The sequence below is a fragment of the Micromonospora cathayae genome (assembly GCF_028993575.1).
GTDB classification, from domain to species: Bacteria; Actinomycetota; Actinomycetes; order Mycobacteriales; family Micromonosporaceae; genus Micromonospora; species Micromonospora cathayae.
The window spans coordinates 399,170-456,840 of record NZ_CP118615.1; the positions used below are offsets into that span (position 1 = coordinate 399,170).

Genomic DNA, 57,671 nt, shown 5'->3' on the forward strand with positions numbered 1-57,671 from the left:
TCGCCGACCGGACCGCCGCGCTGAGCGCGCTGCCCGGCGTCGAGCAGGTGTTCTGTTTCGAGAACCGGGGCGTCGAGATCGGCGTCACCCTGCACCACCCGCACGGTCAGGTCTACGCGTACCCGTTCGTCACGCCCCGGACCCGCAAGATGCTCGCCGCCGCCCGACGGCACCACGACCGCACCGGCGGCAACCTCTACGCCGACGTGCTCGCCGCCGAACGGGCCGCCGGGGACCGGGTGGTCGCGGCCAACGAACACTGGACGGCGTACGTGCCGGCGGCGGCCCGCTGGCCGTTCGAGGTGCACGTCGCCCCGCACCGGCCGGCGCCGGACCTGCCGGCGCTCGGCGACGCCGAACGGGACGCCTTCGGCCCGCTCTACCTGGACCTGCTGCGGCGCTTCGACGCGCTGTTCGACCTGCCGATGCCGTACATCGCGGCCTGGCACCAGGCGCCGGTGCGGATCGACCGGGAGCTGGGTCACCTGCATCTGCAACTGTTCAGCATCCGGCGGGCGGCCGACAAGCTGAAGTACCTGGCCGGCTCGGAGTCGGGGATGGACGTCTTCATCAACGACATCGCCCCGGAACGCGCCGCCGACCTGCTCCGCGCCGGCTAGCGGGACGCAGGGCGCGGGGGGCCCGGGACAGGGCCCCCCGCTGGGAAGGGACGGCTGGCTGCACGCGACAGCCGGGAAGGCTGGCTGACCGGCGTCCACACATGGCGGGCGACGTCAGGTCAACCTCCCTGGACGGGACTGGCATCACCGTCCGCACGGTTCAACGAGGCGCGCCGGGCGGAGGTGACGCGGCCCGCGCCGACACAGCAGGGGCCCCGGGTCGCCCCGGGGCCCCTGCTCGCGGAGTACGTCAGGCGCCGAGCTTGCGGGCCAGGTTCTCGTCCAGCACGTTCATGAACTCGTCGGTGGTCAGCCACGGGGCGTCCCGGCCGATGAGCAGCGCCAGGTCCTTGGTCATCTGGCCGCCCTCGACGGTGTCGACGATGACCTGCTCCAGGGTGTTGGCGAACTCGGTGACCGCCGGGGTGCCGTCCAGCTTGCCCCGGTGGGCCAGGCCCCGGGTCCACGCGTAGATCGAGGCGATCGGGTTGGTGGAGGTCTTCTCGCCCTTCTGCCACTGCCGGTAGTGCCGGGTGACGGTGCCGTGCGCGGCCTCCGCCTCGACGGTGCGGCCGTCCGGGGAGAGCAGCACCGAGGTCATCAGGCCGAGCGAGCCGAAGCCCTGCGCGACGGTGTCGGACTGCACGTCACCGTCGTAGTTCTTGCACGCCCAGACGTACCCGCCCTCCCACTTGAGCGCGGCGGCGACCATGTCGTCGATCAGCCGGTGCTCGTAGGTGAGGCCGGCGGCGTCGAACTCGGCCTTGAACTCGTTCTCGAACACCTCGGCGAAGATGTCCTTGAACCGGCCGTCGTACGCCTTGAGGATGGTGTTCTTGGTCGACATGTAGACCGGGTAGTTGCGGTCCAGGCCGTACCGGAACGAGGCGCGGGCGAAGTCCCGGATCGACTCGTCGAAGTTGTACATGCCCATGGCGATGCCGCCGCCGGGGAAGTTGGCGACCTCCATCTCCATCGGCTCGCCGCCGTCGGCCGGGGTGTAGGTGATGGTGACCGTGCCGGGGCCGGGTACCACGAAGTCGGTGGCCTTGTACTGGTCGCCGTGCGCGTGCCGGCCGATGATGATCGGCTTGGTCCAGCCGGGTACCAGCCGCGGCACGTTGGACATGATGATCGGCTCACGGAAGACGACGCCACCGAGGATGTTCCGGATGGTGCCGTTGGGCGAGCGCCACATCTTCTTCAGGCCGAACTCCTCGACCCGGGCCTCGTCGGGGGTGATGGTGGCGCACTTGACACCGACGCCGTGCTCCTTGATGGCGTTGGCGGCGTCGATGGTCACCTGGTCGTCGGTCTCGTCGCGGTACTGGATCGACAGGTCGTAGTAGTGCAGGTCGACGTCGAGGTAGGGCAGGATCAGCTGCTCTCGGATCTGCTTCCAGATGATCCGGGTCATCTCGTCGCCGTCGAGTTCCACGACCGGGTTGTTAACCTTGATCTTCGCCATCGGCCGGCGCTCCTCTCGGGGGACATGCTCAAGCAGTACGAGCGTACTGCCATGGCGCGGCGCGCCCCACCCGGGCCTCGCGATCGGCGAAGCGGAGCAGGGCCCGCCGCCACGGAGATCCGTGGCGGCGGGCCCTGAATACCCGGTGGACCGGGATGTCACATGTTGGCGACGTCACTCTGCTTGGCGCGGACCGCCTCGGCGGCCTCCTTCAGGCTGGCCAGCTCGTCGGCGTCCAGGTCGGTCGCCACGACCCGCTTGACACCCTCCGCGCCCAGCTCGGCCTCGACCCCCAGGTAGACGCCGGAGATGCCGTACTCGCCGTCGACCCAGGCGCAGACCGGCATGACCTCGCCGGAGTCCTCGGCGACGGCCTTCGCCATCCGGGCCGCGGCGGCCGACGGGGCGTAGTACGCCGAACCCGTCTTGAGCAGGGCGACCACCTCGGCCCCGCCGTTGCGGGTCTTGACCACCAGGTCCTCGATCTGCTCGGCCGGCATGACGTCGCGCAGCGGCTTGCCGTCCACCGTGCTGCGGGACGGCACCGGGACCATGGTGTCGCCGTGCGAGCCGAGGGTGAGGGTCCGCACCGACTTCACCGGTACGCCGAGCGCCTCGGCGACGAAGTTGCTGAACCGGGCGCTGTCCAGCATGCCGGCCTGGCCGAGCACCCGGTTCTTCGGGAACTGGGTGGCGAGCTGGGCCAGCGCGGTCATCTCGTCCAGCGGGTTGGACACCACGATCACCACGGCGTTCGGGGCGAACTTGGCGACGTTCTCGGAGACCTGCCGGACGATCTTGGCGTTGGTCTCCAGCAGGTCCATCCGGCTCATGCCCGGCTTACGGGGCAGGCCGGCGGTGATCACGACCACGTCGGAGCCCTCGATGGCCTCGTAGCCCTCGCCGTTCGGGCCGGTGGTGACGCCGACGACCTTGGTCTCGAAGCCCTCGATCGCCCGCGACTGGTTGAGGTCCAGGGCCAGACCCGCGGGCTTGCCCTCCACGATGTCGGTGATCACGACGGTGTCGAAGACGTCGTACTCGGCCAGGCGCTGTGCGGTGGTGGAGCCGTAGAAGCCGGCCCCGACGACAGTGACCTTCTTACCCATGGTCGTCCCACTCCCTGCTACCAGTCGGTTTTCCGGACCGTATCAGTCATGGTGACACCGAGCAGGGCGAGGGCGGACGCATATGACGTAGTCGGCACCGACCGCGCGACCGGGCCGGGACGGGCCGTTCCCGGGCCGGAGCCACCGCCCGGCCCGCGCGGCCCGTCCTCCTCTGTGGCCCCGTCGGCCGGGACCGCTACCGCTCGGCGCGCTCCACCACGTTGGTCAGCAGCATCGCCCGGGTCATCGGGCCCACCCCGCCGGGCATCGGCACCACCTTGCCGGCCACCTCGGCCACCTCCGGGTCGACGTCGCCCGTGTAGCGGCCCTTGCCGTCCGCGCCGATCACCCGGGTGATGCCCACGTCGACCACGGTCGCGCCGGGGCCGACCATGTCGGCGGTGAGCAGCCCCGGCACCCCGGCGGCCACGATCACGATGTCGGCGGCGCGGGTGTGCGAGGCCAGGTCGAGGGTGCCGGTGTGGCAGAGCGTGACGGTGGCGTTCTCGCTGCGCCGGGTGAGCAGCAGACCGAGCGGCCGGCCGACCGTGTTGCCCCGGCCCACCACGGCCACGTTCGCGCCGCGCAGCGGCACGTCGTGCCGGCGCAGCAGCTCCACGATGCCGCGCGGGGTGCAGGGCAGCGGGCCGTCGTAGCCGAGCACCAGGCGGCCCAGGTTGACCGGGTGCAGGCCGTCGGCGTCCTTGTCCGGGTCGATCAGCTCCAGCGCCCGCTGGGTGTCCAGGTGGCCCGGCAGCGGAAGCTGCACGATGTAGCCGTGGCAGCCCGGGTCGGCGTTCAGCTCGGCGAGCACCGCGTCCACCTGCTCCTGGGTGGCGTCGGCGGGCAGCTCACGCCGGATCGAGGCGATGCCCACCTCGGCGCAGTCCCGGTGCTTGCCGTTGACGTACGCCTGGGAGCCCGGGTCCGCCCCGACCAGGACCGTGCCCAGCCCGGGGGTGATGCCCCGCTCCGCCAGTGCCTTGACCCGTACCCGCAGCTCGTCCTTGATCTCCGCCGCGGTCGCCTTGCCGTCCAGGATCGTCGCCGTCACGTCCCGATCGTCTCACGCCCGGCAGCCGCCGTTCCGCCGACCCGCGCCACCCGGCGCTGACCTGCGGTGACGCCCCGGCACCGGACCGGGCACGGGACGTGGCATTGCTCACCCTCCGTCACGTTCGCAGGTCGGATGGCCTAGGTTCCCCCACGCGCCCGGGTCCACCAGACCCGGGCGCGAACGACGTCCACGGGACGCGGGCGACACCGACGGCCACCGAACGCGGGCGCGAACGACGAGGAGACGCAATGCAGGTACGCGGGCTGACCGCCTGGACCGTCCCGCTGGTGCTGGCTCTGGCGCTGACCGCCTGCGGCGACGCGGACACCGCCGGCCGGGCCGACCCCGACGGAACGGTACGTATCGAGATCGCCGAGCCGCAGCACCTGGTCCCGACGCACACCGTCGAGACCAGCGGGTCCCAGGTGCTCAGCGCGCTGTTCAGCCCGCTGGTCGACTACGACGCGCAGAACCGGCCGTACGAGGTGGCCGCCGAGTCGGTCACCTCGGCCGACAACCGGGTCTGGACGGTACGGCTCAAGGACGGCTACACCTTCCACAACGGTGAGCCGGTCACCGCCGACAACTACCTCGACGCGTGGAACTACGGCGCGTACGGGCCGAACGAGCAGAACAGCAGCTACTTCTTCGAGAAGATCCTCGGGTACGCCCAGTTGCAGGGCGAGCGGCCGAAGGCCCGGACGCTGCGCGGGCTGGCCCGGGTCGACGACCTGACCTTCACCGTGACGCTCGGTGAGCCGTACGCCGACTTCCGCAGCATGCTCGGCTACACCGCGTTCTACCCGCTGCCGAAGGCGGCGTTCACCGCGCCGGGCGTGCTCGACCCCGGATACGAGCAGGCCCCGATCGGGCAGGGGCCGTTCCGGATGAAGGGCAGCTGGCAGCACGACGCCAGCATCACCGTCGAACGGTACGACGCCTTCCCCGGCCGGCAGCCCCGGGTGGCCGGCGTCGACTTCCGGATCTACCAGCAGCCCAGCGCCGCGTACGCGGACGTCCTCTCCGACAACCTGGACGTGATCAAGAACATCCCGACCGAACGGCTCGGCAGCGCCGGGGACGACCTCGGCGACCGGTTCAAGCGGAGTCCCGCCTCGTCGCTGGAGGTGCTGGCGTTCCCCACCTTCGAGGCGGAGTTCGCCGACCCCCGGGTGCGGCGGGCCATCTCGATGGCCATCGACCGGAACGGGATCAGCGAGTCGGTCTTCAAGGGCTCGGAGCCGCCGGCCCGCTCGTTCGTGTCGCCGGTGGTCGCCGGCTACCGGGCGGACACCATCGGGGAAGCCGGCCGGTACGACCCGGCGGCGGCCCGGAAGCTGTACGAGGAGGCCGGCGGCCCGGCCCGGATCGAGCTGTCGTACAACACCGACGGCGGGCACGCGGCCTGGATCGGGGCGACCTGCGCGCAGCTCACCGCGAACCTGGGCGTCGAGTGCGTGGCCAGCGCGGTGCCCCGCTTCGCGGACCTGCTGACCGCCGTCGACCGGCGGGAACACGTCGGGCTGTTCCGGATGGGCTGGGTGATGGACCACCCGTCGATGGAGAACTACCTGGGCCCGCTGTACGGCAGCACCGGCTCGGCCAACTACTACGGGTACGCCAACCCGGAGTTCGACCGGCTGCTCGCCGAGGGGACCCGCGCGACCACCGGGGAGGCGGCGATCCGCCGGTACCAGCAGGCCGAGGACCTGCTGGCCCGGGACCTGCCGGTGATCCCGCTGCGGCACGGGCAGAACGTCTTCGGGCACTCCACGAAGGTCCGGAACGTGGAGATGGACCTGTTCGACCGGGTCGACCTGCTCACCATCGAGGCCCTGCGAGCCGGGTGAGGTGAGACCGGGCCGTGGGGACAGGGCCGCCGGGTCGCGGCGGCCCCGTCCCGGACGGTCAGTGGAAGAAGTGCCGGGTGCCGGTGAGGTACATGGTCACGCCGGCTTCGGCGGCGGCGGCGATCACCTCGTCGTCGCGGATCGAGCCGCCCGGCTGGACCACCGCGCGCACCCCGGCGTCGAGCAGCACCTTCAGGCCGTCGGCGAACGGGAAGAACGCGTCGGAGGCGGCCACCGCGCCCTTGGCCCGGTCCGCGCCGGCCCGGTTCACCGCCAGGTGCGCCGAGTCGACCCGGTTGACCTGGCCCATGCCCACCCCGACGGTCGCCCCGTCGGCGGCGAGCAGGATCGCGTTGCTCTTCACCGAGCGGACCGCCCGCCAGGCGAAGACCAGGTCGCGCAGCAGGTCGTCGTCGGCCGGGTCACCGGCCACCAGCCGCCAGGCGGCCGGGTCGTCGCCGGGGGCGTCCACCCGGTCGGCGAGCTGCACCAGTACGCCACCGCCGACCTGCCGCCACTCGGCCGGCGGCGGGGTCCAGGCCGGGGCCCGCAGCAGCCGCAGGTTCTTCTTGGTCTGGAGGACCTCGACCGCGCCGGGCTCGTACCCGGGGGCCACCAGGACCTCGGTGAAGATGTCCTTGACCTGCTCGGCCAGCGCCACGGTGACCGGCCGGTTGACCGCGATCACCCCGCCGTACGCGGACACCGGGTCGCAGGCGTGCGCCTTGCGGTGCGCCTCGGCCACGTCGACGCCGACCGCGATGCCGCACGGGTTGGCGTGCTTGATGACCGCCACGGCCGGCTGGTCGGCGAAGTCGTTCGCGGCCCGCCAGGCGGCGTCCGCGTCGACGTAGTTGTTGTAGGACATCTCCTTGCCGTGCAGCTGCTCGGCCTGGGCCAGCCCGGCCGGGGCATCCGGGGCGGTGTAGAGGGCGGCCCGCTGGTGCGGGTTCTCGCCGTACCGCAGCGCCCGCTGGGCGCGCAGCCCCAGCCCGGTGAAGGCCGGCCAGTCCGCGTCCTCCTCCTGGGTGAGCCGGGTGGCGCACCAGTTCGCCACGGCCACGTCGTACTCGGCGATGTCGGCGAAGGCGCGGGCCGCCAGCGCGCGGCGCTGCGCCAGCGTGAAGCCGCCCGTCTCCAGGGCGGCCAGCACCCTCGGGTACGCGGACACGTCGGTCACCACGGCGACCGAGGCGTGGTTCTTGGCGGCGGCCCGGACCATCGCCGGCCCACCGATGTCGATCTGCTCGACGCACTCGTCGACGCCCGCCCCGGAGGCGACCGTGGCCTGGAACGGGTACAGGTTGGACACCAGCAGGTCGATGCCGACGATGCCGTGCTCGTCGAGCTGGCCGGCGTGCGTGTCCTTGCGCAGGTCGGCCAGGAGGCCGCCGTGGATCGCCGGGTGCAGGGTCTTCACCCGACCGTCGAGGATCTCCGGGAAACCGGTCACCGACTCGACGGCGGTCACCGGCACACCGGCCCCGGCGATCGTCGCCGCGGTGCTGCCGGTCGACACGATCTCGACCCCGGCCGCGTGCAGGGCCCGGGCCAGGTCGACCAGGCCGGTCTTGTCGTAGACGCTGACCAGCGCCCGCCGGATCGGCCGGCGCCCGTCGTCGGGGGTACTCACGGAACAGTGACCTTTCTTCCGGTGATCGTCCAGCCGTCGCGGACCAGCCGGCCGACCTGCTCGACCAACTGCCGCCGCTCGGCGGACTTGATGCGCTCGGTGAGCGACTCCTCGTCGTCGTCGTCGAGGACCGGCACCGCGACCTGGGCGACGATCGGCCCGGTGTCCATGCCCGCGTCGACGAAGAACAGCGTCGCCCCGGTGATCTTCACGCCGTAGGCGAGGGCGTCCCGGGGGCCGTGGATGCCGGGGAAGGCCGGCAGCAGGGTGTTGTGGGTGTTCAGGTAACGGTCGCCGAAGGCGGCCAGGAAACGCGGGCCGACGAGCTTCAGGAAACCCGCCGAGACCACCAGGTCCGGGCGGTGCTCCGCGACCCGGGCGGTGAGCGCGGCGTCCCAGTCCTCGCGGGCCGGGTGGTCCTTCACCCGCTCGACGAAGGTCGGCACCCCGGCGGCGGCGGCCCGGTCCAGCCCGGCGATGCCGTCGCGGTCGGCGCCCACCGCGACCACCCGGGCACCGTAGGCCGGATCGGCGGTGGCGTCGAGCAACGCCTGGAGGTTGCTCCCGGAACCGGAGACGAGGACGACGATGCGGGCGGCGGACGCGGGCTCGGTCACCAGGTCACCCTATCGGGCAACCGGCGAGGGCCCTCCGCAGGCCGGCACCTCCCCCGGCCGGCCTTTCCGGTGGCCCCGACCCGCCTTTCCGGTGGGACGGCAGCCCGCCGAGCACCCGGAAGTCGCACCGAACGGGTACTCTGCCGACGCTCGATACTCGATCCGCCGCCGGTGGCATCCCTGCACGTCACACCGCCGTCGTCCGGGTCACCTGATCAAGGAGTGCAAACCGATGCAGCCCGGATACCCTTCGCAGCCGCCCCAGATCGACAACAACATGACGATGTCGATCGTCGCCATCTTCCTGTTCTGGCCGCTGGCCATCCCCGCCCTGATCAACGCCTCGAAGGTCAACCCGCTGGTCCAGCAGGGTGACTACGCTGGCGCGCAGGCCGCCGCGGCCGAGAGCAAGAAGTGGTCGAAGTGGGCCCTCATCGTCGGTCTCGGTTGGTACGCCATCGCCCTCGTCTGCTGCCTGCTGGGTGGCCTTGGGTCGATCATGGGTGCCAACTCGACCGTCTGAGTCGTCCCCAGCCCAACCAAGGAGCCCGCATGCAGCCCGGTAACCCCGGTCAGGACCCGTACGGCCAGCAGCCGCCACCGGACCCGACCGCGCCGCAGTACTCCGACCCGTACGCCCAGCCGCCGCAGGCACCGTACGGTCAGCAGCCGCACGACCCGTACGGGCAGCCGCCCACCTCGGGTCAGCCGTACGGACAGCCGTACGGCCAGCAGCCGCACGACCCGTACGGCCAGCAGCCCACCTCGGGACAGCCGTACGGACAGCAGTACCCCGATCCGTACGCGCAGCAGCAGCCGCAGCAGCCGTACGGTGCGGCACCGGGCTACCCGGTCGGCCAGTACGGCGGGTTCGGCCCGACGCCGCAGAACAACAACCTCGGTCTGATCGGGATGATCGCCGGCATCGCCTCGATCGTCTTCGCCATCTGCTGCGCCTTCCTCGGCATCATCCTCGGTGTCGCCGGGGTGGTGCTGGGCGTGATGGGCCAGAAGAAGGCGGACCAGGGGCTGGCCAACAACCCGGGCCAGGCCAAGGCCGCACTGATCACCGGTGCGGTCGGCATCGTCCTGGGGATCGCCAACGCGATCCTCGGCGTCGCGCTCAACCTGAACACGCTGAACCTGTCCTGAGCGACCGGCAGCGGCGATCCGCGGACGGGGTGTCCGGCATGCTGCCGGACACCCCGTCGCCGTACCGGCCGCTTCCGAGCGGTGCTCCCGCCGGGTTCCGCCGGCCGGGGCACAGCCGGCGACTCCGGGCCTCACGGCCGGGCCGGCGGCTCCGGGCGGCTGAGGGCACGTGGGTCCGGGCGGCTGAAGGTGCGGGCGGCGGCGGCGCCGATCAGCGCGCCGACCGTCAGGACCGCGGTGGTCACCGCGGTCACCTGCCAGGCGACCGGGCCGAGTTCGGCGAGCCGGCCGCCACCGAGCGGCCCGCCGGAGAACGCCGCCACCGCGCCGAGGAGCAGCCCGGCCACCGGGCCGGCCAGCGCCGCCGAGCCGAGCAGCGCCGCCCAGGGCAGCGGGGTCCGCTCGTCGCCGGCCAGCCGCAGCAGGCGGCGGGCGAGCAGCCAGCCGGCCGCCATCCCGATCAGCACCGGCACGGCGAGCAGCAGTGTGCCGGCCCCGTCGACCGGGCCACGGGGCAGGCCGGCGAGCAACGGGACCGCCGGCAGCGCGCCCACGGACACCTCGCTGGTGCGTACCGCCGTGTCGGTGCCGACGGCGAAGCCGGGACCGAGCAGGTAGCTGGTCGCCCAGATCGCCGCGTTCGGCGCGTACGCCAGGCTGACCAGGGTGATGCCGGCCTGGCCGGCGACCCCGGTCCGGTACGCGCCGATCATGTCGGCGGCGTCCCCGCCCCCGGTGGCGATGGCGAGCCCGGCGGCGCCCGCCCCGGCACCGGCCAGCAGCAGGCCGGCGACCAGCCCGGTGCGTACCCCGTCCCGCAGCACGGCGGGCGCCCGGCGGGCCAGCGCCGCCGGTGCTCCGGTGGTACGCAGCGCGCCGGCCAGCGCGGCCAGCGCCGCCACGACGCCCAGGGTCAGCGCGGCCCGTAGCGGAGCGGCCCCGGGGCCGGCGAGCAGCGCGGCGGGTACGCCGAGCAGCGCGTAGCCGAGGCTGACCGCGCCGGCTGCGACGAACGCGGGCCGGACGTCCCGGCTGCCGCGCGCGCCGAGTGCCCGGGTGGTGTGCACCCCGGCCCGGGTCAACCGCCAGACCACCAGGGCGGTCAACGCCAGCGGGGCGACACCGAGCGGGCCGGCGCCGGTGTCGAGCGGCACCCCGTGGCCGAGCAGCCAGCCGGCCAGGCCGGCGCGCAGCGCCCCGCCCGGGGAGCCGGCGTCCTCGCTCCACTGGACCAGGCCGAGCACCACGACGACCGGCAGGTACGAGGTGACGGCCGCCCAGCCGGCCGCGACCGTGGCGGCGACGACGAGCGGTGCCCGGCCGGACCGGGGCTCGGGCCGCCGGGCCGGCGGCCGGGGGCCGGCGCGACGACGCGGCCGGGTGTCGGCGTCGACACCGGCGGGACGGCGGGGCTGATCAGGGGTGATGGCGGACATCGCGTTCTACTCTGGCACGCCGGGCGGGCGGTGGCAGTCCGATAAGCCGTCGGATCGTGGCGAGTTCGGTGATCCGTCCGCCCCGGACGGTTCCGGCGGTTTAGCCTCGGCGCAGGCGCGGCCTTCCGCGGTCGCGTCCCCCGACCGTACGGAGGATGCCGTGTCCGCTCCCTACGCTCCGCCCCCGCCCGCCGCCGCTGGCAGGGACCGCACCACGCTCTGGGGTGTGCTCGGCATCATCTTCGGCCTGCTCTGCTGCGGCATCCTGGGGATCATCTTCGGCTATCTGTCGATCCGGGACGCCCGTCGCTTCGGTCAGTCCCAGGTGCTCGGCTGGCTGGCCATCGCCTTCGGCGTGATCAACATCATCGGCAGCGCCATCCTGCGCGCCACCGGCAACTACCCGGGCTGGCGCTGACCGGCACGCAGCGGAGGGGGCCGACCAGACGGTCGACCCCCTCCGGTACGCGTGTCCGGACTCAGCCGGCGGACATGATCTCCCGCATCAGCTTGGCGGTCTCGGTCGGCGTCTTGCCGACCTTGACGCCGACCGCCTCCAGCGCCTCCTGCTTGGCCTCGGCGGTGCCCGCCGAGCCGGAGATGATCGCGCCGGCGTGGCCCATGGTCTTGCCGGGCGGGGCGGTGAAGCCGGCGATGTAGCCGACCACCGGCTTGGTGACGTTCGACTTGATGAACTCGGCGGCCCGCTCCTCGGCGTCGCCACCGATCTCGCCGATCATCACGATCGCGTCGGTGTCCGGGTCGGCCTCGAAGGCGGCGAGGGCGTCGATGTGGGTGGTGCCGATGATCGGGTCACCGCCGATGCCCACGCAGGTCGAGAAGCCGATGTCGCGCAGCTCGTACATCATCTGGTAGGTCAGCGTGCCGCTCTTGCTGACCAGGCCGATCCGGCCGGAGCCGGTGATGTCGGCCGGGATGATGCCGGCGTTGGACGCGCCCGGCGAGGCGATACCCGGGCAGTTCGGCCCGATGATCCGGGTCCGCTCGCCCTGGGCCAGGTTGTACGCCCAGAAGGCGGCGGTGTCGTGCACCGGGACGCCCTCGGTGATCACCACGGCCAGGGAGATGCCGGCGTCGATCGCCTCGATCACCGCGCCCTTGGTGAACTGCGGCGGTACGAAGATCACCGTGACGTCCGCCCCGGTCTGCGCCATGGCGTCGGAAACGCTGGCGAAGACCGGCAGCTCGGTGCCGTCGAAGTCGACGGTGGTACCGGCCTTGCGCGGGTTGACCCCGCCGACGACGGTGGTGCCGGCGGCGAGCATCCGCCGGGTGTGCTTGGAACCCTCGGAGCCGGTCATCCCCTGCACGATGACCTTGGAGTCCTTGGTCAGCCAGATAGCCATTGTCAGACCCCCGCAGCCGCCAGCTCGGCGGCCCGCTCGGCCGCGCCGTCCATGGTGTCCACCCGCTCGACCAGCGGGTTCTTCGCGCCGTCCAGGATCGCCCGACCCTCCTCGGCGTTGTTGCCGTCGAGCCGGACCACGAGCGGCTTGGTGACCTGCTCGCCGCGCTGCTCCAGCAGGGCCAGCGCCTGGATGATGCCGTTGGCGACCTCGTCGCAGGCGGTGATGCCGCCGAAGACGTTCACGAAGACGCTCTTCACCGACGGGTCGGAGAGCACGATCTCCAGGCCGTTCGCCATCACCGCGGCGCTCGCGCCACCGCCGATGTCGAGGAAGTTGGCCGGCTTGACGTTGCCGTGCCGCTCACCGGCGTACGCGACCACGTCCAGGGTCGACATGACCAGACCCGCGCCGTTGCCGATGATGCCGACCTCGCCGTCGAGCTTGACGTAGTTGAGGTCCTTCTCCTTGGCCCGCTGCTCCAGCGGGTCCACGGTGGCCTGGTCGACCAGGGCCTCGTGGTCCGGGTGGCGGAACGCGGCGTTGGCGTCCAGCGTGATCTTGGCGTCGAGCAGCAGGACGGTGCCGTCGGCGGTCCGGGCCAGCGGGTTCACCTCGACCAGGGTGGCGTCCTCGGCGACGAACGTCTGCCAGAGCTGGACGGCGATCGCGGCGACCTGGTCGGCCACCTCGGCCGGGAACCCGGCGGCGGCGACGATCTCCCGCGCCTTCGCCTCGTCGACCCCGGTGTTGGCGTCGATCGGGGCCTTGACGACCTTGTCCGGGGTCTCGGCGGCGACCTGCTCGATGTCCATGCCGCCGGCCACGCTGGCGATGCACAGGAAGGTGCGGTTCGCGCGGTCGAGCAGGTACGAGAAGTAGTACTCCTCGGCGATGTCCGCGGTCACGGTGATCATGACCTTGTGGACCGTGTGCCCCTTGATGTCCATGCCGAGGATGTCGGTGGCGCGGGCCACCGTCTCGTCGGTGCCCTCGGCCAGCTTGACGCCACCGGCCTTGCCCCGGCCACCGACCTTCACCTGGGCCTTGACGACCACCCGACCGCCAAGGCGTTCGGCGATCGCGCGTGCCTCCTCCGGGGTCGTGGCGACGCCGCCGGCGAGCACGGGCAGCCCGTGCCGCTCGAACAGGTCCCGCCCCTGGTACTCGTACAGGTCCACGATTGCGCGTCCCGTCCCGTCTCCGCGGCGCGCCGTCGCGCCGCCAGCGTTGGAAAAAGCTTGACGCCTGTCGTCGCAGAAGACAGGCCGTTTGCGGCAGCCTAACGAGAAGGGTACGACCGGCAACCGAGCGGGTGTGTGGTGTGCGGAAACGCACAGCGGGGTCGGCCGGATCCGGCCCGGCGCCGGTCGTGGACCCGGCCGGATCGGTACGCCGGCCCGAAGATCATCGGAAAGTCGTGCCAACCGGGCGTAACCCCCCGCCGGGGGCGTCGTTGAGAGAAGTGTCGGAGCGCTGGTCAAGCGCGATGACGGGAGACGGCCGATGCCCTGTCGGTCGAGGGGTGGCGGCGGGGCATCGTGCATAGAGGGGCCGGACGTGTGAGGGGTGCGTCCGGTCCCTCCCCCCGTTTACCCGGGGGGCTTCTTTCCTCCCGCCGACCGACCCGACCGGCCTGTTCCCCGTCGGCCCGACCCGGCCTGCTTCCGTCGAACTCAGCCGACCGGCTGGGCGACGTTCTGCCGCACCCACTCGACGATCGACTGGGTGGTCGCCCCCGGGGTGAAGATCTTCGCCACCCCGAGCTGTTCCAGCTCCGGGATGTCGGCGTCCGGGATGATGCCGCCACCGAAGACGACGATGTCCCGCGCGTCCCGCTCGGTGAGCAGTTCCAGCACCCGGCGGAAGAGCGTCATGTGCGCGCCGGAGAGCACGGAGAGACCCACCGCGTCGGCGTCCTCCTGGATGGCGGTCTCCACGATCTGCTCCGGTGTCTGGTGCAGACCGGTGTAGATGACTTCCATGCCGGCGTCACGCAGGGCGCGCGCCACCACCTTGGCGCCCCGGTCGTGCCCGTCCAGGCCCGGCTTGGCGACGACGACCCGAATTCGAGAGCTCATCAGCGCACACCTTCCCCAGGCTCCGCGACACGTACCTGAACGAACGGTAACCCGAGCCACCCCCGGCGGGAAATCCGGTCGGCGACGCATCGACGGGTGGCGTGCCTCACGCGAGCCCACCACGAGTGACGCCCGAGTGGATATCCGCTGCGTAGCGGTCACGGAGAGCGACGAAAAGCCGGTAACGAGGGCGAATGGCAAAGGTTACGAAATCGGGCATCTGCCTCCTGAAGCGGACAAAATAAAACGCCAATGTGGCGCTCCGGCTTGTGGGGCGTCCGGGGGTTGGCTACCGTGTCCACGGTTGTCATCAGGTCCACGGACGGGTGACGACGCGGCCAGCCGGAGTTCATCTCAGCGTCACGGACCCGGCAGACCGCCTCGAAACCCGACAACGGAGGGTGTGCGTGCGCCAGCGCCTGTTGGATGAGCCGGATCGATATCGCGGCCGTCGTCGCGTACCGACCCCGCCCCGTAGCCGTTACGCCGCCGTCGTCACCAGCGCCTTCGTCGGCGCCGGGATCGTCGCCCTCGGCGCGGGCGCGATGCCCGACGCCAAGAGCGTCAGCCCGTCGGTCCTCGACGAGCTCCGCCAGGCGAGCGTCACCAGCCAGGATCTCGCCGACCGGGCCGGCGACGCCGACCGTGCCACCCGGGACACCACCCGCGCCGCCACCGACGAGGCCGCCGAGCCCGAGGTCTGGCTGCTCCCCCTCCAGGGCTACGAGTTCAACTCCCCGTACGGCATGCGCTGGGGGAAGCTGCACACCGGCATCGACCTGGTCGCCCCCGAGGGCACCCCGTACGTCTCGATCCACGACGGCACGGTCACCAAGGCCGGCTGGTTCGGCGGGTACGGCTACACGGTCATCGTCCAGCACGCCGACGGCAGCGAGGCGATCTACGGCCACTCCTCCCAGCTCAGCGTCAAGGAGGGGCAGCAGGTCAAGGCGGGCGACCAGCTCGGCCTGGTCGGCAACACCGGCCACTCCTACGGCTCCCACCTGCACCTCGAGGTCCATGTCAAGGGCGAGCCGCTCGACCCGGTGCCCTGGCTCGAGAAGCGCGGAGTGGACATCAAGCTGCAAGTCGAGGCAATCTACAGCGACGTAGCGGCATCCTGACTTAGCGCATCGTCCGTTGACCGCCCGGATCACCTGATCCGGGCGGTTTTCTGTGTCCGCCGCAGCGCCAAAGTGTCCTGCGTCACAGCCGCCGATGTGACCAGCTCCACGCAGGAGCATGATCACTTATCGGGACGGAAGCCTGCGCAGCGGGACATAACCGGGCAGCCGGGGCCGTCGTCCCGTCCGGCCGGGCACACCCCCGCCCGTTCCTGCCCGGGACCTGATCCCAGTATTTCCAGGTCCCGTAGCCGACGACTGTGAAGGTCAATCGTGCAGGAAGACAGCTTCAGCCAGAACGAGCCCGGCCCCGGCAGCACCGTGGCGACCTCCCGGGTGGTCCGCCACCGGCGTTCCCGGCGGCCCCGGACCCGGTACCTCGTGACGGGCGCGGCCGCCCTGGTCGGTCTCGGCCTCGCCGGGGTGACCGCGGTCGTGACCAACCACGACGACTCCCCCGCCCCGGCCACCGTCACCGTCGACGCCGAGGCGCGGGCCGAAGCCGCCGCCCGCGCCGACCGGGCCGACCGTCCGCCGGCCAGCGCCCCGGCCACCGCGACCACCCCGGCCCCGAGCCCCACCTCGACCACCCCCGCCCCGGCCAGCCCCACCGCGAAGCCGAAGGCCACCCGGAAGCCCGTCACCACCCCGAAGCCGACCCGGACCGCCACCAGCAAGCCCAAGGCCGCCTGGGTCGACCCGATGCCCGGCGCGGCCGTCACGTCCTGCTACGGGCCGCGCTGGGGGGTCCTGCACGCCGGCATCGACCTGGCCCTGCCCGCCGGCACCCCGGTCCGGGCCGCCGCAGCCGGCACGGTCGTCAAGGCCGGCGACGCCGGCGACGGGTACGGCATCTCCGTCTTCGTCGACCACGGCAGTCACCTGACCCACTACGCCCACCTGAGCGCGGCGACCGTGTCGGTCGGCGCGAAGGTCGCCGCCGGCACCACCATCGGCCGGGAGGGCTCCACCGGCGACTCCACCGGCCCGCACCTGCACTTCGAGGTGCACCAGGGCGGCATGTGGAACCAGATCGACCCGGCCCCGTTCATGCGGGCACGCGGGGTCGACCTCGGCTGCTGACCGGCTGCCGACCCGACCGGGCCACCGGCGGATCCGGGGGTGCCCCGCCCGGGGCACCCCCGCCGTCTCAGAGTTTCTCGATCGGGGCGTGCCGGAGCACCAGCCACATCTTCTGGTCACCGAAGTCGATCTGCGCCCGGGCGCCCGGCCCGTGCCCCTCGACCTGGACCACCCGGCCCAGCCCGTACCGCTGGTGGTTGACCCGGTCGCCGACCGCCACCTTCGGACCCTGGGGCAGCTCGCTGGCCGTGGTGAGCCGGCTGCCGTCCACGCCGAGCCGCTTGGCGAGCTGTGCCGCCCGGGGCGTACCCCCGGTGAAGCCGCCGCCCCGACCGGGGCCGAACCGGTCCGGCGCGCCCGCGCGCCCACCGACCCCGCCGCCCCCGCCCGACCAGGAGGTGTACGAGCCCTCGGTCCGCTCCCAGCGGACCAGCTCGGTCGGCAGCTCCGCCACGAACCGCGACGGCGGGTTGTAGGCCGGCTGCCCCCACGCCGTCCGGGTGACCGCCCGGGACAGGTACAGGCGCTGCCGGGCCCGGGTGATGCCGACGTACGCGAGCCGCCGTTCCTCCTCCAGCTCCCGGGTGTCGCCGAGGGTGCGCAGGTGCGGGAAGACGCCGTCCTCCAGGCCGGTGAGAAAGACCACCGGGAACTCCAGGCCCTTGGCGGTGTGCAGGGTCATCAGGGTGACCACGCCCTGATGGTCAGGGTCGTCGGTGGGCACCTGGTCGGCGTCGGCGACCAGGGCGACCTGCTCCAGGAAACCGGCCAGGGTGGCGTGTTCGCCGTCGGCGCCCAGCGCCTCGATCCGCTCGGTGTACTCGCGGGCCACGCTGACCAGTTCCTGGAGGTTGTCCACCCGGCCGGCGTCCTGCGGGTCCAGGCTCTCCTCCAGCTCGGTCAGGTAGCCCGAGCGGGTCAGCAGCGCCTCCAGCACCTCCTCCGGGGTGCCGGTGGCGGCCAGTTCCCGGGCGTCGTCCAGCAGGGCGACGAACTCGGCGATGGCGTTGGCGGCCCGGGTGGAGATGCCCGGGGCGTCCTTCGCCCGACGCAGCGCGGCCCCGAAGGAGATCCGGTCCCGGCCGGCCAGCGCCTCCAGGCACGCCTCGGCCCGGTCGCCGATACCCCGGCGGGGGGTGTTCAGGATGCGACGCAGGCTCACCGTGTCGTCGTCGTTGACCACCGCACGCAGGTAGGCCAGCGCGTCCCGGACCTCCTTGCGCTCGTAGAAGCGCACCCCGCCGACCACCTTGTAGGGCAGACCGACCCGGATGAACACCTCCTCGAAGACCCGGGACTGGGCGTTGGTGCGGTAGAAGACCGCCACGTCGCCGGGGCGGGTCTCGCCCGCGTCGGTCAGCCGGTCGATCTCCCGGGCCACCCAGTCCGCCTCGGCGTGCTCGGTGTCCGCGACGTACCCGACGATCTGCTCGCCGGCCCCGGCGTCGCTCCACAGCCGCTTGGGCTTACGGGAGGTGTTCCGGTCGATCACCGCGTTGGCGGCGTTGAGGATGGTCTGGGTGGAGCGGTAGTTCTGCTCCAGCAGGATCGTCCGGGCGTCGGTGAAGTCCCGTTCGAACTCCAGGATGTTGCGGATCGTGGCGCCCCGGAACGCGTAGATCGACTGGTCGGCGTCGCCGACCACGCACAGCTCGGCCGGTGCGATCCCCTCGGTGCCGGAGACCAGCTCCTTGATCAGCACGTACTGGGCGTGGTTGGTGTCCTGGTACTCGTCGACCAGCACGTGCCGGAAGCGGCGGCGGTAGCTCTCCGCGACGTGCGGGTGCGACTGGAGCAGGTGCACCGTCGTCATGATCAGGTCGTCGAAGTCGAGCGCGTGCGCCTCGCGCAGCCGTCGCTGGTAGAGGGTGTACGCCTCGGCGAGCGCCCGCTCGTTGGGCCCCTTGGCCCGGCCGGCGAACTCCTCCGGGTCGACCAGTTCGTTCTTCAGGTTGGACACCTGGGCGGCGAGCCCCCGGGCCGGGTAGCGCTTCGGGTCCAGGTCCAGCTCGCGGGTGACCATCTGCATCAGCCGACGGGAGTCGTCCGCGTCGTAGATCGAGAAGGTGGACTTCAGGCCGGCGTGCTCGTGCTCGGCCCGCAGGATGCGCACACACGCCGAGTGGAACGTCGACACCCACATCAGCCGGGCGCGCGGCCCGACCAGGTGGGCCACCCGTTCCTTCATCTCCCCGGCGGCCTTGTTGGTGAAGGTGATCGCGATGATCTCGCCCGGGTGCACGTCCCGGGCACCGAGCAGGTAGGCGATCCGGTTGGTCAGCACCCGGGTCTTGCCGGACCCGGCGCCGGCGACGATCAACAGCGGCGACCCGGCGTGGGTGACCGCCTCCCGCTGCGGCCCGTTCAGCCCGGCGAGGAGGTCCTGCGGATCGGGCCGGGCGGCACCGGAGCCGGCCCGACGGGGCACGGCGGACGGGGGCTCCGGAGCGGACTCGGACGGCGGGATTTCGAAGAGAGCATGCATCGCACGGCGAGTCTATGCCGCCCGACCGACACTCCCACCGACACCCGACCCGGCGCCGCCGACCGGCACCGCACGTCAGAAGTAGGCTCGAACAGGGGGAACGCTTGCGTCCCGGGTCGTCGGGTGGGCATACTCGACGACGTGTTCGGTCAGCGCCCCTACTTTTACTACGGCTTCGGGAGTCCGGCAGCCGTGGGTCGCACCTGATCGACCAGACCTACGAAAGCCCCGGGCTCGACGGAGCCCGGGGCTTTTTCGTCCCGGGATCCGGGCACCGGGCACCACAGTGCGAGAGGTACCCGATGATGACAGACGTGATGGAGCAGAACGGCGAGCCGGCCCGGACGGAACGCTCCGGCGTCCAGGAGCATCCGCTGGACGCGCGGACCGGGACGCAGGAACCGGACGCGGCGGCCCGGATCGTCGCCATCCGGGAACGGATCGACGAGATCGACCAGGCGCTGATCGAGCTCTGGCAGGAGCGGGCCAGGCTGTCGCAGCAGGTCGGCAAGACCCGGCTAGCCTCCGGCGGGACACGGCTGGTGCTCTCCCGCGAGCAGGCCATCCTGGAGCGGTTCCGCACCGCGCTGGGCGCGGACGGCGTCCAGTTGGCGCTCCTGCTGCTGCGCGCCGGCCGCGGACCGCTCTGACCCCGACCGCCGGCCAGGCCGACGCCGGGAGGCGGACACAGATCCGGGGCGCCGGCCGTGTCACGACCGACGCCCCGGATACTGAGGAGGCACTTCCTTTCACCGCCGGCCGGTACGGGTGGCCGGTCGACGGCGCCTGGCGGGCTACTCGACCGCGTGGACCACGTCGCGGGGCTCCGCGAAGTGACACGCGCTCGGGTGAGCGGAGTTTTCCCGTGCCTCCAGAGCGGGCGGCTGCTCGGCACAGATGTCCTGCGCCTTCCAGCACCGGGTACGGAACCGGCAGCCCGACGGGGGGTTGGCCGGCGACGGCACGTCGCCGGTGAGCACGATCTGGTCCCGCAGCCCGCGCAGCTTCGGGTCGGGGACCGGCACCGCCGAGAGCAGCGCCTGGGTGTACGGGTGGGTGGGCTTGTCGTAGATCTCGTCCTCGGTGCCGATCTCGACGATCTTGCCGAGGTACATCACCGCGACCCGGTCGGCGATGTGCCGCACCACCGACAGGTCGTGCGCGATGAAGATGTACGACAGCCCCAGCTCGGCCTGGAGCTTCTCCAGCAGGTTGACGACCTGGGCCTGGATCGACACGTCCAGCGCGGAGACCGGCTCGTCGCAGAGGATGATCTCCGGGTTGAGCGCCAGCGCCCGGGCGATGCCGATGCGCTGCCGCTGGCCGCCGGAGAACTGGTGCGGGTACCGGTTGACGTGGTCGGGGTTGAGCCCGACCAGGTCGATCAGCTCCTGCACCCGGGCCCGCCGCTTCGCCTTCGGCAGCACGTCCGGGTGCACCTCGAACGGCTCGCCGATGATGTCGCCGACGGTCATCCGGGGGTTGAGCGAGGTGTACGGGTCCTGCATGACCAGCTGGATGTTGCGCCGGCCCTTGCGTCGCTCGGTCGCGCCCATCTTGGACATGTTCCGGCCCTGGACGAACAGGTCCCCCGAGGTCGGCGTCTCCAGCCCGACCAGCAGCCGGGCCAGCGTCGACTTGCCGCAGCCCGACTCGCCGACGATGCCCAGCGTCTCGCCGCGCCGCAGCTCGATGCTGACCCCGTCGACGGCGCGGACCGCGCCGACCTGCTTCTTGAAGACGACGCCCCGGGTCAGCGGGAAGTGCTTCACCAGGTCACGGGTCTCGAGTACGAGATCACTCACCGCCCTTGACCTCCTTCCAGAAGTGGCAGGCCGCGGTCCGGTCCGTCGACACCGTGTACAGCGGTGGCGGCGGGTCGGCCCGGCAGACGTCCTGCGCGTACCGGCACCGCGGGTTGAACGAGCACCCCGGCGGGATGTTCGTCAACATCGGCGGCAGGCCCTTGATGGCGCTGAGTTCCTGGCCCTTGAGGTCGAGTCGCGGGATCGACTCCAGCAGACCCTTGGTGTACGGGTGCGCCGGGCTCTCGTAGATCTCGTTGACCCCGGCCTCCTCGATCACCCGGCCGGCGTACATGACCGAGATCCGGTCCGCCACGTCGGCCACCACGCCCATGTCGTGGGTGATCAGCACCAGCGCCATGTTGCGTTCCCGCTGGAGTTCGGCGAGCAGGGTCATGATCTGCGCCTGCACGGTCACGTCCAGCGCGGTGGTCGGCTCGTCGGCGATCAGCACCTCGGGGTCGAGGGCCAGCGCCATGGCGATCATGACGCGCTGCCGCATACCACCGGAGAACTGGTGCGGGTAGTCGTTCACCCGGTCCTTCGCCGCCGGGATCTTGACCAGGTCGAGCAGCTCGATCGCGCGCGCCTTGGCGTCCTTGCGGGACATGCCCCGGTGCTTGCGGTACAGCTCACCGAGCTGGAACCCGACGGTGAAGACCGGGTTCAGCGCGGACAGCGCGTCCTGGAAGATCATGGCGATCTTGTTGGCGCGGACCCGGCGACGCTGCGCCTCGGAGAGCTTGAGCAGGTCGACGCCCCGGTAGAGGATCTCGCCACCGGTGATGAAGCCGGGCGGCGAGTCCACGATGCCCATGATCGCCTGAGCGGTGACGCTCTTGCCGCAGCCGGACTCGCCCAGGATGGCCCGGGTCTCGCCGGCCGCGACGTCGAAGCTGACCCCGTTGACCGCGCGGGCGACGCCGTTGCGGGTCCGGAACTCGACCTGGAGGTTCTTGACCTGCAACGGCAGGGCGTTGGGGTCGAGACCGGGCAGCGCGTCCATCTTGACGTTGACGTCAGTAGTCATGGTGCTCACCGGAACTTCGGGTCGAGGGCGTCACGCAGGGCGTCACCCATGAGGATGAAGGACAGCACCGTCCCGACCAACAGCCCGCAGGGGAAGAACAGCAGCCACGGGTCCTCCAGGAAGTACACCTGGTGGGCGTTGATCATGATGCCCCAGGACTGGGCGGGCGGCTGGAGGCCGACGCCGAGGAAGGTCAGGGTGGCCTCCGCGGCGACGAACGAGCCGAGCACGATGGTCGCGTACACCAGCATCGGGGCGATCGCGTTGGGCAGGATGTGCCGGAACATCAGCCGGGTGTTGGTCGCACCCACCGCCTTCGCCGCGTGCACGTAGTCCAGGTCCTTCGAGGAGATCACGCTGCCCCGGATGATCCGGGCGATGGTGGGCCACCCGAGCGTCACCAGTACCAGGGTGAGCGTCCCCACGTTCTGCCGCTTGATGACCGTGAGGAACACGATCGCGCCGAGCAGGAACGGCAGCGAGAAGAAGATGTCCATGACCCGCGAGATGATCGCGTCGACCCAGCCGCCGTAGTAGCCGGCGAGCAGGCCGAGGGTGCCACCGATCAGCACGATGCCGAGGGTGGCGTACACCGCGATCTGCATCGAGGGGCTGGCCCCGTAGATGGCGTGCGCGTAGTAGTCGCAGCCGAGGATGTCGGTGCCGAACGGGTGCTCCCAGCTCGGGTTCGTCCGGGACCGGTCGGTGTTGCAGTCCCGGGGATCCTGGCTGGTCCACAGCTTCGGGAAGAGCGCCATGGAGGCGATGACGAGGATGTAGAGCGCCGAGATCATGAAGATCGGGTCGCGGAACAACTGCCGACGGGCGTCCGCCCAGAGGCTCGCGCTGCGTTCCTTGCCGCCCTTGTCCGGGTTCGGCGCACCGGCCACCGCGGTCGCGGCCGACGAGTCACCGCTCATCGCGGTGCCCGCGCTGCTCAGGTCACTCATCTCCACACCTCGTTTCGCTTCGCCCAGCCGTCGCCCGTACGGGCCTGCCGTGTCCCTGCCGCCGGTCACTCATAGCGGATCCTCGGGTCGAGGACGGCGTAGAGGATGTCGACCAGCAGGTTGGCGATCAGGAAGACCAGGGCCAGCATGGTGACCACCCCGACCACGACCGACGACTCACCGGTCCGGGCGGCCTGGGTGACCAGTCGGCCGATGCCCGGGATGTTGAAGATCGTCTCGGTGACGACGGCACCGCCGAGCAGGCCGCCGATGTCCACACCCAGGTAGGTGATCACCGGAATCAGCGAGTTGCGCAGCGTGTGCACGCCGATGACCCGCTTGTTCGCCAGGCCCTTGGCCTTGGCGGTGCGGACGAAGTCGGCGCGGATGTTCTCCATGATGCTGGTCCGGGTCAGCCGGGCGGTGGTGGCGAGCGAGATCGCGCCGAGCACCAGACCGGGGATGACCAGGCTGGCCCAGGGATAGTCGGGCTTGAAGCCGGGACTGAACACGCCGTCGGCGATCACCTCGGGCACCCAGGACTGCTCCCGTAGCGTGTTGCCGAACTGCACCCCGACGTACTGCCGGACGAGGACGCCGAGCACGAAGATCGGCACCGAGATCAGGAAGACGGTGGAGATCTTGACGAGGTAGTCGGCGAAGCTGCCGCCCCGCAGGCCCGCCAGCACACCGGCGGCGATACCGACGACCGCCTCGAAGACGATGGCGATGACGACCAGCTTCAGGGTGAACGGCACGGCGTCGGCCACCAGGTCGGTGACCTCCCGCTGGCGGAGGTTAACCCCGAAGTCGAAGTTGAGGAAGATGCCTTCCATCCGGTTGAGGAACAGTCCGAAGCAAGGATTACCCCGCTGGTCCAGACACGGGTCGTCGTAGCCCAGTCGCTGGGTAAGCGCGTTCAGGACCGACTCCGGCGGCGTCCGGTCCCCGAAGAGGGCCCGGACCGGGTTCCCGCTGAACTGGACCGCCAGCGAGGTGAGGTAGTGCAGCAGGAACATGGTGCCCAGCACGGTGGGTATGAACTGGAGCAACCGTCGGACGACGTAGCGCCCCATGTCTGTTTCTCCTCTCGGCGCTGACGTGGCGGCAACGCCCTCCCGGGTGGGGAGACCGCTGCCGCCACGTCGTGTTACGGCTAGATCAGGGAACTGAAGCTCAGTTCTGCTTCAGCGAGGTCTGGCCGTAGTCAGCGTCCGCGACCGAGTTCCAGACGAACTTGTCCACGTTCTCGCTGTAGACCGCGCCGACCTTGCCCCACCACATCGGGATGACCGGCAGCTCCTCGACGAGGATGTCCTCCGCCTTCTGGTAGAAGGGGATCGCCGCCTCGACGCTGTCGGCCGCGTCACCCTGGGCGAGCAGCGCGTCGAACTCCGGGTTGCTGAAGGTGGAGTTGTTGCTGTCCGCGCCGGTGCTGTACAGCGGGGAGAGGTAGGTCTCGAGGAACGGGTAGTCCGGGCCCCAGCCGAGGCGGAACGGACCGGTGAACTTACGGTTGTCCGCGGTCTCGAGGTACTCGGCGAACTGCAGGTTGACCTTCAGCTCGTAGTCGATGCCGAGCGCGGCCTTGATCTGGTCACCGACGGCCTGGAGCCAGGCGTCGTGGCCGGCACCGGCGTTGGCCCACAGGGTCAGCTTGCCACCCTTCCAGCCACCGGCCTCCTGCAGGAGCTGCTTGGCCTTCTCGACGTCCTTCTTGCAGTACTGGCAGATGTTCTCGCGAGCACCCTGGAAGGACGGGGCGACGTAGCCGGTGGCCGGGGTGAACCGGCCGTCGAAGACGGCGTCGATGATCGACTGCCGGTCGATCGACAGCGAGATCGCCTGCCGGATCTTCTTCTCCTTGAAGGCGTCGACGTACAGCGGCATGCCGACGTAGGTCAGGCTGTCACCCGGCTGCTCGTAGAGGCGGTCGCCGTAGGTCTGCTTGGCTTCCTTGAACCGCGCCGGCGGCAGGGTGTACATGACGTCCAGCTCGCCGGCCTGGAAGGCGGCGTACCCGGAGTCGACGTCGGCGAAGATCCGGTAGTTGATCTTGTCCGGCTTGCCCGGCTCGCCCTTCCAGCTGTCGCTGCGCACGACGGTGATGCCGACGTTGTGCTGCCAGCTGCCCTCGATCTTGTAAGGGCCGTTGCCGATCGGGGTCTCGTTGCACTTCTCGTGGTCGGCGATGCACGCCTCGGCCATCGGGAAGAAGCCCGGGTAGCCGATGATCGTCGGGAAGCCGGAGAACGGCTCGCTCAGCTCGACGGTGAAGGTCAGGTCATCGACCTTCTTCAGGCCGGAGAGCTCCTTGGCCTTCGGCTCCGGGGCCTTCTGCGGGCCCTCGCCGTCCGGGTCCTCGGAGGAGACCTCCTTGATACCGGCGATCCGCTTCATGAAGTACGCGTTGTTCTGGGCGTTCGGCCCGTACGCCGCGAAGTTCCACGACCGGATGAAGGAGTCGGCGTTGACCTTCTCACCGTTGTCGAAGGTGTAGCCGTCCTTGAGCTTGATCGTCCAGGTCTTCTGGTCCTGGGAGTCGATCGACTCGGCGATGTCGTTCTCGGGGGCACCGGTCTCGGCGTTGTACTTGACCAGACCACGGTAGAGCTGACGGATCACGTACAGCGACGGCTCGTCGTCACCGGCGGACGGCAGCAGGAACGCCGGCTCCGACGCGTAGACGCGGAGCTCGCCACCGCTCTTGCCCGTCGACTCCGACGATTCGCTGTCGCCACCACCGCTGCATGCGGTGGCCAACATGGCGGTGGCGGTCGCAGCGACCGCCACCTTCAGGAATTTCCCGCGCATGGGAGTGCCTCCTCAGGGCGCTCGGCTCACGAGGGGGTTGTGAGGTGGTTGCCACTGTGACACCCGATGCGCGCCAGCGGAAAGCGGTGTTATCAAGCCGATACCCGGCCGGGACGGTGCCGACATCGGCTGGTCCGACGCCCCGGGGCGCGCCGACACGACCAAGATCATCAATCTGGGCGCGCTGCTGGAGCGGCCCTACCACACACAACATCAATGTCTGTGACCTTTCCCGCGTCCGGCCCACCACGTTCCGCAGTGCGACGGACGCTCGCTGTTTCTATCCGTCCAGCCGATGCCGGCCTGGGCTACGCGGCCACCGCCACCACCTCATCGGACGAGGCCATCGAGGTCGGGTACCCCCGGGTGACGTCTGCCACGCCGAAGGCCCCACCCGGGCCACCGGACGACCCCACCCGGGCCACGGACCGACCCCACCGGCCGGACACGGAACGGCCCCGGCACCGCGGGAGGGCGGTGCCGGGGCCGGGTCGGCGGGACGGGAGGTCAGGCCGTGAAGCGCACCTTGCGGCGGCGGACGATCACCACGGCGACCGCACCGGCGACCAGCAGCAGCAGGCCGGCACCGACCGCGGTGGCCACCGGGGAACCGGTCAGCGGCAGGTCGCCGCCGCCCGTGCCGCTGGCGGGAGACGGGCTGATGGTGACCGGGGCGGACGGGGTCGGGGTCCCGGCCGGGACGGTGGGGGTCGGCGTCGGGGTCTCGGCCGGGGTCGTCGGGGTCGGGGTGGGGGTCTCCTCGACCGGGGCGGCGGCGAAAGCGGCGCCCGCCTTGGCGGTCACGTCGGAGCCGGTGCTGCCGCCCAGGATCAGCTTCTGGGCCGCCCGCTCACCGGTGAACAGGAAGACCCGGCCGAAGGAGACCTGCCCACCCTTGCCGGTGAGGGTCACCGTGACCTCGCCGGCACCGTCCCGGGTCAGCCAGAACTTCCCCTCGTTGGTGGTCGACGTGACCGGGTTGCCCTCGGCGTCCACCGCGCTGCCGCCCTGGACGGCCAGGGTGATCTCGCCGGCCGGGCCGGCGACGGTGAACGGGCCGGCCTTCTCGCCGACCTTGGCCTCGGCGGAGGCCGGCGAGACGGTCAGCTCGGCCTTCGGCTCCGGCTTGTCGGTGGCGTTGGCCACCAGCCAGTCGTGGACCTTCTTGACGACCTCGTACTCGTTCTTGTCGGTCAGCCCCATGCCCCGGGCCCAAGGGTCGAGGGTGACGCCGTCACTGAAGTGCCAGACGGCGGTCTGGGTGCCGAAGTAGAGCAGGTTGTCGCGCTTCTTGGCGTTCACCCCGCGCGGCAGAGTGGCGTCGGCCGCGTCGAGCAACTGGGCCGGGTCGGCGTTCGGGTAACCGTGGGTGAGCACCCACTGCACCTTGCCGAGGTTCTTCACCTGGGCGTCGCTCCAGGTGTCCTCCTGGTACTTCCCGTCGATGGCGACGGCGGTGTGATAGTCGATGCAGAAGGCCGGAACGGTCTCGCGACCGATCTTCAGGGCCAGGGCCGAGGTGCTCTTCTTCTCACCGTTCAGCTTCAGCGTGACGCTGCTGTCCTTGACGCTCTTGGCGACGCCGGTGGCCGGGTCCTCGGCGAGCGCCGGGGCGGCCGTGACGAGGGCGAGCGCGCTGCCGGCGATGGTCGCCGCGGTCAGTCGCGCCCAGCGCCGTCCTCGTGGTCCGAACATCAGATTCTGTTACCTCTCCCCAGGGGATGCTCGTGTTGCGTACGAGCCGCATGGGTCGCCGTTCCCGCGGGATTTCGCACCACCCGCACGCGAGAACGCGACGGGGAATTATGCGACCCGGACGCCCCGCTTGTCAGCCCCGGAAAAAGGACATAATTGCCTTACGGCGCAATCTTTCTAGGAGTAATTGATCACACGAGCCGGCGGTCCGCCGCCCAGCGGGACAGCTCGTACCGGTTGGACATCTGGAGCTTGCGCAACACGTTCGACACGTGCGTCTCCACCGTCTTGATGGAGATGAACAGCTCCTTGGCGATCTCCTTGTACGCGTATCCCCGGGCCAGCAGCCGCAGCACCTCGCGCTCCCGGTTGGTGAGCTGGTCCAGCTCCGGATCGGCGACCGGGGCGTCCGGCCGGGCGGCGAACGCGTCCAGCACGAAACCGGCCAGCCGGGGGCTGAACACCGCGTCGCCGTCGGCCACCCGGCGCACCGCCGCCGCCAGCTCGTCCGGGGAGATCGTCTTGGTCACGTACCCCCGGGCACCGGCCCGGATCAGCCCGATCACGTCCTCGGCCGCGTCCGACACGCTCAACGCCAGGAACCGCACCTGCGGGTGGGTACGCCGCATCGCCTCCAGCACCGCCCGGCCGCCGCCGTCGGGCATGTGCACGTCCAGCAGCACCACGTCCGGCCCGGTCGCGGCGATCCGGGCGACCGCCTCGGCGACCGTGCTCGCCTCCCCCACCACCTCGACGTGCGCGCCCAGCTCGGCCCGGACCCCGGCCCGGAACATCGCGTGGTCGTCGACCAGGAACACCCGCAGCCGCCCGTCGTCGGGGGCCGTCGTCTCCGCGCTCTGCTCGACCATGTCACCTGTCCCTTTCCGCCGTGGAACCATTCCCGGAGACCGGCAGGATCAACCGCACCTCGGTCCCCTCTCCCGGCCCGGAACGGATCTCCGCCCGGCCGCCGTGCCGCTTCATCCGCCCGATGATGGAGCCGCGCACCCCGTGCCGGTGGTCGTCCACGGTCTCCTGGTCGAACCCGACGCCCCGGTCCCGGACGAACACGCTGACCTGGTCCGGCTCCACCTCCGCGTAGAGCGAGACGGTCTGCACACCGGCGTGCCGGGCCGCGTTCACCATCGCCTCCCGGCCCGCGGCGACCAGCGCGCCGACCCGCTCGTCGGTCTCCCGGTCGCCCACCACCACCGCCTCGACGGTGATCCCGTAGGTGTCCTCCACCTCGGCCGCCGCCTGCTCCAGGGCCGCCGCGAACCGCTCCGTCGGCGAGGCGGTGGGCTTGTAGAGCCAGTTGCGCAGCGTCCGCTCCTGCCCCCGGGCCAGCCGCTGCACCGCCTTGACGTCGGCGGCGTTGCGCTGGATCAGGGCGAGGGTGTGCAGCACCTGGTCGTGGATCATGGCGGCCAGTTCGGCACGTTCCTGCTCCCGGATCCGCCCCTCCCGCTCGGAACGGAGCTGGTTGAACGTCCGCCAGAGCACCGGCGCGGCCACCACCCCGACACCGGCCAGGCCGACCAGCGCGAAGATCACCCCGTTGATCACCGCGTCCATGTTCTGCACCGGCGAGTAGACCGCCGCGACGCCGATGATGCCGACCGCGACCAGCACCCCGCCGCCGATGAAGCGGAGCACGAAGGCCCGCCGGTCGGTCTCCTCGACCACCGCGCTCAGCCAGGGCAACGGCAGCGAGCCGGAGTTCTGCCAGCGGCGCTCCGGCAGCGACTGGTGCCAGATCACGCCCGCCCCGACCGCGATGATCGCGACCAGCCAGCCCGCCGTGCCGGCCACCCCGACCGAGTCGAAGAGCTGCATCTGGACCAGCAGCACCACCAGGCCGATCACCACGAACGGCAGCAACTGCGCGACGTCCCGCCGGGGCGGGGTGGCGGTGTCCCCCGGTCGCAGCGGCACCACCGCCCAGAACGCGGCGTACAGCAGCAGGCCCAGCCCGCTGAGGCCGAGCAGCACCATGAAGGCGATCCGGACCCGGACCACCGAGACACCGATGTGCTCGGCGATACCGGCGGCCACGCCCACGGCCATCCGGTGCTCGCGGGCCCGGTAGAGACGGGGAGGCTGGGTCACGGTACTGATCTCGGGCCCCCCTGCTCGCGTCCGGTCCGACACCGACGGTCACCGTGCCGGCGTCGACACCGATCGTCACACGCGCGCCCGCCGTGGGGCCACGGGGACGCCCCCGAGATTCCGGGCCGCCGGATCTCAGGGTGCGCTCAGGGTGGGTCCCGACGGCGCTGCCCGCCGGCAGCTAGCAGGATCTGGGGTATGACCGAGGAGACCGCCCGGTCGCCCCGCCCGGAGGCGACCCGGCCGGGCGTACCACCGCCGACCGCGGGCGGCCCGACGCCGTCCGCCCCGCCACCGCCACCGGCCGCCGGCCGGACCGGCCCCACCGCGGCACCGCCGTACGACCAGCCGCCCGCTCCCGGCGGGGCCGGCTTCACCTCCCGGTACGGGCTGGTCCGCCCACGGGCGGGGCGTTACCTGGCCGGGGTGTGCGCGGCGATCGGCCGGGCCACCAACACCGACCCGGTGCTGTGGCGGGTGCTCCTCGCCGTGCTCGGCTTCTTCGGCGGCGTGGGCATCCTGGTCTACGTCTCGGCCTGGCTGATCATCCCCGGCGAGGGGGACAGCGCCTCCCCGATCGAGTCGATGCTCGGCCGGGGCCGGTCGAGCATGTCCCCGGTCACCGTGATCATGCTCAGCATCCTGGTCGCGATCAGCTTCGGCTACATCGTGACCGACGCGTTCCGCGCGGTGCTGCTCGGCGCGGCCATCCTGATCGGCGGTGCGCTGCTGCTCAACCGGGACCACCCCGCCCGGGACCACGGCGACGGCACACCCCACCCGACCGGGCCACCGCTGGCGTACCCGCCGGGGCCGGTGCCGCCGGTGAGCTACCCGGCCCCGGGCCCGGTGACCGCGGCGACGCCACCGGCACCGGCACCGTTCGGGCCGGCCGCGCCGCCCGCCGGGGACGGCACCGGACCGTTCCGGCCGTCCGCCCCGGTCGCCCCCGGGGCGGGCACGCAGGCCGGCGGGCTCCCCGGCTGGCCGGCCCCGGCCGGTCCGACACCGTCGACCGGGCCGGTCACGACGACAGCGACCCCGCCCGGCTACCGCCCGCCCTTCGCCCCGCACGGTCCGTACGCCGGTCCCGGCCAGCACGGTCCGTACGCCGGTCCCGGCCCGGTCCCGGCGGCCCCGCCCGGTCCACCGGTACGGCCACCGAAGCGACCCAGGGAGCACTCGCCACTCGGTCCGATCACGTTCTCGCTGGTCTTCCTGGCCTGCGGGGTGGTGGCCGTACTCGACCTGCTCGGGGTGATCCAGGTCAGCGCGTCGGCGTACTTCGCGGCGGCCCTGGCCACCATCGGGCTCGGACTGGTGGTCGGCACCTGGTTCGGCCGGGCCCGCTGGTTGATCGCCCTCGGGCTGGTCACCGCGGCGGCGTTGGGCTTCGCGACCGCGGCCGAGTCCTTCGCCGACTGGCGTCCGGTCAACGGGAACGTCACCTGGGCACCGGCCACCTACCCCGACCTGGCGCCCCGGTACCAGCACTCGTTCGGGGACGCGCTGCTGGACCTGCGCGCGGTCGACTTCAGCCAGCACAACGCCGCGACCACCGTGGTGACCACCGTCGGGGACGCCACCGTGCTGCTGCCACCGGACGTCGACGTCACCGTCCAGGCCGAGGTCAACGCGGGCGAGGCGACCCTCTTCGGGTCCCGCTCCGACGGGCCGCGTCGACAGGTCCGTCAGGTCACCGACCTCGGTGCGGACGGCGCGGGCGGCGGCTCGCTGCGGTTGATCATCAGGGTCACCGCCGGCACGTTGGAGGTGACCCGGTGAAGGCACACCGTACCGATCTGCTGTCGCTCGCCTTCGGACTGCTGTTCCTGGTGATCGCGGCCTGGTGGCTGCTGGCCCAGTTGCTCGGGCTGGTCGTGCCGCTCGGCTGGCTGCTGGCCGGTGTGCTGGTGGTCATCGGTGCCCTCGGGCTGCTCGGCGCGGTACGCGCCGCCCGGTCACCGGCACCCCGACCCGACCCGGACGCCACCGACGCACCGTGACCGGCGATCCGTCCCCCGCCCCCACGTCCACCCGCCCACCGGTCGGACTCAGCGCAACCGGCCGGGCCGGCCATGACGAGGCCCCGGGGGACCAGCGCCGCGGCCGGCCGCCCACGGCGGTGCGGCTGCTGGTCCGGGCGGCCTATGCTGGCCGTGGAGATTCGCCCGCACCGGTCGGCACGCCTCGTCCGCGCCACCGCGGCCCATCCGACGCGATTTCCGACCCGACCCCGCTAGGAGCCCGTCCGAGATGACTCAGCCCCCCGCCGTGCCCAGCCCTGGCCTGTTCGGTGAGGTCCGCATCGGCGAGCGCGCCGCCCGTACCCTCGCCGCGGAGCTCAGCCGGCGCAACGACCACAAGGCCGCGCTCCTGGTCGACGCGACCCCGGACACCCCGGTCCTGGCCGCGGCGATCGACGCGCTGCTGCCCGGGGACACCCTCACCGTGGTGCCGAGCGGATCGACGACCGGGGCCACGCTGCGCGAGCACGTCTCGACGCTGGGCAGTTGGGTGGCCGACCGGGTACGCGTCGTCGACACCCTCGCCGAGACCGAGCCGGTCGAGGTGGTGATCGTCGCCGAGCCGTTCACCGGTACCGCCGAGGAGGCCCGGAGCACGCTGGACGGCCTCACCAAGTACCTCGCCGAGGGTGGGGTGCTGAGTGTGGCGACGCCCGCCGCGCCGGGTCGGACGGCGGGCGCGGCGGCCGAACTGGACCGGCAGGCCGCGCTGCACGGTGTCGGCGTCGACCTGGTGCTGCGCAACCAGGCGCCGGTCCGGGTACACCGGCTGCGGTTCACCCCGGTCAGCACGGCGCTGGCATCCCGGCTCGCCCCGGCGTACCGCCCCTCCAGCGTGCCGCTGACCCGGGACATGCACATCGACTCCAACGGGGTGGCGGCAGCCGGCATCGCGCTCGGGCTGGCCGCCCTGACCCGGGTGGTGCGGCCGAAGTCGAAGCTGTGGCTGGTGCCCGCGCTGGCCGCCGGGCCGGTGGCGGCGTTCTTCCGGGACCCGGAGCGGGACGTTCCGGAGGACCCGTCGGCCGTGGTCGCCGCCGCCGACGGCCGGGTGCTGTCGGTGCAGCGGCTGCACGACGAGCGGTTCGGCGCGGGCGAGTGGCTACGGGTCGCGGTGTTCCTGTCGGTGCTGGACGTGCACGTCAACCGGTCCCCGGTGGCCGGCAAGGTGGTCGACTACTTCGTCGCCGACGGTGGCTTCGCCAACGCCATGAAGCCGGAGGCCGAGCACAACGTCGCCGCGTACACGGTGCTGGACACCGAGCACGGCACGGTGGTGGTCGCGCAGCGTACCGGCCTGATCGCGCGCCGGATCGTGCAGCGGGCCCCGGTCGGTTCGCTGCTGGCCCGGGGCGAACGGTTCGGCCTGATCCGGTTCGGTTCCCGGACCGACGTCTACCTGCCGGCCGACGCGGCGGACCCGCTGGTCGGGCCGGGCGACAAGGTGGTCGGTGGCTCCTCGGTCATCGCCCGCTGGCGCTGACGACACGGAAAAGGGGCACCGCGGTCCGCGGTGCCCCTTTTGGCTGGTACGTCAGGCGGTCCGGCGCTGGTGCAGCCAGAGCAGCGGCCCGCTGGCCAGGTAGGCCACCACGACCAGGGCGAAGGTCAACCGCGGGTCGACCAGCGCGCCGACCACCGGGGCCAGCCACAGCCACGGCGGCAGCTTGATCAGCCGGGCCAGCTTGGCGTACGGGAAGCTGGAGACCATCGCGAAGGCGAGCAGGGCGACCCCGGCGATCTGGACCACCGGGGGGACCGGCAGCTCGATGGCCACCGCGAGGGCCAGCACCATGGCGGCCATGGTGGTGGGGACCCCGCAGAAGAAGCGGCCGTCCTTCGGCGAGACGTTGAACCGGGCCAGCCGGATCGCGGCGCAGGCCGCGACGAGGGCACAGGCCAGACCGGCGGCGGCGGTGGGCACCGAACCGGCCAGCGAGGCGTAGACCACCATCGGGGCGGCGAGGCCGAACGAGCACATGTCGGCCAGCGAGTCCATCTGGGCGCCGAACGGGCTGGCCACCCCGAACCTGCGGGCGAGCGCACCGTCGAGGCCGTCGAAAACGACACAGGCGATCAGCAGGATCGCCGCGAGCCGTACCTCACCCTGCATGGCCAGGAAGATGGCGTTGACGCCGAGCATGATGCTGGCCAGGGTGCAGGCGTTGACCAGCGCGAACCTGGCCCGCCGGGCGACCGTGCGCTCACCCGGGAGCAGCGGGATCGACCGGCCCGGTGTGTCGTCGGCGTCCACCGGTGTCGTGGGGGCGATCGCCGGGCTGACCGGCATCACGGCCTCGATCTCGGCCCGGTTGAGCCGCTCCGTGGCGTACCGACGGCGGAAGCGGTCGGTGTGACGGTGCTCGGGCAGGGCCACGTCGGTCACCTGGCGGGGATCGCCGTCCCGGCGTCCCACCCGGACCAGCAGCACCTGGCGGGCGAACGTACTGCTGCGGCGCAGCGGGCCTGCCCAGCGGCGGCCTGCGGGGCGCGGACTGTCAGACGTACGACGCCGGCGCCATGGGGCTCTCGGCACGTTTCCTCCATCACCGGATCGGTTCACCGCCCTAGGGCGGGCGTCCGGCTCTCTCGTGCCGGACCGCTTCTGGCCCGGCAGCCGTTTAAGCGGAGTACACCATTGCACAGTGGAACGGGACTTGGCGATAGCTACCGGCGGTACTTATCTCCCATAAACCGCGTGAATCGCCCGGTTATTCCCATCGTGGGCACCAACGCCCTTTTCTCCGTCAACCTCAACTATCGACTGTACCGGAGCAGGTCGATATCGGCGCGGCGAGCGGCCCGCGCCCACCCACCGACCACCACCCGGCACGGCCACCAGCCGGCGCAGCCACCATCCGCCAGCCACCAGCCGGCACGGCCACCAGCCCGTTACCGCCGTCGGGGCGGTCACCGCCCCAGCGGCCAGCCCAGGGCGGCACCGCCCGACCACCAGCCCAGGGCCGGCCACCGGCCGCCACCGTCGCTCCGGACGGCCAGCACCCCGACCACCGCGCGCCAGGCGGTCAGCAAGCCGACCACCGCGCCAGGCGACCCAACGGGCACCCTTGTCGGCCCACTGGCGCCATGGTCAACTCCGGTTGCGGCACATGGGGGTCTCGCGGGCGCTGGACACCCCCATGTGCCGCAACTGGCGGCCGGTCCGCGAGGGGTGGCGGCCGGCGCGGCCGTCGCCCGACCGACCACCCGCGGCTATCGCCGCAGCACCCGCTCGGCGACGTCGGTCAGCGGCAGTCCCGCCACGTCCGCCCAGGTGAACCAGGCCGCCTGGACGGTCGATCCACCGGCCGACTCGGTGACCACCGGTTCGGTCGGCGACTCCACCACGACCCGGTAGACGACCCGGACACCGTGCCAGTCCAACGGTCTCCCCTCCGGGCCGAGCGCGCCCGGATTGTGGAAGTGGCTCACCTCGATCAATTCGACCACCCGCCCGAGCTGGCCGGACTCCTCGACGATCTCGCGCAGCAGCGCGCTCGCCGGCTGTTCCCCGTGGTCGGTCCCGCCGCCGGGCAGGTGCCAGTGTCCCGCCCCCGGGTACCCGTCCGCGATCAGCGTGAGCAGCACCCGCTGCTGCGGGTCGGTGACCAGCCCGTACGCCCCGAACCGCTGCCGGCGGTCGGTCGGCGGCGACCCGTACGACAGGCGCGGGGCAGCCGGCGGTCCGTGTGCCAGGCGCGGGGCGGCCGGCGGCTCGTCCTCCGGGAGCGGAACGACCGGCAATCCGAGCAGCTCGGCGGTGAACGGCATCAATGGAATACGGGTCATCTCGGCGGGCGTGATCCAGGCCACCAGATCGGTAGTTCCGTCCGATTCGTTGCGGATTGAACCAGACACTCCGGTGACGCGGTAGATGATCCGATCACTGTGCAGCGCCACCCCGGGAGCGGGTAGCCGGATCACGTCGGCGACCACGGAGAGAAGGCCGGCCACCTCGACGACGAGTCCGGTCTCCTCGGCGAACTCCCGGACCACCGCGTCCGCCGGGTGCTCGGCGTGCTCCACCCCGCCGCCCGGCACCTGCCAGACCCCGGGAAAGTCGGCCGCCGCCGATGCGCGCGTCAGCAGCACCCGCCCCGACCCGTCCCGCAGCACCCCGTACGCGGCCACCCGCCGCCGCCCCGCCAGCTCCCCCACCCTGCCCACTCCCCCGTCCCACCCCGACCGTCACCGTCGATCATGAGGTTAGTCGCGGTCGGACCGGCGTGTCGTGGCACTAACTTCATGATCGACGGGGCGAGAGGGGGCGGGCGCGGGCCGGTGGGGGGTGGGGGGGGTTGGGGCCGGTGGGGGGGTGGGGGGTCAGGTTAGGCGGGCGGCTTGGACGGCTTCGGCGGTGACCTCGGTCAGGTGGTCGGTGGGCAGGGTCTCCAGCTCGTCCCGGGCGAACCAGCGGGCCTCACAGGTGGAACCGCCGACGTCCGCCACGGTGGGCGGGGCGGGCTGGTCCACCATCACCCGGTAGAAGGCGCGGACGCCGTGCCAGTCGATCGGGTACCCCTCGGGGCCGAGCGAGGCGGCGTCCCGGTGGCTCGCCACGCCGAGCAGCTCGACCAACCGCCCGGTCTGGCCGGTCTCCTCGACCAGCTCCCGGATCAGCGCCGCGCCCGGCTGCTCGCCGTAGTCGGTCCCGCCACCGGGCAGGTGCCAGCAGCCCGCACCCGGGTAGCCGTCGGCGACCCGGGTGAGCAGCACCCGCCCCTCCGGGTCGGTCGCCACCGCGTACGCGGCGAACCGCTGCGCCCGGTGCAGCCCGTCCGGACCGGGCACCGCGTAGAAGGAGGGGAACTCCGGTGGCTCGTCCGGCACCACGTCGGCGGAGCTGGCCGGCAGCCCGAGGGCACGCGCGGTGAACGCGCGCAGCGGCAGCTCACGGGCCTCGTCGAGGGTGAACCAGCGGGCCAGGTCGGTCGGCCGGTCGACCCGGTCGGTGAGCGTCCCGCCGCGTACCGAGACCCGGTAGATGAGGCGGTCGGTGTGGATGGTGATCCCCCGGTCGGGCAGCGCCCGCATGTCGGCGAGGACGTCCGCCAGGCCGGCGACGGCCACCGACAGACCGGTCTCCGCCGCGGTCTCCCGGACGACGGTGTGGTTCGGGTCCTCGCCGTGATCGACGGCCCCGCCGGGCAGGGACCACGTGCCGGGGGTGCCGGAGCGCTCCGATGCGCGGACCAGCAACACTCGGCCGACTGTGTCAGCACAAACTGCGTACGCCGCGATCCTGCGGAGCGGCTCCAGCATGGTGGTCACGGGTCAAAATTCTCCCCCGGCCCCGTTACGGCATCCGGACAGAGTCGGATTCCTGACTGACCACTCCACATCAGGGATCGATCAGGGTATAAATCCGGGCCGCCACCGAGGTCGACGGCGGCGTCGACGGGGACCGTGGAGGCATGACATGGACGAACCCCGCACCCCAGGCCCCGTACAAGCAGCTCCGGCGACCCGTCACCGACCGCATGGTGGCCGGGGTCGCCAGCGGCCTCGGCCGCTACCTGAACGTCGACCCCACCCTGGTCCGGGTGGTCTTCGCGGTGTCGGTGCTGCTCACCGCCGGGGTGACGGTGCTGGCGTACCCGGTGATGTGGTTCCTGATGCCCGAGGAGCCGTCGGACGCGCCGGCCTGGCCGCACCCGACGGACGCCCCGCCACCACCGGCCCGGTGAGCCGGGGCGGCGTCACTCCCACTCGATGGTGCCCGGCGGCTTGCTGGTCACGTCCAGCACCACCCGGTTGACCTCGGCCACCTCGTTGGTGATCCGGGTGGAGATCCGGGCGATCACGTCGTACGGCAGCCGAGACCAGTCGGCGGTCATCGCGTCCTCGCTGGAGACCGGGCGGAGCACCACCGGGTGGCCGTAGCTGCGGCCGTCGCCCTGCACCCCGACACTGCGTACGTCGGCCAGGAGCACCACCGGGAACTGCCAGACGTCCCGGTCCAGCCCGGCGGCGGTCAGCTCCTCCCGGGCGATCAGGTCGGCCTGGCGGAGCAGGTCCAACCGCTCCCGGTCGACCGCGCCGATGATCCGGATGGCCAGCCCGGGACCGGGGAACGGGTGCCGCCAGACCATCGCCTCGGGCAGGCCCAGCTCCAGCCCGATCGTGCGGACCTCGTCCTTGAACAGCGTGCGCAACGGCTCGACCAGGGCGAACTTCAGGTCCTCCGGGAGACCGCCGACGTTGTGGTGGCTCTTGATGTTGGCGGTGCCGGTGCCGCCGCCGGACTCCACCACGTCCGGGTAGAGGGTCCCCTGCACCAGGAACTCCACGTCGCCGTGGGCGGCGATCTCCCGGGCGGCGGCCTCGAAGACCCGGATGAACTCCCGGCCGATGATCTTGCGCTTCTGCTCCGGGTCGGTCACCCCGGCCAGCGCGCCCAGGAAGCGTTCCTGCGCGTCGACCACCTTCAGCTTGATGCCGGTGGCCGCGACGTAGTCCTTCTCCACCTGCTCGGCCTCGCCGGCCCGCAGCAGACCGTGGTCGACGAAGACGCAGGTGAGCTGGTCACCGACCGCCTTGTGCACCAGGGCGGCGGCGACCGCCGAGTCCACCCCGCCGCTCAGGCCGCAGATGACCTCCTTGTCGCCGACCTGGGCCCGGATCCGCTCCACCTGCTCCTCGATGATGTTGCTCGGGGTCCAGGTCGGCGCGATGCCGGCGATGTCGTAGAGGAACCGCTGGAGCATCTCCTGCCCCTGCGCGGTGTGCCCCACCTCCGGGTGGAACTGCACGCCGGCCCGCCGGCCGGGCAGGTCCTCGAACGCGGCGACCGGCGCACCGGCCGACTCGGCGGTGACGGTGAACCCGGCCGGGGCCTCCGTCACGCAGTCGCCGTGGCTCATCCACACCGGCAGCTCGGCGGGCAGCTCGCGCAGCAGCACCCCGGCCTCGGGACGGGGACGCAGCGGGGTGCCACCGTACTCCCGGTTACCGGTACGGGCGACCGTGCCGCCGAGCGCCTGCGCCATCGCCTGGAACCCGTAGCAGATGCCGAAGACCGGCACGTCGGAGGTGAACAGGTCGGCGTCGACCAGCGGCGCGCCCGGGGCGTAGACGCTCGACGGGCCGCCGGACAGGATGATCGCCGCCGGGTTCTTCGCCAGCATCTCGGCGACCGGCATGGAGTGCGGCACGATCTCGGAGTAGACCCGGGCCTCCCGGACCCGGCGCGCGATGAGCTGGGCGTACTGGGCTCCGAAGTCCACCACGAGGACAGGGCGAGGCGTGCTCATGCGCAGAAAGCCTACCGACAGTCACCCCGGCTCCCGTCAGCGGCCGGCCCCCGGCCGACAGGTGGCCCGGCGGCCGGCTCAGCGGGTGGACCGCAGCGCGCCCGGCGGCCGGCTGAGCCGGGGGGTCGGGCCGGCGGCCGGTCAGCCGGAAGGTCGGGCCGGCGGTCGGCTCAGCCGGGGGTGGGCAGGGCGCCCGGCGCGCCGGCGGGGACGGCCGGACGCCGGGGCGGCACCGGGTCGAGCCGTCGGTAGGGCGCGCCCAGCGGGGGTCTCGGGTCGGCGTCGCCCCGGTTCGGCCAGCAGGCCATCGCCCGTTCCGCCTGCGCGGTGATGGTCAGGGACGGGTTGACCCCCAGGTTGGCCGAGACCGCCGCGCCGTCCACCACGTGCAGCCCCGGATGCCCGAAGACCCGGTGGTACGGGTCGATCACCCCGTCGGCCGGGGAGGTGCCGATGACCGCCCCGCCCAGGATGTGCGCGGTCATCGGGATGTCGAACGGCTCGGTCAGCGACCCGCCCGGCACCCCGCCGATCTCCTCGGCGAGCAGCCGGGCCGCCTGGTTGCCGGCCGGGATCCAGGTCGGGTTCGGTGCCCCGTGCCCCGGGCCGGAGACCAGCCGTCCGCGTCGCAGCCGGGTGGTCAGCGAGTTGTCCGCCGACTGCATGACCAGGGCGATCACCGTACGTTCCGACCAGCCCCGCACCGACAGCATCCGGGCGGCCAGGCCGGGCTGCCGCAGCAGGCTGCCCAGCCAGCGGCGGACCCGGTGCGGGCCGCCGTCGACCAGCAGCGACTGGAGCAGGCCCATCGCGTTGGAGCCGCGCCCGTAGCGGACCGGCTCGACGTGGGTCTGCGCGTCCGGGTGGAACGAACTGGTGATGGCCACCCCCTCGGTGAAGTCCAACCCGGCGGCGCGGGCCTGCGCCCGGGACACCGACGCGCCGAGGATCGCCTCCGAGTTGGTCCGGGTCAGCTCACCGAGCCGGGGCGAGATCGCGGGCAGCACCCCGCCGGCCCGCATCCGGTGCAGCAGCCGTTGGGTGCCGAGCGCGCCGGCCGCGAGGACCACCTGGTCGGCCTCGAACACCTGCCGGCGTCCCGGCAGCCAGGACCCGGTCCGGACCGTCTCGATCCGGTAGCCGCCGCCGGGCAGCGGCCGGACGGCGGTCACCGTGGTCAGCGGATGCACCCGCGCGCCGAGCCGCTCGGCCAGCCACAGATAGTTCTTGACCAGGGTGTTCTTCGCCCCGACCCGGCAGCCGGTCATGCACGAGCCGCAGTGCGTGCAGCCGGACCGCGCCGGCCCGGCCCCACCGAAGTACGGGTCGGGCACCCGGACGCCGGGCCGGCCGATGTGCACGCCGACCGGCGTCGGGTGGACGGTGTGCCCGACCCCCATCCGGTCGGCCACCGCCCGCATCACCCGGTCCGCGCCCGTGGTGACCGGGTACGTGGTGACGCCGAGCATCCGTTTCGCCTGGTCGTAGTGGGGGGTCAGCTCGGCCCGCCAGTCGGTGACGTGCCGCCACTGGGGGTCGTCGTAGAAGGCGTCCAGCGGTTCGTAGAGGGTGTTCGCGTAGACCAGGGAGCCGCCACCGACGCCGGCCCCGGAGAGCACCAGCACTCCCCCGCCGGCCTTCCGGTCGGCCGGGCGGAGCAGGTCGATCCGCTGGATGCCGTAGCAGCCCAGCCGGGGGGCCCACAGGAAACGTCGCAGCCGCCAGGAGGTTTCCGGGAACTCGTCGTCGGCGAACCGGCGACCGGCCTCCAGCACCCCGACGGACCAGCCCTTCTCGGCCAGCCGGAGCGCGGCGACGCTGCCACCGAAGCCGGACCCGATGACGACCACGTCGTACCGCATGCAGGCATCATCTACCCATCGGTAACCGCTGCGCCAGCGGCACTTTTCGCACCCTGGCGTGGCGGCCGGCCGGATCCGGGACGCGCCGGTCGCCGTCACGCCGCCCCGTAGTCGGGTCCGGTGCGTTCGGCCGGAAAGGCCCGCCCCGGCTCACGCCGCGCGGTCGGAGGGCTTCACTCCGGGCGGTCGGCGGGCTTCACTCCGGGCGGTCGGGGCGTTCGGCGGTGTAGAGCCAGGACTCGAACAGGGCGTCGAGCTGCCGGCCGGAGACCTGCTCGGCCTGGGTGACGAACTCGTCGGTGGTCGCGTTGCCGTCGCGTTTCTCCGCCGTCCAGGTCTTCAGCAGCCGGAAGAACGCGTCGTCGCCGATGGTCGACCGCAGGGCGTGCACGGTCATCGCACCACGCTGGTAGACCGACTCGCTGAACAGCTCCGCCGCCCCCGGGTCGCCCGGCGGGGTACGCCAGACCCGGTCACCGGCGCGGGCGTACGCGGCGTCGAAGGCGTCCTGGACGCGCTGGCCGCCCGAGTGCTCGGCCCACAGCCACTCGGCGTACGTGGCGAGGCCCTCGTTGAGCCAGATGTCCTGCCAGCGCCCGATCGACACGCTGTTGCCGAACCACTGGTGCGCGATCTCGTGCGCCACGATCGAGGTGTTCTCGCCGGACCGGAAGAACCCGGCGGAGTAGACCGGCCGGCTCTGGGTCTCCAGCGCGTACCGGATCCGGCTGTCGGAGATCACCACCCCGCCGTACGACCCGAACGGGTACGGCCCGAAGACGCTCTCCAGGTAGTCGGCCACCGCCAGGGTGGCGGCCATCGACTCGTCCGCCGCGCCCTTCGGGAGCCGGTCGGTGACCGCGGTGACCACGGGTCGGCCCTTGTGTTCGCCGGTGCTCACCCGGTACTCCCCGATCACCAGGGTGCTCAGGTAACTCGCCATCGGCGTCCGCTCGGCCCACTTCCAGGTGGTCCACCCGTCCGCACTGGTCCGACCGGTCGGCTCACCGTTGCTCAACGCCGCCAACCCGTCCGGAACCGTCACCTCGACCACGTACGTCGCCTTGTCCGACGGATGATCGTTCACCGGGAACCAGGTACTCGCCGACTCCGGCTGCCCCAACGCGATCGCCCCGTCGGGCGTGTGGATGAAGCCGCCCTCGCCGAGCGCCTCGTTCTCCAGCGGGGCGGGCTCGCCGTCGTACCTGATCTCCACCGCGAATCCGTTGCCGGCCGGCAGCCCGGCGGCCGGGGTGACGGTCAACTCGTTGCCGCTGCGGGTGTGCGCGGCCGGCGCGCCGTCCACGGTGACCGCGCGGACGGTCAGCCCGGCCAGGTCGAGGTTGAAGCGGGACAGGTCGGTGGTGGCGGTGGCCCGCAGGCCGACCTGCCCGCTGAGCCGGTCGGTGGCCGGGTCGTACCGCACCTGGACGGTGTACTCGCGGACGTCGTAGCCGCCGTTGCCGTACGTCGGGAAGTAGGGGTCACCCGCTCCCGGCGTGCCGGGGACGAACCGGCGGACGCTCGGCGAGGCGGCGGCGGACGGCGACGGGTCGTCCGGCTCGTCCGGGGTCGACCCGCAGCCGGTCAGCGCCAGCAGCCCGGCCACCAGCAGTGCCGCGTGGCGGCGGGCCGGTCGCCGTACCTGTGTCATCGCAATCTCCTCCGCAGACGGCGCGGGGTGCCCGCGCGGCCGGCCGGAGCCGGCCCGACAGGGCGTGAGCAGGCCCGACGGCGGGTGCCGGCCCGGGTACCGCGTGGCCAGGCTGACCTGGCGGTTCGATGATCACACATCGGCCCTACGGCACGTCCGGGGCGGTGGTGCCGACCAGCCAGGCGTCGAAGAGCGGGCGCAGCGACCGGCCGGAGACCCGTTCCGCCAACGCGACCAGGTCGGCGGTGACCACCGTGCCGTCGCGCCGCTCCGCCGTCCAGGTCCGCAGGATCCGGAAGAAGGTGTCGTCGCCGACCGTCCGGCGAAGCGCGTGCACGGCGAGCGCGCCCCGCTGGTAGACCGCCGTGGAGAACAGCTCGGCCCGGCCCGGGTCCAGGGTGGGCTTCGACCAGTCGGTGACGGCGTACTGGAGTTCGAAGCTGCGGTGGACGGTCTGGCCGCCGGTGTGTTCTGCCCAGAGCCACTCGGCGTAGCTGGCGAGGCCCTCGTTGAGCCAGATGTCCGGCCAGCGCCGGATCGAGACGCTGTTGCCGAACCACTGGTGCGCCAGCTCGTGGACGACCACGTCCAGGTTCGGGCGACCGTCCCGGAAGAAACCCGGCCCGTACACCGGGCGGGACTGGGTCTCCAGGGCGTACCCGACGCGCGGGTCGTCGATCGCGATCCCGCCGTACGCGGTGACCGGGTACGGCCCGAAGACGCTCTCCAGGTAGTCGGCGATCTCGGTGGTGCGGGCGATGGAGCGGGCGGCGGGACCGTCGGCTGGCAGGCCGGCGGCGACCGCGGTGACCACCGGCCGGCCCTTGTGTTCGCCGGTGCTCACCCGGTACTCCCCGATCACCAGGGTGCTCAGGTAACTCGCCATCGGCGTCCGCTCCGCCCACTTCCAGGTGGTCCACCCGTCCGCACTGGTCCGACCGGTCGGCTCACCGTTGCTCAACGCCGCCAACCCGTCCGGAACCGTCACCTCGATCACGTACGTCGCCTTGTCCGACGGATGATCGTTCACCGGAAACCAGGTACTCGCCGACTGGGGCTGGCCCACCGCGACCGCCCCGTCCGAGGTGTGCAGGAAGCCACCGTTGCCCAGCTCGGGGCTGGTGACGGTGGCCGGTACCCCGGCGTAGCGCACCTCGACGGTGAAGCGGCGGTCCGCGGCGATCCGGTCGGCCGGGGTGACCACCAGCTCCGCGCCGTCGCGGCGGTGTCCGGCGGCGCGTCCGTCCACGGTGACCGTGGTGACGGTCAGCCCGACCAGGTCCAGGTTGAACCGGGTGAGCGGACCGGTGCTGGTGGCGGTGATGGTGGCGGTGCCGTCGAGCCGGTCGGTGGCCGGGTCGTAGCGCACCCGCAGGGCGTACCCGGCGACGTCGTAGCCGCCGTTGCCGTAGGTCGGGAAGTAGGGGTCGCCGACGCCGGCCGTACCTCGGCTGTCGGTCCGGCTGTCGGATCGGCCGTCGGTCCGGCTTCCGTCCGGGTCGGCCCGGTCGGTGCAGCCGGCCAGCGCACCGACGGTAGCCAGCGTCAACACGACCCCGAGGGCGGCCCGGGCGCGGACGGCACCGACGACGGTCCGGGAGCGGGCGGTACCGGCAGCGGCCCCCGGGTGGGTGGACGCCCGTCGGCCGGTCGGCTCACCGGCCTGTCCCGCTCGGCTCATCGGCCACGCCCCCCGTCCCGCTTCCACCGAGCCTAACGGTCGTCGGACGACGACCTCCGGCACACGGCACAGCCACCCGACCGGGGGACCCGTCCGATGCGTCCGCAGGAGGTCAGGGCTTGGCGGGTGCGGTCGTACCGGACAGCCAGGCGTCGAAGAGGGGACGCAGCGGCTTGCCGGCCACCCGCTCGGCGAGCGCCACCAGGTCGTCGGTGGTGCCGTGGCCGCCCCGCCGTTCGGTCGTCCAGGTCTTCAGGATGGTGAAGAAGGTCTTGTCGCCGACCGTCCGGCGCAGCGCGTGCACGGCGAGCGCACCCCGCTGGTAGACGGCCTCGGAGAAGAGGTTCTCCGGCCCCGGGTCCAGCGCCGGCTTCGACCAGTCGGTGGCCGCGTACTGGCGGGCGAAGTTCTGCTGGGCGGTACGGCCGCCCTCGTGCTCCTCCCAGAGCCACTCGGCGTAGGTGGCGAACCCCTCGTTCAGCCAGATGTCGCTCCACCGGGACAGCGAGACGCTGTTGCCGAACCACTGGTGCGCCATCTCGTGCGCGACCAGGGCGGTGTTCTCCCCGGAGCTGAAGGCGTTGTGGTGGTACACCGGCCGGGACTGCGTCTCCAGGGCGTAGTTGATCCGGTTGTCGACGACCACGATGCCGCCGTACGAGTCGAACGGGTACGGGCCGAAGCGGGTGGCGAGGAAGTCCGCTATCTCACCGGTCCGGTTCAGGGTGCGCTCCGCCGCACCGCCGGGCAGGACGCTCATGGCGTACGCCAGCACCATCGGCTTGCCCCGGTGGGTGGACTGCTTCACCCGGATGTTCCCGGTCGACAGGACGGCCAGGTAGCTCGCCATCGGGGACTTCTCCGACCAGCTCCGGACCGTCCAGCCGTCCGCCGTGTACTCCTCCATGGGCACGCCGTTGCTGACCGCGCCGAGCCCCTCGGGCACCGCGATCCGGATCTCGTACGTCGCCTTGTCGGACGGATGGTCGTTGACCGGGAACCAGGCGCTGGCCGAGACGGGCTGACCCATCGCCACCGCGTCGGTGGCCTGCTGGAAGAAGCCACCGACCCCGAGAACGGGATCGGTGAACGTCCCCGGGACGCCCTCGTACTGCACCTCGACGGTGAACGGGCGGCCCTTGTCCAGCCCGCCCTCGGCCTGCACGACCAGTTCGGTACGGGTCTGGTGGTACGACGCCGGCCTCCCGTTCAGGGTGACGGTGGTCGCCTCCAGCCCGGCCAGGTCGAGGTTGAACCGGGACAGGTCCTCGGTGGCGGTGGCGACAATGGACGCCCGACCGACCAGCTCGTGGTCGTAGTCGATGTCCAGCCGGTAACTGGTGACGTCGTAGCCACCGTTGCCCGGCCCCGGGAAGTACGGGTCCTCGGCGGACTCCGCCCCCGCCCGGTAGCGGGACTCCCCGCCGCCCGTCCCGTCGCCGCAGGCGGCGACCGCGAGCGCCACCGTCAAGCCGAGGACGCCCACCGTCCGTCGACGACCGGCACCCGCCCCTGCTCCGTTGATCACGCCGGGAGCGTACGGGGCGGGGCCGACCGTACCGTCAGCGGTCCAGGACCAGGCCGACCTTCTGGAACTCCTTCAGGTCGCGGTACCCGCACTTGGCCATCGCCCGACGCAGCCCGCCGAACAGGTTGAGCTGACCGTCCGGCTCGTCGGCCGGGCCGAACAGCAGCCGCTCCATCTCACCGAGCGGCTCACCGGCCACCTCGAACGCGCCCCGGGGCAGCGACGGGTGGCTGGCCGCCGAGTGCCACCACGCGCCGCCGGCCGGGGCCTCCGCGCACAGCGACAACGGCTCGCCGATCATCACCGCGTCCGCGCCGCAGCCCAGCGCCTTGGCGATGTCGCCGGAGGTCTGCACGTCACCGTCGGCGATCAGGTGCACGTACCGGCCGCCGGTCTCGTCCAGGTAGTCCCGGCGGGCCGCCGCCGCGTCGGCGATCGCGGACGCCATCGGCACCCGGATGCCGAGCACCGACTCGGTGGTGGACCAGTCGTCCCCGCCGATCCCGACGATCACGCCGGCCGCGCCGGTGCGCATCAGGTGCAGCGCGGTCTTGTAGTCGGTGCAGCCGCCGACGATGACCGGCAGGTCGAGGTCGGCGATGAACTCCTTGAGGTTCAGCGGCTCGTCGGTGGTGGAGACGTGCTCGGCGGAGACGATGGTGCCCTGGATGACCAGGATGTCGACGCCGGCGTCCAGGATCACCGGGGCCAGCGCCAGGGTGTGCTGCGGCGACACCCGGACGGCCACCGTGCCGCCGCCGGCCCGCAGCTCGCGGACCCGCTCGGCGATCAGCTCCGGGCGGATCGGCTCGGCGTACACCTCCTGGAGGCGCTTGGTGGCGCGGGCGTCCTCGCCGAGCGCCGCCAGCTCCTCCAGGATCTTGGTGGGGTTCTCGTACCGGGTCCAGAGGCCCTCGACGTTGAGCACCCCGAGCCCGCCGAGCTGGCCGAGCCGGACCGCCGACGCCGGGCTCATCGTCGCGTCCGAGGGGTGCGCGACGCAGGGGATACCGAACTGGTACGCGTCGAGCTGCCAGGCGGTGGAGACGTCGTCGACGTCCCGGGTCCGCCGGCTCGGCACGATGGCGATGTCGTCCAGGTGGTAGCCGCGCTGCGCGGTCTTGCCCAGCCCGATCTCGACCACGTCACGCATGAGGGTCTCCAGTTTTCAGGGAAGGGGTGGTCAGCGGGTGTGGTAGTTGGGCGCCTCGACGGTCATCTGGATGTCGTGCGGGTGGCTCTCCTTCAGCCCGGCCGCGGTGATCCGGATGAGCTGACCGCGCTCGTGCAGCTCGGGGATGTTCTCCGCACCCGCGTACCCCATCGCCAGCCGCAGGCCACCGATGAGCTGGTGGGCGACCCGGGAGAGCGGCCCCCGGTACGGCACCTGACCCTCGACGCCCTCCGGGACCAGCTTCTCGTCGCTGGTCACGTCCTGCTGGAAGTAGCGGTCCTTGGAGTACGACTTGGCCTGCCCCCGGGACTGCATCGCGCCGAGCGAGCCCATGCCCCGGTACGCCTTGTACTGCTTGCCGTTGACGAAGATCAGCTCGCCGGGGCTCTCCTCGCAGCCGGCCAGCAGGCTGCCCAGCATCACCGTGTCGGCCCCGGCGACCATGGCCTTGGCGATGTCACCGGAGTACTGGATGCCGCCGTCGCCGATCACCGGCACGCCGGCCGGGCGGGCGGCGCGGGCCGCCTCCATGATCGCGGTGATCTGCGGCACGCCCACCCCGGCGACGATCCGGGTGGTGCAGATCGCACCCGGCCCGACGCCGACCTTGACCCCGTCGGCACCCGCGTCGACCAGGGCCTTCGCCCCGGCGTAGGTGGCCACGTTGCCGCCGACCACGTCGACCGTGGTGTCCTTCTTGAGCTGGCGGACCATCTCCAGCACGGCCCGCTGGTGCCCGTGCGCGGTGTCCACGATCAGCACGTCCACGCCCGCGTCGACCAGCGCGCGGGCCCGCTTGTACGCGTCCTCGCCGACCCCGACGGCGGCGGCCACCCGGAGCCGGCCGGCGTCGTCCTTGGTGGCGTTCGGGTACTGCTCGCTCTTGGTGAAGTCCTTGACGGTGATCAGCCCGCGCAGCCGGCCCGCGTCGTCGACGATCGGCAGCTTCTCGACCTTGTGCTGGCGCAGCAGGGCCAGCGCCTCGTCCTTACTCACGCCGACCGGGGCGGTGACCAGCGGGGTCCGGGTCATGATCTCGCGGACCGGGGTGGCCGGCTCGGAGACGAACCGCATGTCCCGGTTGGTGACGATGCCGACGAGCTGCCCGTCGGCGTCCACCACCGGCACACCGGAGATGCGGTACCGCCCGCAGAGCGCGTCGACGTCCCGCAGGGTGTCGTCCGGGCTGGCCGTGACCGGGTTGGTGATCATGCCGGACTCGGAGCGCTTGACCAGGTCGACCTGGAGGGCCTGGTCCTCGACGGAGAGGTTGCGGTGCAGCACGCCGATGCCGCCCTGCCGGGCCATGGCGATGGCCATCCGGGCCTCGGTGACGGTGTCCATCGCGCTGGACAGCAGCGGGACGGAGAGGGTGACGTTGCGGGTCAGCCGGGTGACCGTGTTGACCCGGCTGGGCACCACGTCCGACTCGCCCGGCTGGAGCAGCACGTCGTCGAAGGTCAGGCCGAGCGGCACCACCCGGGCCGAGCCGGCGGGCAGCTCCGGCAGATGACCACCCAGCTCGCCGGGCTCGGCAGCGGCCGGACGATCGGTGCTGGGCGAAAGTTCCACGATTGCTCCCCTGAGCTGGTCGAACGGGCTTCAGTGAGGTGGCGCGCGGGCACCGGAACACGCCGGAATCCCGGGCGCGTCGCCCCATCGTACCCACTGAGCTGCGCGGGCCCGGGCGGCGGCGCGACCGGTGGCGACGGGCGGGGGCGGGCGTGCCGACAGGGTTGGGTCTACGGTGAGGGGGTGCACGACGAGCCCATCGACCCGTTCAACGGCGACCCGGCCGATCCGTCCGCCGGTCTGGACGACCCCGGAGACGACGCCCAGCACGAGCCGCTGACCGACGTCGAGCGGCAGGACGTCCTGGAGGACCTGGCGGACCTGGAGATCTACCAGGCCCTGCTGGCCCCGATCGGCGTCCGTGGGCTGGTGATCGAGTGCGAGGACTGCCGCGAGCCGCACTACTTCGACTGGGACCTGCTCCGGGGCAACCTGCGTCACCTGCTCAGTTCCGGTCGCCCCCGGGTGCACGAGCCGGCCTACGACCCGGATCCCGACCACTACGTCACCTGGGACTACGCCCGGGGGTACGCCGACGGGGTGCACGACACCCTGACCGAGGCCGGCGAGGACGACCCCGAACCCACCGCCGACTGACGACCGGTACGGGCGCGTCCCCGGCCCAGCCGCCCGGTCCGGCGCGGAGGCGGCCCAGGCGACCGGTACGGCTCAGGCGACCAGGTGACCGGTACGGCTCAGGCGACCAGGCCGGCGCGGAAGCCGGCGGCGACGGCGTGCGCCCGGTCGCGGGCGCCGAGCTTGCGGAACAGCCGGCGGGCGTGGGTCTTGACGGTGTCCTCCGAGACGTACAGTTCCCGGCCGATCTCGGCGTTGCTCTTCCCCTCGGCCATACCCAGCAGGACCTGGAGTTCCCGCTCGGTCAGCCCTGAGCCCCGACCGCCGGTGGCGGGGCGGCGCTCCGTCGCCGGTGCCGCCGGTACGGGTTCCGGCTGGCCACCGGCCTCGTCCACCTCGTCGTCACCACGCTGCACCGGGACCATCGCCGGCCCGTTGCCGGGCGCGTCCGGGGTCGTCGCCGGCCAGCCCGGGGTGGCTCCGCCGGGGGTACGGCCGCCCGGGTGTCCCGTCCCGCCACCGCCGACGGCGGCGGCGTCCCGGGCCGGGTCGGCGATCCGTCGCCGCGCCGACCGTCCGGGGGCGGACAGCAGCAGCAGCGCCTTGGCGACCGCGCTGGTCAGGTCGTGGTCGACACCCTGGATCAGTCCCCGTGCCCCGGCGCTGATGGTGGCCGCCGCCGCGCCGGATTCCTCCGTTCCGAGCAGCAGCACCGCCGCCTGTGGGGCGCGGGCGAGGACCCGCCGGACGAATCCCGCGCTGTCCGGCCGGGTGAGCGCGGTGTCGGCGAGCACCACGTCGGGCGGTTGCTCGGCGAGCCGCAGCATCACCTCGGGGTCGGAGACGGCGGTACGGACGACGGCGGCAAGACCGAGCCGCGCCGCCGCGGATGACAGGTGCTGCGCCGCCAGTGGGGTCCGGACGCAGACGAGAACCGTACGCACAGTGGGGTCTCCTCTCCGTGTGGAAGCAGACCACGAGCGGCGCTGATCATGAGGGGGTTCCGGGCAATTCTCTGAACTTTTCCGGCATATGGGGCCTACTGCGCGAGTTGTCGGAGCTTTTCGATCACAGGACGTGTGAGCCGGCGAGCGGCAGGGTACCGGGGGGCCAGGCCGCACCCGGCGCGTTCGCACAACCGCCGCCCGGGACTGGCCGTACTGACCATCGCGGCGGTGCCGCGCGGGAGGAGGGGTGCTGATGTCGAACGTACGTAGACTGCCCGGACCCATCGTCGACCTGTGGGACTGGCAGCGGCTCGGTGCCTGCCGGGGTCGTGACAGTGCGCAGTTCTTCCACCCGGACGGTGAACGCGGCTCCTCCCGGCTGCGCCGCGAGTCAGGGGCCAAGTCGGTCTGCCGGGCCTGCCCGGTACGCGCCGAGTGTGCCGCGCACGCCCTCGCCGTCCGCGAGCCGTACGGCGTGTGGGGTGGCTTCAGCGAGTCCGAGCGGCTCCGCCTGCTCGCCCTCGGCTGGGAGGACCTCGCCGACCGGCGCGGCCACCGGGTGGACGTCGCCCGGCTGGAGGCCCGGCTCGGTCGCCCGCACAAGTCCACCGTGCCCGCCCAGCGCAGCGTCGCCTGACGCTGTGACCGCCGGGCGCAGGACCGCCTGACGCGCACACCGACCACCGGCAGCGTCGCCTGACGCTGTGACCGCCCGGCACAGCGTCGCCTGACGCGCACACCGACCATCGCTGCCGCGTCCCCTGCCGGGGCGCGGCAGCACGCCGTCCGGCACCATGGGCCCGATGCGGACCGACATCTGCGAACCGGACCTGCTCTGGACCCGGTGGGGCCTGCTCTCCGCCGCCCTCACCGCCCTCGGCCACGACGACGTGTACTGGTGCGCCGCGGACGGGGCCCACCACGACGACCACGGCGGGAACTGGGCCCGACTGGTCCGGGTCGACGGTGGCCGGGCGGTGCTGTTCGGGTACGACCACGAGTACAGCGACACCGTGGACGCCACACCCCCGGTCGACCTGCTCGCCGGCGCGCCCGCCTGGCTGCCCTGGCCGGAACTGCTCCGGTACGTCGCCGACGACCAGCTCGGCTACGTCCACTGGTACGACCGGGAATGGTCCCGGGTGCCGTACCCGGCCGGTCTGGCGGACGGGCTGACCGCCACCGTCGGGGCCCTGCTCGACGCCGACCGTCTCGAAGGCCAACTGTCCGACGTGGTCACCGAGTGGGGTGGGCACGAACCGGCCGGTCCGGCGGAGCGGGACGACCTGGCCCGCGCCGCCGCCCGGCTGCGCGTCGCCGCCGAGGCCCGCACCCTCGACCCGGCTGACCTCACCGGCCTGCTCGGCCGACTGCGACACAGGACCGTCGACCTGGCCGCCGCCCTGACCGTGGCGGCCGACGCCGGCCTCACCCCGGGCAGCGCCCTGCCGTCCGTACCGGCCGGAACCGAGGTGCCCCGGCGGCGGATCCGGCAGCTCAGCGGCACCCAGCACGAGGAGCTGGTCCGTGCCGCGATGCGGGCCGCCACCGAGCGGCAGCGCCCGCCGACCGCACCCACCGCCGAGTTGACCGCGCTGGTCGACTGGGTACGGGGGCACACACCCGACGGCGACGGACGGTGCCTGCTGCTCGTCGAGGTCACCGACACCGGCCTGCGTCCGGTCCCCGGGCCGCGCCCGCCGGCCGGTGTCTTCGGCGACGGCTGGACGGCCTTCCGGGAGCTGGCCGGACTGGTCCGGCAACTCCGGGCGGCCGAGGCCCATCCGGAGCACGGCCGCTGGTTCCACCTGCGGCTGGAGACCACCCCCGACGGGTACGCCGTCGAGCGGTACTACGACACGGTGCCGGACTGGCTGCCGGCCGACGACCGCCACCCGATCTGGCTCGACGCGCTGCGCCAGGAGATGGACCGCCGTACGCCGGAGTTCCGCCCCACCTGGGCCGCCCGGCTCGCCCCCGAGGTCGCCTGGGGGTACGCCGACCCGGCCTGACCGGGCAGCTGTCAGTCGACGGTGACCCGGACGGTGTGCCAGCCGGTGGCCCCGTCCGGGGCGACCGGCGCACGTCGCTCCGGCTGGGTAGCCCCGCTGGCGTCGGTGGCCCGTACCTGGAGGGTGTGCTCGCCCGGGGTGGCCGCCCACCGCCAGGACCACTGCACCCAGGTGTCGGTGGAGACGGCGGCGGCCAGGGTCGCCTGCTGCCACTCCCCCTCGTCGACGCGTACCTCGACCCGGCGGATACCGAGGTGCTGGGCCCAGGCCACCCCGGCCACCGTCACCGGGCCGGCGGTCAGCCGGTTGCGGGGTCGGGGCGTGTCGATCCGGGACTGCGTCTTGATCGGCCCCCGCGCCGACCAGCCACGGGGCACCCAGTACGCGTCGAAGTCGGCGAAACTGGTCAGCTCCAGCTCGGTGATCCACTTGCAGGCCGACACGTACCCGTACAGCCCGGGTACCACCATCCGGACCGGGAACCCGTGCTCGACCGGCAGCGGCTCGCCGTTCATCCCCACCGCGAGCAGCGCGTCCCGCCCGTCGCGCAGCACCTCGGTCGGGGTGCCGCAGGTCCAGCCGTCCACCGACCGGCTCACCACCTGGTCCGCGCCGTCGAGCGGGCCGGCCTCGTCCAGCAGTTCCTTCACCGGGACGCCGAGCCACCGGGCGTTGCCGACCAGGTCCCCGCCGACCTCGTTGGAGACGCAGGCCAGGGTGACGTACCGCTCCACCATCGGACGGGCGAGCAGCTCGGCGAAGCTCAGTTCGAACGGGTTGCGGACCCGGCCGTGTACGCGCAGCCGCCACGTTCCCGGGTCGACCTGCGGCACGACCAGCGCGGTGTCGATCCGGTAGAAGCCCGCGTTCGACGTCACGTACGGGGCCAGCCCGCGTAGCCCGAGGTCGGCACCGGCCGGCACCGGCGGGGCCGGGGCGACCGGGGTGGGCAGGGCGACCGCCGAACGGGCCGCCGAGACACCCCGTCGACCGGCCAGCCATCGGCCGCCCAGTCCGGCCACGGTCGCCGCGCCGAGCAGTACCCCGGTCCCGGTCAGGAAGCGTCGCCGCGACTCCGGGTCGGTCTCGTCCCCGCCCGGACGACGCGCCGACCCGGCAGGGACCGGCTCGGCACGGACCCGCTCGGCAGCGGCCGGCTCGGCAGGCGACGACCCGGCAGTGGCCGGCTCGGTGGCGGGTGTCGCGGGGGGTGGTGCGGGTGGCGACCAGGGCCAGGGGTCAGGCTCCAGCGGGCCGGCGGTGCAGAGCCAGAGCACCCCGGCACCGAGCGCCGCACCGGTCAGCGAGGGCAGCACGTCGAGCGCGTCCGCGCCCGGCCGGGTCAGCGCGGCCACCGCGCCGAGCGCCCCGAAGGCGACGACGCCGGCCACCGCCGGGGCGAGCCGCCGGGTGGCGAGCACACCCAGCCCGGCGGCGAAGGCCGCCAGCAGCACCGCCGTACCGACCAGCAGGGCGACCTTGTCGTACCGGCCGAAGACGTCGATGGCGAACTGTTTCAGCGGCTCCGGCACCGTGTCGACGACCACGCCTCCGACCGCCACCAGGGGCGCGGACCGGGGGCCGGTGGCCACCGCCACCAGTTCCGCGACCCCGATCGCCACCGCCCCGGCGGTGACCCCCGCCAGCGCCCCGAACCGCCACACCCTGCCGCTGTCCGCCACCCTCCCATCCTCGCCACTGCGCCGTCGCCCGACCACCCACGTCACCGACCGGTAAGACAAAAGATCCAGGGCACCCCCGCGGTGTGCGGTGCGGTGCCCTGGATCGGTGCCCTGCGACGGTGGAGGGACCCTTCCGCTGCCCGGGGGCTCAGGCAGGGTCCCTCCGCGCGTCAGAAGCCGGGGCCGTGCTGGTGACCGTGCCCGTGCGAGTGACCGTGACCACCGGCGGCGGCCGGCTCGGCCTTCTCCGGCTTCTCCACCACCAGGCTCTCGGTGGTGAGGAGCAGGCCGGCGATCGAAGCGGCGTTGGTGACCGCGTTACGGGTCACCTTCACCGGGTCGAGGATGCCGGACTTGGTCAGGTCGACGTACTCGCCGGTGGCGGCGTCGAGACCGTGGCCCCACTCCTTGCCGATGACCTTCTGCACGACGACGTAGCCGTCGTGGCCGGCGTTCTGGGCGATCCAGCGCAGCGGCTCGACCAGCGCCTTACGCACGATCGAGACACCGACCTTCTCGTCCCCGGTGAAGCCGAGGTCGTCGTCGAGCGCCGGCAGGATCTGGGCCAGGGCGGCACCGCCGCCGGGGACCGTACCCTCCTCGACCGCGGCCTTGGTCGCGGCGATGGCGTCCTCGATGCGGTGCTTGCGCTCCTTCATCTCGACCTCGGTCGCCGCGCCCACCTGGATGACCGCGACGCCGCCGGAGAGCTTCGCCAGCCGCTCGGCCAGCTTCTCCCGGTCCCACTCGGAGTCGGAGGCCTCGATCTCCTTGCGGATCTGCGCGACCCGGTCGGCGACCTCGGTGTCCCGGCCACCACCGTCGACGATGGTGGTGTTCTCCTTGTCGACGACCACCCGGCGGGCGGTGCCGAGCACGTCCAGCCCGATCTGGTCGAGCTTGTAGCCCAGCTCCGGCGCGACCAGCTCGGCGCCGGTCTGGATCGCCATGTCCTGGAGCATCGCCTTGCGCCGGTCACCGAAGCCGGGGGCCTTGACCGCGCAGACCTTCAGGGTCTTGCGGAGCGCGTTGACCACCAGCGTCGACAGCGCCTGACCCTCGACGTCCTCGGCGATGATCAGCAGCGGCTTGCTGTCGGCGAGGACCTTCTCCAGCAGCGGCAGCAGCTCCTCGATCGCGGAGATCTTCTGCGTGGTGATCAGGATGTACGGGTTCTCCAGCACCGCTTCCTGGGACTCCAGGTCGGTGACGAAGTTCGGCGAGATGAAGCCCTTGTCGAACTGGAGGCCCTCGGTCACCGCCAGCTCGGTGTGCAGGGTGGAGCCTTCCTCGACGGTGATGACACCGTCGCGGCCGACCTTCTCCATCGCCTCGGCGATCAGCTCACCGATGGTGGCGTCCTGCGCCGAGATGGTGGCCACGTGGGCGATCGACTTCTTGTCGTCCACCTCGACGGCCCGCTCCAGCAGCGCCTCGGAGACCTTGGCGGCGGCGGCGTCGACGCCCCGCTTCAGACCGGCCGGGTTGGCCCCGGCGGTCACGTTGCGCAGGCCCTCGCGGACCATGGCCTGGGCGAGCACGGTGGCGGTGGTGGTCCCGTCGCCGGCGACGTCGTTGGTCTTCGTCGCCACCTCCTTGACCAGCTGCGCGCCGAGGTTCTCGTAGGGGTTGGTGAGCTCGATCTCCTTGGCGATGGTGACCCCATCGTTGGTGATCGTCGGCGCACCGAATTTCTTGTCCAGGACGACGTTGCGCCCGCGCGGGCCGAGAGTGACCTTGACCGCGTCCGCGAGGGCGTTGACACCGTGCTCGAGCAGGTGCCGGGCATCGTCCGAGAAGCTCAGGATCTTCGCCATGGATTATCCCTTCAAGCGTTGCTGCCCCGGCCCGGCGAGCCGGACCGGGGCAGCAGCACTGATCGGTTGCTTACTTCTCGATGACCGCGAGGACGTCGCGGGCGGAGAGCACCAGGTACTCCTCGCCGGCGTACTTGACCTCGGTGCCGCCGTACTTCGAGTAGATGACGGTGTCGCCGACGGCGACGTCAACCGGGATCCGGTTGCCCTTGTCGTCGATCCGGCCCGGGCCGACAGCGAGGACGGTGCCCTCCTGCGGCTTCTCCTTGGCGGTGTCGGGGATCACGATGCCCGACGCCGTGGTGGTCTCAGCCTCGTTCGCCTGGACCAGGATCCGGTCCTCGAGCGGCTTGATCGCAACCTTGGTCGCGGTAGTCACGGGCATACCCTCCTGGGGTACTGGTTTCGTTACCGGCCGGCACTGCCGACCAGCGTCAATCTGCCACATGCCACCGGGCGGGGCCGTCGTCGCGGGTGCCGGTCCGCCTGGCGTTTGAACCTCCGGGCGAGACCCGGGGGCTGGCACCCTCCATGGGAGAGTGCTAATCGCAGATTATGCCGCCGCTAGCACTCCGTCAAGGAGAGTGCCAACGAAGTCGGCCCGCGTCGCGCCGGACGAGCCCGGGGTCACCTCTGGACAATTACAGTTAAGAATCTTAATAATTAGCCATCCGTCGATCCGACGGCCCTCGAACCGGGAGGTCCGGATGCGTCGCCCTGCCCGAACACTGCTCCTGGCCCTGGTCACGGTCGGGGCCACCGTCACCGCCACCACCCTGGCCCTGACCACCCCGGCACAGGCCGCCGGCCCGACCGCCACCCTCGTGAAGACCGCCGACTGGGGTACCGGATGGGAGGGCCGCTACACCGTCACCAACGGCGGTCCGGCCACCATCACCGGCTGGCAGGTCGCGTTCAGCCTGCCGACCGGCACCACGCTCGGCTCCTACTGGGACGCCACGGTGAGCAGCGTCGGCCAGCGGCACACCTTCACCAACCGCTCGTGGAACGGCACCGTCGCCCCCGGCGCCTCGGTGTCGTTCGGCTTCCTGGTCACCGGCTCCGGTTCCCCCACCGACTGCACGGTCAACGGCGCGCCCTGCGGCGGCGGCACCCCCACCGCACCGCCACCCACCACCGCACCGCCGACGACCGCACCGCCCACCACCGCACCGCCGACGACCGCCCCACCCACCACACCGCCGCCCACCACACCGCCGGCCGGGGGGCTGCCCCGGCACGCGCTGATCGGCTACCTGCACGCCAGCTTCGCCAACGGCTCGGGCTACCTGCGGATGGCCGACGTGCCGGCCGACTGGGACATCGTCAACCTGGCCTTCGGCGAACCCACCACCGTCACCTCGGGCGACATCCGGTTCCAGCTCTGCCCGCCGACCGAGTGCCCCGGCGTGGAGACCGAGGCCGAGTTCGTCGCGGCCATCCGCGCCAAGCAGGCACAGGGCAAGAAGGTGCTGCTCTCCATCGGTGGGCAGAACGGCCAGGTCCAGCTCACCACGACCGCCGCCCGGGACACCTTCGTCCGGTCGGTGGCCGCCATCATCGACCGGTACGGCCTGAACGGGCTCGACATCGACTTCGAGGGACACTCGCTCTACCTGGACGCCGGGGACACCGACTTCCGCAACCCGACCACACCGGTGATCGTCAACCTGATCTCCGCGATCCGCACCCTCAAGCAGCGGTACGGAGCGAACTTCGTGCTCACCATGGCGCCGGAGACGTTCTTCGTCCAGCTCGGCTACCAGTTCTACGGGTCGGGCCCGTGGGGCGGGCAGGACCCGCGCGCCGGGTCGTACCTGCCGGTGATCCACGCCCTGCGCAACGACCTCACCGTGCTGCACGTGCAGAACTACAACTCCGGGCCGATCATGGGGCTGGACGACCAGTACCACACGATGGGCAGCGCCGACTTCCACGTCGCGATGACCGACATGCTGCTCGCCGGCTTCCCGGTGGCCGGCAACCGGGACCGGGTCTTCCCGCCGCTGCGCGAGGACCAGGTCGCCTTCGGGGCACCCTCGTCGCCCAGTGCCGGCAACGGCTACCTGGCCCCGGCCGGGGTGCAGGCCGCGGTGACCTGTCTCGTCAAGGGGCAGAGCTGCGGGTCGTACACGCCGCGCAGCGGCACCAACCCGGCGTTCCGGGGGCTGATGACCTGGTCGATCAACTGGGACCGGTTCTACGCCTGGGAGTTCCGCCTCCAGCACGGTCCGTTCCTGCGGGCACTGCCCTGACCCGCAGCGGCGGGGTCCGGGCCGCCGGGGCCCGGACCCCGCCGCACGCCGTCGGACCTCGGCGGTGGCCCGTGAGGGGGTCGCCGCCGCCGGTGCCGGGTGGGTCCAGAATGGGCCGGTGGATCTCGACCAGTTCCGCGCGTTGC

General features: G+C 72.2%; 50 protein-coding genes (2 of these 50 running past the window's edge). 17 read left to right on the forward strand and 33 right to left on the reverse strand.

The window, feature by feature from the left end:
- Positions 1 to 620: the 3' portion of a galactose-1-phosphate uridylyltransferase gene (gene galT / locus PVK37_RS01820; protein ID WP_275031926.1), read on the forward strand. The gene continues 454 nt to the left of window position 1, outside the view; the window shows 620 of its 1,074 coding nt (coding positions 455–1,074); the start codon falls outside the window, past its left edge; it ends in the stop codon at positions 618 to 620.
- 250 nt (positions 621 to 870) lie between these two features.
- Here galT and PVK37_RS01825 read toward each other — a convergent pair whose 3' ends face one another.
- The 3 genes from PVK37_RS01825 to PVK37_RS01835 form a co-directional block, all read right to left on the reverse strand.
- On the reverse strand, positions 871 to 2,088 hold the full coding sequence (locus PVK37_RS01825; protein WP_275031927.1) for an NADP-dependent isocitrate dehydrogenase: 1,218 nt from the start codon (positions 2,086 to 2,088) through the stop codon (positions 871 to 873).
- Positions 2,089 to 2,246: 158 nt separating this feature from the next.
- Positions 2,247 to 3,197, reverse strand: a complete 951-nt coding sequence (locus PVK37_RS01830; RefSeq protein ID WP_275031928.1) for a malate dehydrogenase — start codon at positions 3,195 to 3,197, stop codon at positions 2,247 to 2,249.
- Positions 3,198 to 3,393: 196 nt separating this feature from the next.
- Positions 3,394 to 4,251: a bifunctional methylenetetrahydrofolate dehydrogenase/methenyltetrahydrofolate cyclohydrolase gene (locus PVK37_RS01835; protein ID WP_275031929.1), complete on the reverse strand. Its 858-nt coding sequence runs from the start codon at positions 4,249 to 4,251 to the stop codon at positions 3,394 to 3,396.
- 251 nt (positions 4,252 to 4,502) lie between these two features.
- Between PVK37_RS01835 and PVK37_RS01840 the strand changes: the two genes are divergently transcribed.
- Complete coding sequence (locus PVK37_RS01840) at positions 4,503 to 6,104, forward strand: peptide ABC transporter substrate-binding protein (RefSeq protein ID WP_275031930.1); 1,602 nt, start codon at positions 4,503 to 4,505, stop codon at positions 6,102 to 6,104.
- Positions 6,105 to 6,162: 58 nt separating this feature from the next.
- Here PVK37_RS01840 and purH read toward each other — a convergent pair whose 3' ends face one another.
- Both purH and purN read right to left on the reverse strand, forming a co-directional pair.
- Complete coding sequence (purH, locus tag PVK37_RS01845) at positions 6,163 to 7,737, reverse strand: bifunctional phosphoribosylaminoimidazolecarboxamide formyltransferase/IMP cyclohydrolase (RefSeq protein WP_275031931.1); 1,575 nt, start codon at positions 7,735 to 7,737, stop codon at positions 6,163 to 6,165.
- Complete coding sequence (gene purN / locus PVK37_RS01850; RefSeq protein ID WP_275031932.1) at positions 7,734 to 8,354, reverse strand: phosphoribosylglycinamide formyltransferase; 621 nt, start codon at positions 8,352 to 8,354, stop codon at positions 7,734 to 7,736. Before purN ends, purH begins: the two co-directional genes overlap by 4 nt.
- A 232-nt stretch (positions 8,355 to 8,586) precedes the next feature.
- Between purN and PVK37_RS01855 the strand changes: the two genes are divergently transcribed.
- Both PVK37_RS01855 and PVK37_RS01860 read left to right on the forward strand, forming a co-directional pair.
- Positions 8,587 to 8,877 (forward strand): CD225/dispanin family protein, encoded by a 291-nt coding sequence (locus PVK37_RS01855; protein WP_275031933.1) that lies wholly within the window; start codon positions 8,587 to 8,589, stop codon positions 8,875 to 8,877.
- Positions 8,878 to 8,906: 29 nt separating this feature from the next.
- Positions 8,907 to 9,506, forward strand: a complete 600-nt coding sequence (locus PVK37_RS01860) for a DUF4190 domain-containing protein (protein ID WP_275031934.1) — start codon at positions 8,907 to 8,909, stop codon at positions 9,504 to 9,506.
- 131 nt (positions 9,507 to 9,637) lie between these two features.
- Here the strand turns inward: PVK37_RS01860 and PVK37_RS01865 are convergent, their stop codons facing one another.
- Positions 9,638 to 10,942, reverse strand: coding sequence for a cell division protein PerM (locus PVK37_RS01865; RefSeq protein ID WP_275031935.1), 1,305 nt, complete (start codon positions 10,940 to 10,942; stop codon positions 9,638 to 9,640).
- Between the two features lie 160 nt (positions 10,943 to 11,102).
- Between PVK37_RS01865 and PVK37_RS01870 the strand changes: the two genes are divergently transcribed.
- Positions 11,103 to 11,360, forward strand: a complete 258-nt coding sequence (locus tag PVK37_RS01870; RefSeq protein WP_275031936.1) for a hypothetical protein — start codon at positions 11,103 to 11,105, stop codon at positions 11,358 to 11,360.
- Between the two features lie 61 nt (positions 11,361 to 11,421).
- On the opposite strand, the gene sucD is transcribed toward PVK37_RS01870, so the two are convergent.
- From sucD to icmB, 3 genes are all read right to left on the reverse strand, one after another.
- On the reverse strand, positions 11,422 to 12,309 hold the full coding sequence (sucD, locus tag PVK37_RS01875) for a succinate--CoA ligase subunit alpha (protein WP_275031937.1): 888 nt from the start codon (positions 12,307 to 12,309) through the stop codon (positions 11,422 to 11,424).
- 2 nt (positions 12,310 to 12,311) lie between these two features.
- A complete protein-coding gene (sucC, locus tag PVK37_RS01880) occupies positions 12,312 to 13,490 on the reverse strand; it encodes an ADP-forming succinate--CoA ligase subunit beta (protein WP_275031938.1) in 1,179 nt (392 codons plus the stop codon).
- Between the two features lie 495 nt (positions 13,491 to 13,985).
- Positions 13,986 to 14,390, reverse strand: a complete 405-nt coding sequence (icmB, locus tag PVK37_RS01885) for a coenzyme B12-dependent isobutyryl CoA mutase small subunit (protein WP_275031939.1) — start codon at positions 14,388 to 14,390, stop codon at positions 13,986 to 13,988.
- Between the two features lie 407 nt (positions 14,391 to 14,797).
- Here icmB and PVK37_RS01890 point away from each other — a divergent pair, with 407 nt between their 5' ends.
- Together PVK37_RS01890 and PVK37_RS01895 are read left to right on the forward strand one after the other, a co-directional pair.
- The gene (locus tag PVK37_RS01890; RefSeq protein ID WP_275031940.1) at positions 14,798 to 15,514 is read left to right on the forward strand and encodes a M23 family metallopeptidase; all 717 of its coding nucleotides are present in this window, start codon (positions 14,798 to 14,800) and stop codon (positions 15,512 to 15,514) included.
- 321 nt (positions 15,515 to 15,835) lie between these two features.
- Complete coding sequence (locus tag PVK37_RS01895) at positions 15,836 to 16,597, forward strand: M23 family metallopeptidase (RefSeq protein WP_275035328.1); 762 nt, start codon at positions 15,836 to 15,838, stop codon at positions 16,595 to 16,597.
- A gap of 67 nt (positions 16,598 to 16,664) precedes the next feature.
- Here PVK37_RS01895 and pcrA read toward each other — a convergent pair whose 3' ends face one another.
- The gene (pcrA, locus tag PVK37_RS01900; RefSeq protein WP_275031941.1) at positions 16,665 to 19,082 is read right to left on the reverse strand and encodes a DNA helicase PcrA; all 2,418 of its coding nucleotides are present in this window, start codon (positions 19,080 to 19,082) and stop codon (positions 16,665 to 16,667) included.
- Between the two features lie 302 nt (positions 19,083 to 19,384).
- Here pcrA and PVK37_RS01905 point away from each other — a divergent pair, with 302 nt between their 5' ends.
- Positions 19,385 to 19,732 (forward strand): chorismate mutase, encoded by a 348-nt coding sequence (locus tag PVK37_RS01905; protein ID WP_275031942.1) that lies wholly within the window; start codon positions 19,385 to 19,387, stop codon positions 19,730 to 19,732.
- A gap of 144 nt (positions 19,733 to 19,876) precedes the next feature.
- On the opposite strand, the gene PVK37_RS01910 is transcribed toward PVK37_RS01905, so the two are convergent.
- The 8 genes from PVK37_RS01910 to PVK37_RS01945 form a co-directional block, all read right to left on the reverse strand.
- Positions 19,877 to 20,887, reverse strand: coding sequence for an ABC transporter ATP-binding protein (locus PVK37_RS01910; RefSeq protein WP_275031943.1), 1,011 nt, complete (start codon positions 20,885 to 20,887; stop codon positions 19,877 to 19,879).
- The gene (locus tag PVK37_RS01915; RefSeq protein ID WP_275031944.1) at positions 20,880 to 21,917 is read right to left on the reverse strand and encodes an ABC transporter ATP-binding protein; all 1,038 of its coding nucleotides are present in this window, start codon (positions 21,915 to 21,917) and stop codon (positions 20,880 to 20,882) included. Before PVK37_RS01915 ends, PVK37_RS01910 begins: the two co-directional genes overlap by 8 nt.
- Before the next feature lie 5 nt (positions 21,918 to 21,922).
- Complete coding sequence (locus tag PVK37_RS01920) at positions 21,923 to 22,867, reverse strand: ABC transporter permease (RefSeq protein ID WP_275031945.1); 945 nt, start codon at positions 22,865 to 22,867, stop codon at positions 21,923 to 21,925.
- Positions 22,868 to 22,932: 65 nt separating this feature from the next.
- Complete coding sequence (locus tag PVK37_RS01925) at positions 22,933 to 23,943, reverse strand: ABC transporter permease (protein WP_275031946.1); 1,011 nt, start codon at positions 23,941 to 23,943, stop codon at positions 22,933 to 22,935.
- Positions 23,944 to 24,043: 100 nt separating this feature from the next.
- Complete coding sequence (locus tag PVK37_RS01930; protein ID WP_275031947.1) at positions 24,044 to 25,681, reverse strand: peptide ABC transporter substrate-binding protein; 1,638 nt, start codon at positions 25,679 to 25,681, stop codon at positions 24,044 to 24,046.
- A 507-nt stretch (positions 25,682 to 26,188) separates the two neighbouring features.
- On the reverse strand, positions 26,189 to 27,376 hold the full coding sequence (locus tag PVK37_RS01935; protein ID WP_275031948.1) for a thioester domain-containing protein: 1,188 nt from the start codon (positions 27,374 to 27,376) through the stop codon (positions 26,189 to 26,191).
- A gap of 191 nt (positions 27,377 to 27,567) precedes the next feature.
- Positions 27,568 to 28,245 (reverse strand): response regulator, encoded by a 678-nt coding sequence (locus PVK37_RS01940; protein ID WP_275031949.1) that lies wholly within the window; start codon positions 28,243 to 28,245, stop codon positions 27,568 to 27,570.
- Between the two features lies 1 nt (position 28,246).
- Positions 28,247 to 29,485 (reverse strand): ATP-binding protein, encoded by a 1,239-nt coding sequence (locus tag PVK37_RS01945; RefSeq protein ID WP_275031950.1) that lies wholly within the window; start codon positions 29,483 to 29,485, stop codon positions 28,247 to 28,249.
- Positions 29,486 to 29,683: 198 nt separating this feature from the next.
- Between PVK37_RS01945 and PVK37_RS01950 the strand changes: the two genes are divergently transcribed.
- From PVK37_RS01950 to PVK37_RS01960, 3 genes are all read left to right on the forward strand, one after another.
- Positions 29,684 to 31,270, forward strand: coding sequence for a PspC domain-containing protein (locus PVK37_RS01950; RefSeq protein ID WP_275031951.1), 1,587 nt, complete (start codon positions 29,684 to 29,686; stop codon positions 31,268 to 31,270).
- A complete protein-coding gene (locus PVK37_RS01955; protein WP_275031952.1) occupies positions 31,267 to 31,491 on the forward strand; it encodes a hypothetical protein in 225 nt (74 codons plus the stop codon). Before PVK37_RS01950 ends, PVK37_RS01955 begins: the two co-directional genes overlap by 4 nt.
- Positions 31,492 to 31,741: 250 nt before the next feature.
- Entirely contained in the window at positions 31,742 to 32,995 is a 1,254-nt protein-coding gene (locus tag PVK37_RS01960; RefSeq protein ID WP_275031953.1) for a phosphatidylserine decarboxylase, read from the forward strand.
- Positions 32,996 to 33,046: 51 nt separating this feature from the next.
- Here the strand turns inward: PVK37_RS01960 and PVK37_RS01965 are convergent, their stop codons facing one another.
- The 4 genes from PVK37_RS01965 to PVK37_RS01980 all read right to left on the reverse strand — a co-directional run bounded on the left by PVK37_RS01965 (position 33,047) and on the right by PVK37_RS01980 (position 36,783).
- Positions 33,047 to 33,973 (reverse strand): CDP-alcohol phosphatidyltransferase family protein, encoded by a 927-nt coding sequence (locus PVK37_RS01965; RefSeq protein ID WP_275035329.1) that lies wholly within the window; start codon positions 33,971 to 33,973, stop codon positions 33,047 to 33,049.
- Positions 33,974 to 34,422: 449 nt separating this feature from the next.
- Positions 34,423 to 34,554: a hypothetical protein gene (locus PVK37_RS01970; RefSeq protein ID WP_275031954.1), complete on the reverse strand. Its 132-nt coding sequence runs from the start codon at positions 34,552 to 34,554 to the stop codon at positions 34,423 to 34,425.
- Positions 34,555 to 34,725: 171 nt separating this feature from the next.
- The gene (locus PVK37_RS01975; RefSeq protein WP_275035330.1) at positions 34,726 to 35,661 is read right to left on the reverse strand and encodes an NUDIX hydrolase; all 936 of its coding nucleotides are present in this window, start codon (positions 35,659 to 35,661) and stop codon (positions 34,726 to 34,728) included.
- Positions 35,662 to 35,835: 174 nt separating this feature from the next.
- On the reverse strand, positions 35,836 to 36,783 hold the full coding sequence (locus PVK37_RS01980; RefSeq protein WP_275031955.1) for an NUDIX hydrolase: 948 nt from the start codon (positions 36,781 to 36,783) through the stop codon (positions 35,836 to 35,838).
- A gap of 143 nt (positions 36,784 to 36,926) precedes the next feature.
- On the opposite strand from PVK37_RS01980, the gene PVK37_RS01985 reads away from it, so the two are divergent.
- Positions 36,927 to 37,199: a PspC domain-containing protein gene (locus PVK37_RS01985; protein WP_275031956.1), complete on the forward strand. Its 273-nt coding sequence runs from the start codon at positions 36,927 to 36,929 to the stop codon at positions 37,197 to 37,199.
- Positions 37,200 to 37,211: 12 nt separating this feature from the next.
- Here the strand turns inward: PVK37_RS01985 and guaA are convergent, their stop codons facing one another.
- The 7 genes from guaA to guaB all read right to left on the reverse strand — a co-directional run bounded on the left by guaA (position 37,212) and on the right by guaB (position 48,236).
- On the reverse strand, positions 37,212 to 38,765 hold the full coding sequence (guaA, locus tag PVK37_RS01990) for a glutamine-hydrolyzing GMP synthase (protein WP_275031957.1): 1,554 nt from the start codon (positions 38,763 to 38,765) through the stop codon (positions 37,212 to 37,214).
- A gap of 170 nt (positions 38,766 to 38,935) precedes the next feature.
- On the reverse strand, positions 38,936 to 40,627 hold the full coding sequence (locus PVK37_RS01995) for an FAD-dependent oxidoreductase (RefSeq protein ID WP_275031958.1): 1,692 nt from the start codon (positions 40,625 to 40,627) through the stop codon (positions 38,936 to 38,938).
- A 196-nt stretch (positions 40,628 to 40,823) separates the two neighbouring features.
- The gene (locus PVK37_RS02000; protein WP_275031959.1) at positions 40,824 to 42,281 is read right to left on the reverse strand and encodes a M1 family metallopeptidase; all 1,458 of its coding nucleotides are present in this window, start codon (positions 42,279 to 42,281) and stop codon (positions 40,824 to 40,826) included.
- A gap of 145 nt (positions 42,282 to 42,426) precedes the next feature.
- On the reverse strand, positions 42,427 to 43,962 hold the full coding sequence (locus tag PVK37_RS02005) for a M1 family metallopeptidase (protein WP_275031960.1): 1,536 nt from the start codon (positions 43,960 to 43,962) through the stop codon (positions 42,427 to 42,429).
- Between the two features lie 112 nt (positions 43,963 to 44,074).
- Positions 44,075 to 45,487: a M1 family metallopeptidase gene (locus PVK37_RS02010; RefSeq protein ID WP_423791131.1), complete on the reverse strand. Its 1,413-nt coding sequence runs from the start codon at positions 45,485 to 45,487 to the stop codon at positions 44,075 to 44,077.
- A gap of 37 nt (positions 45,488 to 45,524) precedes the next feature.
- Entirely contained in the window at positions 45,525 to 46,643 is a 1,119-nt protein-coding gene (locus tag PVK37_RS02015) for a GuaB3 family IMP dehydrogenase-related protein (RefSeq protein ID WP_275031961.1), read from the reverse strand.
- A gap of 30 nt (positions 46,644 to 46,673) precedes the next feature.
- Positions 46,674 to 48,236, reverse strand: a complete 1,563-nt coding sequence (gene guaB / locus PVK37_RS02020; RefSeq protein WP_341483413.1) for an IMP dehydrogenase — start codon at positions 48,234 to 48,236, stop codon at positions 46,674 to 46,676.
- A gap of 183 nt (positions 48,237 to 48,419) precedes the next feature.
- Here guaB and PVK37_RS02025 point away from each other — a divergent pair, with 183 nt between their 5' ends.
- On the forward strand, positions 48,420 to 48,833 hold the full coding sequence (locus PVK37_RS02025) for a DUF5319 domain-containing protein (RefSeq protein WP_275031962.1): 414 nt from the start codon (positions 48,420 to 48,422) through the stop codon (positions 48,831 to 48,833).
- Positions 48,834 to 48,931: 98 nt separating this feature from the next.
- On the opposite strand, the gene PVK37_RS02030 is transcribed toward PVK37_RS02025, so the two are convergent.
- On the reverse strand, positions 48,932 to 49,756 hold the full coding sequence (locus PVK37_RS02030) for a helix-turn-helix transcriptional regulator (protein ID WP_275031963.1): 825 nt from the start codon (positions 49,754 to 49,756) through the stop codon (positions 48,932 to 48,934).
- A gap of 256 nt (positions 49,757 to 50,012) precedes the next feature.
- On the opposite strand from PVK37_RS02030, the gene PVK37_RS02035 reads away from it, so the two are divergent.
- Positions 50,013 to 50,396, forward strand: coding sequence for a WhiB family transcriptional regulator (locus PVK37_RS02035; protein ID WP_275031965.1), 384 nt, complete (start codon positions 50,013 to 50,015; stop codon positions 50,394 to 50,396).
- A gap of 166 nt (positions 50,397 to 50,562) precedes the next feature.
- Complete coding sequence (locus tag PVK37_RS02040) at positions 50,563 to 51,771, forward strand: hypothetical protein (RefSeq protein ID WP_275031966.1); 1,209 nt, start codon at positions 50,563 to 50,565, stop codon at positions 51,769 to 51,771.
- 11 nt (positions 51,772 to 51,782) lie between these two features.
- On the opposite strand, the gene PVK37_RS02045 is transcribed toward PVK37_RS02040, so the two are convergent.
- The 3 genes from PVK37_RS02045 to groES all read right to left on the reverse strand — a co-directional run bounded on the left by PVK37_RS02045 (position 51,783) and on the right by groES (position 55,655).
- Positions 51,783 to 53,453, reverse strand: a complete 1,671-nt coding sequence (locus PVK37_RS02045; RefSeq protein WP_275031967.1) for a molybdopterin-dependent oxidoreductase — start codon at positions 53,451 to 53,453, stop codon at positions 51,783 to 51,785.
- Positions 53,454 to 53,623: 170 nt separating this feature from the next.
- Positions 53,624 to 55,270, reverse strand: coding sequence for a chaperonin GroEL (gene groL / locus PVK37_RS02050; protein WP_275031968.1), 1,647 nt, complete (start codon positions 55,268 to 55,270; stop codon positions 53,624 to 53,626).
- Positions 55,271 to 55,340: 70 nt separating this feature from the next.
- Positions 55,341 to 55,655, reverse strand: a complete 315-nt coding sequence (gene groES / locus PVK37_RS02055; protein WP_088973172.1) for a co-chaperone GroES — start codon at positions 55,653 to 55,655, stop codon at positions 55,341 to 55,343.
- A 322-nt stretch (positions 55,656 to 55,977) separates the two neighbouring features.
- On the opposite strand from groES, the gene PVK37_RS02060 reads away from it, so the two are divergent.
- Positions 55,978 to 57,525: a chitinase gene (locus tag PVK37_RS02060; RefSeq protein WP_275031970.1), complete on the forward strand. Its 1,548-nt coding sequence runs from the start codon at positions 55,978 to 55,980 to the stop codon at positions 57,523 to 57,525.
- Positions 57,526 to 57,643: 118 nt separating this feature from the next.
- Positions 57,644 to 57,671: the start of a THUMP-like domain-containing protein gene (locus PVK37_RS02065; protein WP_275031972.1), read on the forward strand. Its footprint extends 1,211 nt past the window's final position; only the first 28 of its 1,239 coding nucleotides appear in the window; the start codon lies at positions 57,644 to 57,646; its stop codon lies beyond the right edge, outside the window.

Bases quoted from the DNA above. Each gene is read 5' to 3' on its own strand.
- PVK37_RS01930 (WP_275031947.1), bottom strand. From the start codon at position 25,681: ATGCGCGGGAAATTCCTGAAGGTGGCGGTCGCTGCGACCGCCACCGCC.
- guaA (WP_275031957.1), bottom strand. From the start codon at position 38,765: ATGAGCACGCCTCGCCCTGTCCTCGTGGTGGACTTCGGAGCCCAGTAC.
- PVK37_RS01935 (WP_275031948.1), bottom strand. From the start codon at position 27,376: ATGTTCGGACCACGAGGACGGCGCTGGGCGCGACTGACCGCGGCGACC.
- PVK37_RS01940 (WP_275031949.1), bottom strand. From the start codon at position 28,245: ATGGTCGAGCAGAGCGCGGAGACGACGGCCCCCGACGACGGGCGGCTG.
- PVK37_RS02015 (WP_275031961.1), bottom strand. From the start codon at position 46,643: ATGCGTGACGTGGTCGAGATCGGGCTGGGCAAGACCGCGCAGCGCGGC.
- PVK37_RS02040 (WP_275031966.1), top strand. From the start codon at position 50,563: ATGCGGACCGACATCTGCGAACCGGACCTGCTCTGGACCCGGTGGGGC.
- PVK37_RS02000 (WP_275031959.1), bottom strand. From the start codon at position 42,281: ATGACACAGGTACGGCGACCGGCCCGCCGCCACGCGGCACTGCTGGTG.
- PVK37_RS01915 (WP_275031944.1), bottom strand. From the start codon at position 21,917: ATGACTACTGACGTCAACGTCAAGATGGACGCGCTGCCCGGTCTCGAC.
- PVK37_RS01920 (WP_275031945.1), bottom strand. From the start codon at position 22,867: ATGAGTGACCTGAGCAGCGCGGGCACCGCGATGAGCGGTGACTCGTCG.
- PVK37_RS02060 (WP_275031970.1), top strand. From the start codon at position 55,978: ATGCGTCGCCCTGCCCGAACACTGCTCCTGGCCCTGGTCACGGTCGGG.
- groL (WP_275031968.1), bottom strand. From the start codon at position 55,270: ATGGCGAAGATCCTGAGCTTCTCGGACGATGCCCGGCACCTGCTCGAG.
- PVK37_RS01950 (WP_275031951.1), top strand. From the start codon at position 29,684: ATGACCGAGGAGACCGCCCGGTCGCCCCGCCCGGAGGCGACCCGGCCG.
- icmB (WP_275031939.1), bottom strand. From the start codon at position 14,390: ATGAGCTCTCGAATTCGGGTCGTCGTCGCCAAGCCGGGCCTGGACGGG.
- PVK37_RS01905 (WP_275031942.1), top strand. From the start codon at position 19,385: ATGATGACAGACGTGATGGAGCAGAACGGCGAGCCGGCCCGGACGGAA.
- PVK37_RS02005 (WP_275031960.1), bottom strand. From the start codon at position 43,962: ATGAGCCGAGCGGGACAGGCCGGTGAGCCGACCGGCCGACGGGCGTCC.
- PVK37_RS01985 (WP_275031956.1), top strand. From the start codon at position 36,927: ATGACATGGACGAACCCCGCACCCCAGGCCCCGTACAAGCAGCTCCGG.
- sucD (WP_275031937.1), bottom strand. From the start codon at position 12,309: ATGGCTATCTGGCTGACCAAGGACTCCAAGGTCATCGTGCAGGGGATG.
- PVK37_RS01995 (WP_275031958.1), bottom strand. From the start codon at position 40,627: ATGCGGTACGACGTGGTCGTCATCGGGTCCGGCTTCGGTGGCAGCGTC.
- pcrA (WP_275031941.1), bottom strand. From the start codon at position 19,082: ATGCATGCTCTCTTCGAAATCCCGCCGTCCGAGTCCGCTCCGGAGCCC.
- groES (WP_088973172.1), bottom strand. From the start codon at position 55,655: ATGCCCGTGACTACCGCGACCAAGGTTGCGATCAAGCCGCTCGAGGAC.
- PVK37_RS01825 (WP_275031927.1), bottom strand. From the start codon at position 2,088: ATGGCGAAGATCAAGGTTAACAACCCGGTCGTGGAACTCGACGGCGAC.
- PVK37_RS01925 (WP_275031946.1), bottom strand. From the start codon at position 23,943: ATGGGGCGCTACGTCGTCCGACGGTTGCTCCAGTTCATACCCACCGTG.
- PVK37_RS01960 (WP_275031953.1), top strand. From the start codon at position 31,742: ATGACTCAGCCCCCCGCCGTGCCCAGCCCTGGCCTGTTCGGTGAGGTC.
- PVK37_RS02035 (WP_275031965.1), top strand. From the start codon at position 50,013: ATGTCGAACGTACGTAGACTGCCCGGACCCATCGTCGACCTGTGGGAC.
- PVK37_RS01855 (WP_275031933.1), top strand. From the start codon at position 8,587: ATGCAGCCCGGATACCCTTCGCAGCCGCCCCAGATCGACAACAACATG.
- PVK37_RS01840 (WP_275031930.1), top strand. From the start codon at position 4,503: ATGCAGGTACGCGGGCTGACCGCCTGGACCGTCCCGCTGGTGCTGGCT.
- PVK37_RS01830 (WP_275031928.1), bottom strand. From the start codon at position 3,197: ATGGGTAAGAAGGTCACTGTCGTCGGGGCCGGCTTCTACGGCTCCACC.
- PVK37_RS01865 (WP_275031935.1), bottom strand. From the start codon at position 10,942: ATGTCCGCCATCACCCCTGATCAGCCCCGCCGTCCCGCCGGTGTCGAC.
- PVK37_RS01860 (WP_275031934.1), top strand. From the start codon at position 8,907: ATGCAGCCCGGTAACCCCGGTCAGGACCCGTACGGCCAGCAGCCGCCA.